We start from the raw sequence: 57,207 nt of genomic DNA, 5'->3' as shown, positions 1-57,207 counted from the left end.
AGTTCGGGCGGCCGATCGGCGGTTTCCAGGCGTTGAAACACCGGATGGCCGATCTGCACGTGCTGGTGGAAACCGCGCGCTCGGCGGCCTACGCGCCGGTCGAGGAGGATCGGTCCCGGCTCGCCGCGGTCGCCAAGACGTACTGCTCGGAGGCGTTCTCCGCGGTGGCCGCCGAGATGATCCAGTTGCACGGCGGGATCGCCATCACCTGGGAGCACGACGCCCACCGGTTCTTCAAACGCGCGCATTCCAGCGCGCAACTGTTCGGGCAGCCGCACGAGTATCTCGCGCGGGTGGTCCCGGGGCGGTAGGGCCAACCCCCGTATGGACAGGGGTGCGCACGGGATTCTTACCCGGGGTGAAGGTCGCCAGGCTGGTCCGTGTGACCACAAACTCCGCGGTACTCACCGAGACCGGCAGCGATTTCGCGCGGCTGTCCCAGCGAATAACCCGGGCCGGCCTGCTCAAGCGGCGGCCCGGCTACTACACGGCCCGGATCGGCATCATCGGCGGCCTCTACGCCGCCGGTCTCGTCACCTTCTTCCTGCTCGGCAGCTCCTGGTGGCAACTGCTCGTGGCGGCCTTCTTCGCGATCCTGTTCGGCCAGGTCGCGCTGGTTTCCCACGACCTCGCGCACCGGCAGGTGTTCCGCACCCGCCGGCCGAGCCAGCTCGCCGGGTGGATCGCCGGGAACCTCGGCGTCGGGATGAGCTACGGCTGGTGGATGGACAAGCACACCCGCCACCACGCCAATCCGAACCACGAGGAACTCGATCCGGACGTCGATCCGGACATTTTGGTCTGGTCGGAAGACCAGGCGCGCTCGAGCAAGGGCATCGCCCGGTTCTTCGGGCGCTGGCAGGCGTTCTGGTTCTACCCGCTGCTCACCCTCGAGGGCCTCAACCTGCACGTTTCCGGTTTCCGGGCGCTGTTCAACCCGAAGCTGAAGCACCGCGGCGTCGAGGCGACGCTGCTGATCGCGCACGTCGTGCTGTACGTGACCGCGCTGCTGGTGGTGCTGACCCCGCTGCAGGCGCTGGTGTTCTTCGCCGTGCACCAGGGGCTCTGGGGGATCTACATGGGTTCGGTGTTCGCGCCCGGGCACAAGGGCATGCCGATGCTGAAGCCCGGTGAGAAGCTCGACTTCCTGCGCCGCCAGGTGCTGACCACGCGCAACGTGCGCGGCGGCCGGTTCGTGGACAACGCGATGGGCGGGCTCAACTACCAGATCGAGCACCACCTGTTCCCGAGCATGCCGTCCCCGCACCTGCGCCGCGCGCAGCCGATCGTGCGGGAGTACTGCGCCGAACTCGGGCTGCCCTACCACGAGACCGGGCTGATCGCCTCGTGGGCCGAGGCGCTGCGCCACCTGCACCGCGTGGGCGCCCCGATCCGGGAGTGACGGCGTTGTTCCCCGGTGTGTCGGGAATTCGCAACATCGGCGTGACGCTGCGGCAACCTGCGGCACCAACGGTTGTGGGGCTCGCTCTCCCGAACCCTGCCAGGAGTCCGCATGCCCAGTTCCTTCGCCGTCACCCGGCGCGTTTCGCTGTTCCTTGTCGTCCTGCTGTCGGCTCTCGCGGCGCTGTTCGTCGCGCTGCCGCCGTCCGCCTCGGCCACCCCGCCGAACATCCCCAGCGCCGCCACCGCGCAGAGCGAGCTGAACGCGCTGACGGTGGCCACCGAAGGCTCGTTGACCGGGTACTCCCGCGACAAGTTCCCGCACTGGATCACGATCTCGGGCACCTGCAACACCCGGGAGACCGTGCTCAAACGGGACGGGACGAACGTCGTCGTCGGCGGCGCCTGCGCGTCGACCTCGGGCAGCTGGTTCAGCCCGTACGACGGCGCGACCTGGCATGCGGCGTCCGATGTGGACATCGACCACGTGGTGCCGCTGGCCGAGGCGTGGCGGTCCGGGGCGAACTCCTGGACCACCGGCAAGCGGCAGGATTTCGCGAACGACCTGTCCTACCCGCAGCTGATCGCGGTGACCGACGACGTGAACCAGGCCAAGGGGGACAAGGACCCGGCGAGCTGGGTGCCGTCGGTGTCGGGTTACCGGTGCACCTACGCCAAGATGTGGATCCACGTGAAGTACCACTGGGGCCTGAAGCTCCAGTCGTCCGAGAAGTCGGCGCTGCAGAGCCTGCTCGGCACCTGCTGACGCCGGCGGGCCGTGGCCGGGAGTTTCCGGCCACGGCCCGTTCCGTTCCGTGCTAGCGCGCCGACGCGAGGGCCGAGTCGTAGATGCGCTGCAGGACACCGCGGGCGAGCAGGCCGTTCGCCCACAGCTGCTGGACCCGGGCCGATTCCTCGGAGTTCGGGTTGGCGTTGTGGCAGGACGGGCCGGGGCCGCCGCCGGACATCAGCTCGGAACACGGACCCTCGTAGTGGTCCGGCAGGCCGAGCGCGTGGCCGGTCTCGTGCGCGGCGATCCGGGTCTTGTCGTACTGCTGGGCCTGGGTGTAGTCGATGAAGATCGTGCCGTTGCCGTGGCCGTCGGTTTCGGCGTAGGAACCCTGGGGATCGTTGCCCTCGGTGTAGCGCAGCGTCGCGCCGGACGAACTCTCCTTCAGCTGCACGTTCGAGACGGCCCGGTTCCAGTTGGCGGCGCCCGCGGCGATCACGTCGCGGAACGACGGCGCCCCGGAGGCGTCGTAGTAGACCGTGGTCACCGGGATCGCGGCCCGCGGGGCGGCTTGCCGCGGGGTCGCGACGGCCTGCCCGGCGGTGAGCGGAAGCGTCAGGACCGCGACACCGACGGCGCCGGACACGAAGGACCTCAAGGACATGGCGGAACTCCTTGCCATTGCAGGGAAAGTGACAAGTACCGCGCGCGCTTGACGAGTGAATCTATGCACCCATCGCTACCCGAGCATCCAACTTTCGTACCGATCTTGAAGTGGTGAATTACCAACCAATCGACAACCTTGACAATCCTGCCCCGCAGGACGAAGATGCCCGCCCACCCGCGAGTTCCTCACTCCGGTCGCGTGCCCGGGTGCCGAACTCGCGGGGCGGGTAGGTTCGGCGCATGGGTGATCAGGTGACGGTGGCGGCGCGGTTGGACCGGTTGCCGGTGACGCGGTTGCACCGGTATCTGATCGCCGTGGTCGGGGTGGCCACGTTCTTCGACCTGTACGACCTGTTCCTCGCGAGCACGGTCAGCACGGTGCTGTCCAAGGAGTTCGGCGTCTCCAGCGGCGAGCTGAAACCGCTGCTCGCGTCGGCGTTCCTGGGCGCCTTCGTCGGCGCGGTGACGCTGGGGCGGCTCGCCGACCGGATCGGGCGCCGCCGCGCGTTCCTGCTCACCCTGGGCACGTACTCGCTGTTCACCCTGCTCGGCGCGTTCAGCACGGACGTGTGGATGCTGGTGATCTGCCGGTTCATCGCCGGGATCGGCATCGGCGCCGAACTCCCGCTCGCCGACGCCTACCTCGCCGATCTGCTCCCCGCCAAATCGCGCGGCCGGGCGACGGCCTGGGCCTACACGATCGGCTTCTGCGGGGTCCCCGCCGCCGGGTTCCTCGCGCGCGCCCTGGTCGGCACGGCACCGCTCGGGGTGGACGGCTGGCGCTGGCTGTTCGTCATCGGCGCGCTGGGCGCGGCGATCGTGTGGGTGCTGCGGGCCGCGCTCCCCGAGTCACCCCGCTGGCTGGCCGCCCAGGGACGGCACGACGAGGCCGACGGGGTGGTCCGCCGCCTGGAACGGTCCGCGAAGGGGACGCTGCCCGAACCGGACACCCGGTTCCCCGAACCGCCCGAACCGCACCGGGCCTCCGCGCTGCTGCGCCCGCCATGGCGCCGCCGCACGGTGATGCTCTACGCCTTCCAGCTCCTGCAGGCGTTCGGCTACTACGGCTTCGGCTCCCTGGTGCCGATCGTGCTCGCGGCCAAGGGATTCAGCCTGGTCCACTCGCTGACCTTCAGCGCGATCACCTTCCTCGGCTACCCGATCGGCTCCGCGCTGTCCATCCCGATCATCGAACGCGTGCAACGGAAGTGGCTGATCGTCGGCAGCGCGCTGGGGATGGCCGTCTTCGGGCTCGGCTTCGGGTACGCGAGTTCCGGCGTGCTCATCGGGCTGCTCGGCTTCTGTTACACGGCCGTCAGCAACGTCTTCTCCAACGCCTTCCACACCTACCAGGGCGAACTCTTCCCCACCTCGTTGCGCGCGACGGCGGCGGGATCGGCCTATTCGCTGTCCCGCCTGGCCACCGCGGCGATGCCGTTCGTGCTCATCCCGGTGCTGGAGGACAGCGGCCCGGGCGCCCTGTTCACCGTCGTCGCGGTGGCCATGGCGGTGCTCATCGCGGACATCGCGCTGCTCGGCCCCCGCACCACCGGCGAATCCCTGGAAACCATCGCCGGCTCGGCGAAGGATCCCGCCACATCGGCGGCCCGCCCGCAGGCGTGACCGGTCCGCCGAGCACCAGCGCGACCAGACCGGTGACCCGCGTGCCGAGTTCGGTCATCGCGCCCGCACCGCGAAACCCCAGCCCGCACCGAGTACGGCGACGGCCAGGTACATGCCGGGAACGACCCAGCGCAGCGGGGAATCCGGGGCGACCCCGAGCAACGTGGTGAAGTTGGCCAGGGCGAGACCCGCGACCCCGAGGAGCAGGAGCGCGGCCAGGACCGGGGCGATCACGCGCCGCCACACCGACTCCCCGGACGGGTGCCGGACGAAGAACGCGACGACGGCCACCGAGGTCGCGGTGATGAGCAGCAGGACGCCGAACCCGCCGGAGGTGCCGCACCAGTAGAAGAGGTGCACGAGCGGATCCGCGCCGGTGATCGCGTACGTGACGATCACCGCGAGGGCGAAGACGCTCTGGCAGAGCGAACCCGCCACCGGGGAGCCCGAGCGCGTCCGGCCCAGGGCGGCGGGCAGGACGCGATCGCGGCCGAGCGCGAACATGTACCGCGCGATGGTGTTGTGGAAGGAAATCGCGGCGGCGAGGACGCTCGTGACGAACAGGACGTGCCCCGCCGTGCTGAACGCGCTGCCCAGCTGCGCCCCGGCCAGCCCGAAGATCAACTCCGTGCTCTGCTCCCGAGCGGCGTCGACGATCCGGTCCGGGCCGGTGGCCACGCTCATCGCCCACGAGGACAGCGCGTACAGCGCGCCGATCAGGGTGATCGAAAGGTAGGTGGCGATCGGCACGGTCCGGCGCCGATCGCGAGTCTCCTCGCTGAACACGACCGAGGATTCGAATCCCACGAACCCGAGCACCGCGATCGAGAGGACCGCCCCGAGGCCCGGCGCGAACAGCGTGCCCGGTGCGAGCGGGCGGAAGCTGACCGCGCCCTCGGCGGGGTGCGCGAGCGAGGCCGCGCTGTAGACCAGCGTGATCGCGATCTCGGCCACCAGCAGCACCGCCAGCACCCGGCCGTTCACCTCGATGTGCTGGATCCCGAGCACGGCCACGATCGCCCAGGTGATCAGCGCGAGCACCCACCAGGCCACGTTCAGGCCGAACCAGTCCCGCAGCAGCGGCGCGGTGGCGACGCCGATCGCGCCGTAGAGCCCGACCTGCAGGGCGTTGTAGGCGAGCAACGCCACCCAGGCGCCGCCGACCCCGGCGGGCCGCCCCAGCCCGTGCGTCAGGTAGGTGTAGAACGCACCGGCGTTGGCGACCTGCCGGGCCATGGCCACGTAGCCCACGGAGAACAGCGCGAGCACGGCGGCGACGACCACGAACGCCAGCGGGAGGCCGATCAGCCCGGTGACCGCGTACCCGGTGGTCACCACCCCGGCCGCCACGGTCAGCGGCGCGGCGGCGCTGATCACGAAGAACACGACGGCGGGCACGCCGAGCCGGTCGGTGGCCAGGGCCGTACTGGGCGGGGACATCGCGGCTCCGGAGGGAAGTCGATGTTGTCCTAGCCCATGGTGGCCCGCGGGCCGCCCTCGCGGAACCGTTGATCGGCCTAACCGGATCGCCCGAATTCCCGCGAGTGTGCCGTGACTGGCAGATTCTCCGGCAATGAGAAACGCATGATGCCGACTCACGCAGGCGCTCAACTGGACATTCCGCATCGAGAGCTGCGTGAACCGCAGGCGCCTCACCGCACCAACGGATTTCCGTACCGGCCTTTCCGGCGATCCCTATGCGGCTGGGTCGTGAGTGTTCCGGGCGGTTCTAACTGCCCGGAACGCTCACGACCCTCAGACTTGGTTCCCTTACAAGAGACGGTGACCGGTCTGGGCGTGCAGGTGCCGCCTGGGGCTGCCACCCCAATGCTCGTCGCACTTTGTCGGCTAGGAGGGACCGCAACGAGGCCGTGCTCGTCGGGGGTGCCCTGGGGGGCGCCTACCGAGATGGGGAACTCGGCCTACCGAAACGAGGGACTCGCACGTCCGAAACGGGGGACACGCGCCAGCGGGATCCCCGCCCGCCGCGAGTCCCTCGTTCTGGTCGCGTGTGTTCCCCGTTCCGGTAGGCCGAGTTCCCCGTTCCGGTAGGCGAGCCTGCGTCAATGCGGCGTTCGGTGCGCGAGATGCTCGCGGGGCACACGGTGCGGCTGTGCCGGTATCCGGAGGACACCACTGTGGCTTTCGGGGCGTTGAAGGTACCGAACGCCGCATTGGGTACCTCCGAGCACCACCACCCGCCCGGTTTCACACTTTGTCGGCCAAGTGCGGCTCGTCGAACGGAAACGCCAGGTCACAAGCAGGTGACCAAATGAGAGTCCGGTTCTAACCGGTCCGAACACTCACGACCCCACCAGGCTCCTAGAACCAGTCGTCCGGCCGGGGCCAGGTGAGCAGGGGGTCGAGGGTGCCGGTGAGCGATTCGGTGACCGTGTACCGGCCGCGGTGGAACAGCAGCGGGCGTTCGTCCGAGGTGCCGCCGAGTGCGGTCACCCGGCCCACCACGACGTAGTGGTCACCGGCTTCGTGCACGGTTTCCAGCGCGCAGTCGATCCAGGTCAGCGCCCCGTCGAGCAGGGGCGCCCCGGACGGCGCGGGCGACCAGTCGACTTCGGCGAACTTGTCCGCGCCCCGCGCGCCGAACACCGCGCTGACTTCGCGCTGGCTCCCGGCGAGCACGTTCACCGCGAACCGCCCGGCCCGCTCGAGCACCGGCCAGGTGCGCGAGGTCCGGGCCGGGCAGAACAGCACCAGCGGCGGTTCCAGGGAAAGCGCGGCGAACGACTGGCAGGCGAACCCGACCGGCCGATCGCCGTCGCATCCGGTCACCACCGCGACGCCGGTGCAGAAGTGGCCGAGGACCGAGCGGAACCGCACCGGATCCACGGCCACCATCTCGGCGGTCATGACTGCTTGGCCCCGACGGTGAAGTCGTGTCCCCACAAGGAAACCGCGGTGCTCTCCCGCGCGATCCAGCTCTCGTCGTCGACCTGGCGGCCCTCGCAGCCGAACTCGACGTCGAAGCCGCCGGGCGTCTTCATGTAGAAGGACAGCATCAGATCGTTGACGTGGCGGCCCAGCGTGGCCGACATCGGCACCTTCCGCCGCAGCGCGCGGTCCAGGCACAAGCCGACGTCGTCGGTGTTCTCCACCTCGACCATCAGGTGCACGATCCCGCTCGGCGTGGGCATCGGCAGGAACGCGAGGCTGTGGTGGCGCGGATTGCAGCCGAAGAACCGCAGCCACGCCGGCGGCCCGTCGGCGGGACGGCCGACCAGTTGCGGCGGCAGTTTCATCGAGTCGCGCAGGCGGAAGCCGAGCACGTCCCGGTAGAACCGCAGCGCGGCCTCGTCGTCGTGCGTGGACAGGACGACGTGCCCGAGCCCCTGTTCCTCGGTGACGAACCGGTGGCCGTACGGGCTGACCACCCGCCGGTGCTGCAGCGCGACGCCGTGGAAGACCTCGAGCGTGTTCCCGGACGGGTCGTCGAACACGATCAGCTCGTCCACGTGCCGGTCCGCGCGTTGCTCGGCGGTGCCTTCCTTGTACGGCACGCCGTTCGACTCCAGCCGCTGCCGGATCTCGTCGAGTTCACCGGCGTTGGCGACCTCCCAGCCCGCCTGCGCGAGCCGGTCGGCCTCCCCGGGGAAGATCACCAGCCGCGCCGGGAAATCGTCCATCCGCAGGTACAGGGCGTCCGGATTGGTGCCCTTGCCCTCGATCATGCCGAGCACCTTGAGCCCGTACTCGCGCCAGGCCGGGATGTCGGTGGCCTCGATGCGCAGATAACCCAGCGAACGAATCCCCATATGTCCTCACCCGTTCAGGAAGTCGATGGCCAGCCGGTTGAACTCGTCGAACTTCTCCAGCTGCGCCCAGTGCCCGCAGCGGCCGAACACGTGCAACTGCGCCCGCGGGATGGTCTTCAGCGCGACCAGCGCGCCGTCGAGCGGGTTGACCCGGTCCTCCCGGCCCCAGATCAGCAGCACCCGCTGCCGCAGCCGGTGCGCTTCCCGCCACAGCATGCCCTGTTCGTACGTCTCGGGATTCACGAACGAGGCGCCCATCGCGCGCATGGCCGCGAGCGACTCCGGCGTGCTCGCCGCCGCGAACCGCTCCTCGACCAGCTCGTCGGTGATCAACGACTGGTCGTACACCATCACCCGCAGGAACGCCTCGAGCTTTTCCTTGCTCGGCCCCGGCGGAGCCGCGAACCGGCCGAGGTTCTTCACGCCCTCGGTCGGATCGGGCGCGAACACGTTGACGCTCAGCCCGCCCGGCCCCATCAGCACGAGCCGCCCGGCCCGGTCCGGATGGTTCAGCGCGAGCCGGACCGCCGCACCGCCGCCCAGTGAATTGCCCACGAAGTGGGCCTTTTCGACGCCGAGCGCGTCGAGCAAACCGATCACCGCCTCCGCGCTGTGCGTGAAGTACTGCGGATGCTCGGTCGGTTTGCCCGATCGCCCGAACCCCGGCTGGTCCACGGCGATCGTGCGGAAGTGCTTGCCGAACACCGGGATGTTGCGGGAGAAGTTGCTCCACGCCGACGCACCCGGACCGCCGCCGTGCAGCAGCACCACGGTTTCCGCGTGCTCCGCACCGGATTCGTGGTAGTGCAGCCGCAATCCGGGCCGCGCCTCGACGTACTTGCCCTCGGTCATCGCGGTTTCCCTTACACCATCGCGTTTTCGACGGGGAGCCCGAACGCGCCGGTGCCGAACATCGTGTAGGCGCGTTCGGGGTCGTTGGCGGCGTGCACGCGACCGGCGTGCGCGTCCCGCCAGAACCGCTGGATCGGCGTGCCCGCCTTCAGCGCGCGGCCGCCGGAGTTCTCGAAGAGCCGGTCGATCGCCGCGATCGCGCGTTCGGTGCCGCGCACCTGGTCCCGCCGGACGCGCAGCCTGGTGGCGAACGGCAGCTTCTCGCCCTTGCGGGCGAGCTGGTACAGCTCGTCGATGTTGTGCGTCAGCTGCAGCCACGCGGCGTCGATCTCGCTGGCCGCCTCGGCGATCCGCACCTTGGCGAACGGGTCCTCTTTGGACTGCTCACCCGCGTACGCCGCGCGGACCCGCTTGCCCTGGTACTCCACGTGCGCGTCGTAGGCGCCCTGGGCCATCCCGATGATCGGCGCGGTGATCGTGCTCGGGTGCACCGAACCGTAGGGCAGCCGGTACAGCGGCCCGGGGTTCACCTCCTGCCCCGGCGTCTTGCACTTCGAGGTGGCCATGAAGCTCAGCGCGCGGTGCTTCGGGATGAACACGTCGTTCACGATCACGTCGTTGCTGCCGGTGCCGCGCAGGCCGACCGTGTCCCACACGTCCTCGATCGTGTAGTCCGAAATCGGCAGCAGGTAGGTGCAGAAGTCGACCGGTTTGCCCTCGGCGTCGAACGCGGGCCCGCCGAGCAGCACCCAGGTCGCGTGGTCGCAACCGGAGGAGAAGCTCCACCGCCCGGTCAGCCGGTAGCCGCCGTCGACGATCTGCGCCTTGCCCATCGGCGCGTACGACGAGGAGATCCGGGTGTCCAGGCCCTCGGACCACACGTCCTCCTGCGCCTGCGCGTCGAACAGCGCGAGGTGCCACGGGTGCACACCGAGAATCGAGGCGACCCAGCCGGTCGAACCGCAGGCGCTCGCGATGAGCTTGACCGCGCTGTAGAAGGTCACCGGATCGGCCTCGTAGCCGCCGTACCGCTTGGGCTGCAGCAGCCGGAAGAATCCGACCTCCTGCAACGACTTGATGGACTCGTCCGGGATCCGGCGGGCGTCCTCGGTGTCCTGCGCCCGCTCGCGCAGGGTGGGCAGCAACTCCTCGACCCCGGCGATCACCTCTTGGGTGCCCTGCTCGCTCATCCTCTGCCCGTCCCTCGCTCACGAAAGTTGTTTGGACTTGATCCCAACCGTCCGCCTGAGACTAGAACACGTTCTCGTTTTTGTCGAGATTGCCGTGCGCCAGCGCACTGTTCTGCCCAGCTCGACGCCCGGAGAAGACGCAATCGGCCAACGAGAGACCGCTCACATACGCCCTAGAACAGATTCCTACCGCGGACCGGCCCGCGGCGTAGAGTCCGCCGATCGGCACGCCGTTGCCGTCCCGTACCTGCCCGGTGTCCTCGTCCACCACCAGGCCGCCGAGCGTCAGCATCGGGCACGGGTACCCGAGGTTCGGTTTGACCGACACGTCCACCAGCGAATACGGCGGCGTGGTCAACGGCCGGACGAACTCCGCGGGTTTGCCCGCCGGATCGTCGTCGCCCGCGCGCGCCGCCGCGTGGTACGCCTCGACGGTCGCGGCGAGCCCGTCCGCGTCCACCCCCGCCCGCCGGGCGACCTCGGCCAGGGACTTCCCGGTGACGCGACCGCGCCGGAGCAGGTACAAAGCCTGCAACCACTGGAACCACTGGCTCTGCCCGCGCGCGGTCCGCCGGGCCTCGCGCACGATCGCGTCGTCCACGAGCAGCCAGCCCCGGCCCCCGTGCCGGGTGACCAGCGCCTCGCCGACCGCGGCCCCGTACCGCGATTCGTCGATGATCCGCGTCCCGTGCGCGTCGACCAGCACCCCGCCGAGGAACGCGCTCGGCGGCGTGATGAACCGCCACGCCGAGATCCGGTCCAGTTCACCGGTCGCCGCGCCGGCTTCGACCCCGAGCCGCATCCCGGAGCCGTCGTCGGCCGAGGTGCCCAGCGCGAGGCCGCCGCGGTAGGCGGGCGCGTGCTCGCGGACCAGGTCCCGGTTGGCGATGAACCCGCCCGCGGAGAGGACCACCCCGCGCCGCGCGGTGATCTCCAGGTCCCGCGCGTACCGGCGTTCCAGCCGGACCGCGCGCCGGTGCAGCGCCTTGCGCATCGCGGGCACGTACAACCCCGGTTTCGCGGCGTACTTCCCGAACAGCCGGTGCGCGGTGCGGGCCCAGGCCGGGGCGTCGCGCAGGGTCCGCACGCGCACGCCGGTCACGGCGCCCGTCTCGTCGGTGATCAGCTCTTGGGCCGCGGTCTGCGGCAGGACGCGCACGCCGCGCCGCCGGGCGGCCTCGGCGAGCCGCGCGAACAGCAGTTTCCCCGAGGTGCCCGGTCCCTTGGCCCGGTGGCCGCGCGGCGCCGGTTTCGCCACGTCGCGGAAACCCCCGGCCGCCTCGCTCCCGGAGTAGTACAGGTAGTAGTCGTCGTTCGGATAGGACGTCTTGTACGGGCACAGGCTGCCTTCGAACGGCACCCCGTTGCCCTCCAGCCAGGTGATCATGTCCGCGCTCTGCGCGCAGAACCGGCGCAGCGTCCGCTCGGCGACGACCTCGCCGACCTCGAGGCGGAGGTAGTCGTACATCGCCTCGACCGAATCGTCCACCCCGGCCGCGCGCTGCTGCGCGGTGCCGCCACCCGCGTAGACCACGCCCCCGCTGACCGCGCTCGCGCCGCCGCCGGAGAACCGGTCCACCACCAGCACGTCGGCGCCCGCGTCGGCGGCTTCGATCGCCGCGCAGGCGCCCGCCGCACCGAACCCGACCACCACCACATCGGCCGCTTCGGCCGCCCGTTGCGTCACATTCCTCACCCTAGAACTGAAACACGTTCTCGTCTATGGTGACAACTGCGGCTGCCACCTGGCTGCCGTCGCGCTATAACGTGTTGCAGGTCGAGGCCGGAGGTCGCATGTCGGAGAGCGAATTCGACGTCGTCGTGGTCGGCAGCGGAGCCGCCGGGATGACGGCCGCGCTGGCCGCCGCGCACCACGGCCTCTCGGTGGTGGTCCTCGAGAAGGCGGCCCGGTACGGCGGATCCACGGCCCGATCGGGAGGCGGGGTGTGGATCCCCGGCAACGAGGCGTTGCGGGCCGCCGGTATCGAGGAGGACCCCGAACTCGCCCGGCAATACCTGGCGGCGATCGTGGGAGACGTCGTGCCCGCCGACCGGCGCGACGCCTTCCTCGACCGCGGCCCCGAGGTGGTGTCGTTCGTGCACGAGCACACCCCGTTGCGCCTGCGCTGGGTGAAGGACTACTCCGACTACCACCCCGAGGCCCCCGGCGGGCGGCCCGGCGGGCGTTCGGTCGAGCCGAAACCGTTCGACGCCCGCGTCCTCGGCGCCGAACTCGCGAACCTGGAGAAGCCGTACAGCGCGGCGCCGCTCGGCGTGCCGATCACCCAGGCCGACTACCGCTGGCTGAGCCTGATCGGGCGGCACCCGCGCGGCATCCTGCGGGTGTTCCGGCTCGGCGGGCGCTGGCTGGCCGGGCGGCTCACCGGGAAGAAACTGCTGTCCATGGGCCAGGCCCTGTCCGCCGGCCTGCGTGCCGGGCTGCTGCGCCACGACGTGCCGGTCTGGCTGAACACCCCGCTGCTCGACCTGCGCACCGAGGGCGACCGGGTCACCGGCGTGCTGGTCCGGCGGGACGGCGAGGAGGTCGTGCTGCGCGCCCGCCGGGGCGTGGTCCTCGCGTCCGGCGGCTTCGAGCAGAACGAGGAGATGCGCACCAAGTACCAGCGCGCCCCGATCGGGGTCGAGTGGACGGTCGGCGCGAAGGCCAACACCGGCGACGGCATCAACGCCGGGCTCAAACTCGGCGCGGCCGTGGACCTGATGGACGACGCCTGGTGGGGCCCGTCCATCCCGCTGACCGGCGGCCCGTGGTTCGCGCTGGCCGAACGGTCCCGCCCCGGTTGCGTGCTGATCAACGACCGCGGCGAGCGGTTCGTCAACGAATCCGCGCCGTACGTCGAGGCGGTGCACGCGATGTACGGCGAGGGGGACGGCCCGGGCCGCAACATCCCGACCTGGCTGGTGTTCGACCAGCGCTACCGCAACCGGTACATGTTCACCGGTCTCGGCCCGCGCCAGCCCCTGCCGGGCCGCTGGTTCAAGGCGGGGATCGCGGCCAAGGCGGGCACCCTGGACGAGCTGGCCGAGCGCATCGGCGTCCCGGCCGCGGGCCTGCGGGCGACGATCGAGCGGTTCAACGGGTTCGCCCGCGGCGGCGTCGACGAGGACTTCCACCGCGGTGAGAGCGCCTACGACCACTACTACGGCGACCCGCGCAACCGCCCGAACCCGAGCCTCGGCCCGCTGGAGGTCGCGCCGTACTACGCGATCAAGGTCGTCCCGGGCGACCTGGGCACCAAGGGCGGGTTGCGCACCGACACCAGCGCGCGGGTGCTGCGCGAGGACGGTTCGGTGATCGAGGGCCTGTACGCGGCGGGCAACGCGAGCGCCGCGGTGATGGGCCACACCTACGCCGGGCCCGGCGCGACGATCGGCCCGGCCATGGTCTTCGGCTACCTTGCGGCGGAACATCTCGCCGCGAACAATCAAGATCGCTCAACGGTTGAGCAGGCATCTGGAGGTTCGCAATGACCCAGGCGGAAGCCGTACGGACCATCGACGCGGGCGCTCCCCCGGCCCGGTTCGCCCGTGGCTGGCACTGCCTCGGCCTCGCCGACTCCTTCAAGGACGGCAAGCCGCACGCCATCAACGCCTTCGGCACCAAGCTGGTGGTCTTCCAGAGCCAGAGCGACGGCAAGCTGCACGTGCTCGACGGGTACTGCCGGCACATGGGCGGTGACCTCACCCAGGGCACGATCAAGGGTGACGAGGTGGCTTGCCCGTTCCACGACTGGCGCTGGAACGGCAACGGCAAGTGCGTCTCGATCCCTTATGCCAAACGGGTTCCGCTGCGCGCCCGGACGCGGACCTGGCGCACGCTCGAGGAGAACAAGCAGCTCTTCGTGTGGAACGACCCGGAGGGCAACCCGCCGCCCGACGACGTGGTCATCCCGCGCATCGAGGGCGTGTTCAACGGCGAGTGGAGCAACTGGACCTGGGACTCGGTGCTGATCGAGGGCTCCAACTGCCGCGAGATCGTGGACAACATGGTCGATATGGCGCATTTCTTCTACATCCACTACGCCTTCCCGACCTACTTCAAGAACGTCTTCGAGGGGCACATCGCGACGCAGTACCTCAACACCAAGGGCCGCCCGGACATGGGCATGGCGTCCAACTACGGCGGCGAGGAGAACCTGCTGCGCTCGGAGGCGTCCTACTACGGCCCGTCGTACATGATCAACACGCTGCTCAACACCTACAAGGGTTTCGAGATCGAGAACGTGCTGATCAACTGCCACTACCCGGTCACCGCGAACTCGTTCGTGCTGCAGTGGGGAGTGAGCGTGAAGAAGCTGCCCGGGGTGTCCGACGAGCAGGCGGACAAGATCGCCGGGAAGTTCGCCAAGAGCATCGGCGTCGGTTTCCTGCAGGACGTGGAGATCTGGAAGAACAAGACCCGGATCGACAATCCCCTGCTGTGCGAGGAGGACGGCCCGGTCTACCAGCTCCGCCGCTGGTACGAGCAGTTCTACGTGGACGTCGCCGACGTCAGCGAGGACATGACCCGGCGCTTCGAGTTCGAGGTAGACACCACCCGGGCCAACGAGGTCTGGGCGCAGGAGGTCGCCGAGAACCTGGCCCGCCAGCAGGCCGAACAGGCCGGGGTCTGATCGTGGCGCGCACCGAGCTGCAGGAGTTCCTCTCCGGCGGGCTGCGGCCGCACACCTGCCGCGCCTGCGGAACCTGCGTGCTGGTCAAGAAGAACAGCTGGAAGCACACGAGCATACAGTGGACCACGGACGCCTCGGCCAGTTGCCCGGTCTTCGCCGAACGGGCCGCGGACGGGGCGAACACGGCCCTGCTGGACACCTGCGAGCGGTTGTCGGAGAGCATCTCCGACGCCGTGCGCGCGGGCGAACTCGAGGTAGCGGATGGTTGAGTCGCACAAGCTGACCGTGGCCGAAGTGGTCGCCGAGACCGCGGACGCCCGGTCGGTCGTCCTGCGGATCCCCGGTGACCGGGCCGAGGCGTTCCGGTACCGGCCCGGGCAGTTCCTCACCCTGCGGGTGCCCAGCGAGCAGACCGGTTCGGTCGCGCGCTGCTACTCGCTGTCCAGCGCGCCGCACGAGGACGGCGCGCTCAAGGTGACCGTGAAGCGGACCGCCGACGGCTACGGGTCGAACTGGATCTGCGACAACGTGTGCGCGGGCATGGAGATCGAGGTCCTGCCGCCCGCCGGGGTCTTCACCCCGAAGTCCTTCGACGCGGATCTGCTGCTGTTCGCCGGGGGCAGCGGCATCACCCCGGTGATGTCCATCCTGAAGACCGCGCTGCGCGAGGGCTCCGGCCGGATCGTCCTGGTCTACGCGAACCGCGACGAGCGGTCGGTCATCTTCGCGGACGAGCTGGCCGCGCTGGGCCGCGAACACGCCGACCGGCTGGTGGTGCTGCACTGGCTGGAATCCGTCCAGGGCCTGCCGAGTCAGGCGCACCTGCGCACGCTGGCCGCCCCGTTCGCCGAGTACGACGCGTTCATCTGCGGCCCCGGGCCCTTCATGGACGCCGCGCGCGGGGCGTTGAAGGAGCTGGAGTTTCCGCGCCAGCGCATCCACGTCGAACGCTTCATCTCGCTCGGCGGCAACCCGTTCGAGGCCGCGAAACCGGCCGAGGCGCCGCCCGAACCGGAGAAACCGACGGCGTTGTCGGTCGAACTCGACGGTGCCCAGCACGAGTTCTCCTGGCCCCGCCGGGAAAAACTGCTGGACGTCCTGCTCGACAAGGGCCTCGACGCGCCGTTTTCCTGCCGCGAAGGCCAGTGCAGCGCGTGCGCCTGCCGGATCACCTCGGGCGAGGTCAAGATGCTCAACAACGAGGTGCTCGACTCGGAGGACCTGGCGGACGGGATCATCCTGGCCTGCCAGTCCATCCCGCTCACCGACGACGTCTCGGTCACCTACGAATAGGAGTTCCCGGTATGCCGATTGATCCCGAGGTCGCCATCGGCGCCGAACTCGGCGAGGTCACGTTCTCCTGGACCGCCTCGGACGTCCTGCTCTACCACCTGGCGCTCGGCGCGGGCGGGAACCCCACCGACCCGCACGAGCTGCGGTACGCCTACGAACGCGACCTGCGCGTGCTGCCGACCTTCGCGACCGTGGCGGCGACCTTCCACAACTCCGAACCGCCCAAGGTTTCCTTCCCCGGCTTGGAAATCGACCTGGCCAAGGTCGTGCACGGCACCCAGTCGGTGACCGCCCACCGGCCCATTCCGCCCGAGGGCAAGGCGACCTCGCGCACCCGGATCGCCGACGTCCTGGACAAGGGCAAGGCCGCGGTCGTCATCCAGGAAACCGAAACGATCGCCGCCGATGGCAGTCCACTGTGGACGGCTCGCTCGAGCATCTTCGCCCGCGGCGAAGGCGGTTTCGGCGGCAAACGCGGCTCCTCGGAACGTGTCGAACCGCCCGCCCGCGAGCCGGACGCCGTGATCGACACGCCGACCCTCCCCCAGCAGGCGCTGCTGTACCGCCTCTGCGGCGACCGCAACCCGCTGCACGCGGATCCCGAGTTCGCCCGCGCCGCCGGATTCGACGTGCCGATCCTGCACGGCCTGTGCACCTACGGCGTGGTCGCCAAGGCGGTCACCGACGCGGTGCTGGACGCCGACGTGACCCGCGTCGGCACGTTCTCCGCGCAGTTCGCCGGGATCGTGCTGCCCGGCGAAACCCTGCGCACCACCGTCTGGCGCGAAGCCGACCGCCTCGTCCTCACCACCACCTCGGTGGAACGCGACACCCCCGTCCTCACCAACGCCACCCTGATCCCCGCTTAGCCCCCCGGGATCCCGAAAGTGCGCGCGCTTTCGGGATCCCCGGTGACCCGGAGATGATCGTTGTTCGAGACCACGAAGCCCGAGGACTACCTGCTGCGATTGGCGGCCTCGGACCTCGGCCGCGGCTACAAGGCGCTCGCGCTCGCCGAACTCGAGATCAGGCCCGGCCAGGTGGTCCTCGACCTGGGTTGCGGCCCCGGTGCGGATCTCCCGGCGTTCGCCGACGCGACCGGTGACCGCGGCACCGTGCTCGGCGTCGATCACGATCCGCAGGCGGTGGAGCAGGCGCGGGAGCGCACCGGCGCCCTCGCGCAGGTCCAGGTCCGGCGCGGTGACATCCACCACCTTGACCTCGCCGACCGCAGCGTCGACCGCGCGCACACCGACCGAGTCCTCCAGCATGTCGCCGACCCGTCCGCGGTACTCGCCGAGACGCGACGGGTGCTGTGCCCCGGCAGCCGGGCGGTGTTCGCGGAACCGGACTGGGACACGTTGATCATCGACTACCCCGACCTCGGCGTCGCCCGTGCGTACACGCGCTTCGTAACCGAACAGGCCGTGCGCAATGCCGGTATCGGCCGGCAACTGGCGCGGCTGGCCACCCGTGCGGGTTTCACCGTCGACAAGGTCATCCCGATCACGGCCACCTTCCACGACCGGGAAGCGGCCGACAAAGTGCTGGGCCTGCAACGCGTCACCGCACGCGCGGTCGCCGCGCACTACCTCACCGAACATGACGCCGAACAGTGGCTGCACCACCTCGCCGCTGAACCGTTCTTCGCCTCGGCAACCCTGTTCATCGTGGCCGTGAGTGTTTACGAACCGGCCGGAACACACACGACCCACCGGTGGCGGGGTGCGGGATAGTGGTGATCATGGAAGAGGTGCTCGCCGAGCTGCGGAGAAGGTACGACCGGCACGACTGGGTGCGGGTGACGGAGGGGTACTCCGGCGCCGGGGTGTGGCGGCTGGACGGAAATCCCGGCTGTTACGTGAAAATCGCCGGGCATTCGGCGCATCCGGACGGCGGTTTCCATCCCCTCGCCGAGGTCGAGCGGCTCGCCTGGTTGCGCGAGCAGGGGTTCCCCGCGCCGGAGGTCCGGGAAGCGGGCGAGCGGGACGGGTCCAGCTGGCTGGTGACCACGGCGGTGCCCGGGCGGTCCGCGGCCGCGGAATGGCCCGCCGAGCACCGGGGCGAGGTGGTCGACGCGCTGGCGGATCTCGCGCGCGAACTGCACTCCGTGCCGGTCGAGGAGTGCCCGTTCGACCGGCGGCTCGAGGTGACCGTGCCGCACGCCCGGCAGGCGGCGGAGGCGGGGCTGGTCGATCTGGAGGATCTGGACGAGGAGCGGGCGGGCTGGCCGGCCGCGCGGTTGGTCGAGGAGCTGGACCGCACCCGGCCGGACCGGGAAGAGCTCGTGGTGTGCCACGGGGATCTGTGCCTGCCCAACGTGTTGCTGGATCCGGACACCCGCAAGGTCACCGGGGTGATCGACGTCGGCCGGCTCGGGGTCGCCGATCGGTACGCCGATCTCGCGCTCGCCACGCGGAGCCTGGCTTCCGACGACCTGAATCCGCGGTACGGGCCGGAACTCGCCGACCGGTTCCTGGCGCGCTACGGCGAACGGGACGTCGATGTCGAACGGATCGCGTTCTACCGGTTGCTGGACGAGTTCTTCTGACGGAGCATCTGCAAACCGGAGCGGCTTGCGGACTCACGCCGAGGAACTCGCCGGCCGAAGGCCCCGCTATCGCGGCGGCAGGGCGCCCCAACAGCGGAAGTCGAGCGTCACACATCAAGGAGCGCCCTGTCGACGTGATCGCGGAGCGAGTTCTCCCAAAGAACACTGATCGTCCTCGACGCAGTCGATCACCGAGCGCAGGACGCCCGGGAAGCGGTTCTCCACCTCGTCCAGGCGGAGTTCGTGGCGGCGGAAGCTGCCCTGCGGGATCACGCGCAGCAGGCCCGCCTCGCGGAGCACCTTGAGGTGGTGGGACAGCGTCGACATGCTCACCGGCACGTCGAAGGCGCCGCACACCACGCCCCCGGCTTCGGCGAGCTGGCCGACGACCCGCAGCCGCAGCGGATCCGCGAGCGCGTTCAGCACGGTGGCCAGCTCGACCGAACCGAGCTCCGGATGGTTCAACGCACGCATGGCCCGAGGGTAGCCAAGATTTCGAGACTTTGACAGTTCTCGAATCCGTGACCGACCCGGAACCGCGGCGGGCGGTCAGGACCATGCTGACCCCGATCGCGTACACGATCGGCACCAGCTGCGAACCCGGACCGCGCACCGACCCGGCGAGCGTCGTGCACTGGGACGGCTGGCAGCGCCGCGATCCTTGCGCCCTGAGCTAAAACCGTCGCGCTCCCATCAGCGGTTTCGGCAGACTTCAGAGCATGACTGCGGGGACGATCAAGGCGGCCGGTACCGGTGGGTGGGCGCGGCTGCAGGCGGTGGCGGTGTCCGGTTCGGCCGGTGAGGGGCTGCTGCTGGCGGCGTTGCCGCTGCTCGCGGTGTCGCTCACGACCGATCCGCGCGAAGTGTCGCTGGTGAACGTGGTGGGTCAGGCGCCGTGGTTGCTGTTCTCGCTGTTCGCCGGGGTGCTGATCGACCGCGTCCGGCGCACGACCGTCCTCGCGTGGGCCTACGCGGTGCAGCTGTGCGCCGCGCTGGCGCTCGCGGCGACCGGTTCGACCGGACTGCTGAGCCTGCCGGTCCTGCTCGTGGTGGCGTTCGTGGTGACCTCGGCGCAGGTGCTGGGGCACGGCGCCAGCGGCGCGCTGGTGCCCGAACTCGTGGGCCCGGAGCGGCTGGCCGCGGCCAACGCGCGGCTGCAGGTGATCGAACTGGGCGTCGTGCAGTTCGTCATTCCGCCGGTCACCGGGCTGCTGCTGGCGCTCGGCGCGGGGGTGCCCGCGTGGCTGGCGTGCGTGCTGGCGGCGTCGGCGTTCGTCCTGGCCCGCGGCATCTCTTCGGCTCCGGTGACCGCGCCCCGGGCGCATCCGGGACGCGAACTCGTCGAAGGGCTGAAGTACCTGGTCCGCACCCCGCTGCTGCGATCGATCACGGTGACCGTCGGGCTCGGCTCGTTCGCCGCGAGCGCCGGGAGCGCCATGCTCGTGCTCTACGCGACGCAGGTGCTGCACGTCGGCGCGGTCGGGTACGGCGTGCTGCTCGCCTGCCTGGCCGTCGGCTGGGTGGTTTCGTCGTTCGTCGTCCACCGCATCGTGACGCGGCTGGGCTACTCGTGGTCGATGCGCGTCGCGCAGACCTGCGTGGCGCTGTTCGAGCTGCTGATCGCCGTGGTGCCGCCGTGGCTGCCGCTGGTCGGTGCGGTGCTGATGGCCCTGAGCGCCACCACGCTCGTGTGGAACGTGTGCTCGCAGTCCAGCAGGCAGCGGTTCACCCCGTCCGCGTTGCTCGGGCGCGTGCTGACCAGCCACCGCGCGCTGGCGTGGGGGCTGACCCCGCTGGGCGCCCTGGCCGGTGGCTTCGTCGCCGCCCACTGGCACCTGCGGGGTGTCTGGGTGATGGGCGGGATCATCCAGTTCGCCGGGGCGCTGTTCGTGTGGCGCGCGCTCTCGCCCGCCGCCTTCCGCCGCGCCGAGCTCGCCATGACCGGCCGGGAGTGACTCAGCCGGGCTGCACGGCGTGGTCGTGCAGGCGGCGGAGCAGCTCGCCGAACTCCTCCCACCACGGCAGCTGTTCGGTGCGCGGCACGTACTGGCGGTACTCGGCACGCAGCGCGTCCACCTTCGCGTGCAGCGCCTCCGCGACGTCCTCGGCGAGGCCCAGGATCTCCGCGAACTCGGCGAGCAGCTCGGCCTCGGCCTCGTCGGTGACCGAATCCGCCCCGGCCAGCCAGGCGGCGCAGGCGTACACCAGCTCCCGGTCGGACCGGTCGAGCCGGCTGAGGTCCGCGGGCAACCGGCCCACCGGCGGCAGCGGAGTCCCGGACAGGCCGAGCGCGTCGGCGACCACGGACAGCGCCTGCTCCTCCTGCCGGCAGATCACCGCATCGGCCCGGGCCACCGCGACCGTAGCCTGAAAGATGGCCAGCCGGACCTCGGACGGCAGCCTCCGCACCAGTTCGGCCGTGCTGGCGCGGTGCTCGCCGACCATGGTGTCCAGCAACGCCGAACTGCGCTCCGGATCGGCCAGCATCACCGGATCGAGCAGCCGTTCCGCGGTGTCCCGCGGTGCGATGCCCAGTTCCACCACGGCGTCCTTGATCGACATCCCGTGCTGCGCCGCGTGCTGCGCCACCCGCGCACCGGCGTCGTTGCCGTACACCCCGCTCACGATCGCGGACAGTCCCAGGGAAGCTTCGGCGGTATGCCGGGTCTGCTCCACGTCGACCTCGAGCCCGCGCAGGCAGCGGTCGGCGAACAACGGCATCGCGTTGGTGAGCAGCCCGGCCGAATCGAACAGGTTTTTGGCTATCACCGCGTTCCACGCGTTGTAGTCCAGTTCGGCGCCCTCCACGGCCATGGTGACCGCCGCGTCGTTCCCGCACACCTGGAAACCGACCTGCACCACCAGATCGGCCATCACCGGGCTCACCTCCCCCGGCGCGAACGGCGATCCGGCCTGCACCGCGGGCAGCCGGATCTCGCCGTTGCCGACGTGGTTCCCGGTGGCCATGATGCGCAGATCCTTCGCGACCTTGACCAGCCCGCTGGCCAGGGCCTTGAAGATCGCGGAGATGTACTGGAAGACGTCGCCGTTCTGGAAGGCGTCGAAGAAGTTCGGATGCCGCCGCAGCGGCAGTCCGGTCGTCTCGCGCAGCCGGGGGTAGATGCGTTCGAGATAGCCCGCGCCGACCCCGAAACCGGTGCCCGCCACCGAACCTCCCATCGGCACGTCCAGGCAGGAGTCGGCCGCGTCGGTGAGCCGGTCGATCCCGCGCCGGGCCACCGCGAGGTAGGCGCCGAACGCCTGGCCGAAGGTCACCGGCACGGCGCCCTGCAGGTAGCTGTGCGAAAGCTTGACGGACTCCCGGTGCTCCGCGCTCTTCTGCTCCAGCACCTCGGCGAGATAGCGCACCGCGTCGACGAGCCGCAGGATGTCCTGGTGCAGCGCGATGTTCACCGCGGTGGCAATGCAGTCCGCAGTGGACTGTCCCGCGTTCACGTGGTTCATCGGGTGCACGAACTCGTAACCGCGGCGGCCGGAGATCAGTTCGTTGGCCCGGTTCGCGAGCACCTCGTTGACGTTCACGTTCGGCGAGACGCCGCCGCCCGCGCTGAGCACGTCGACCGGGAACTGCTCGCGCCCGAGCAACCCGGAGATCACCTCGTCCGCGGCCTGGCAGATGGCGTCCGCCACCGGTTCGCGCAGCACCCCGACATCCAGGTTCGCGAGTGCGGCGGCCTTCTTCACCTGCGCGATCGCCGCGACGAAGGTGGGCTGATCACCGAGCGTCTGGCCGGAGACCGCGAAGTTCTGCCGGGCGCGCTCGGTCTTCACGCCGTAGTAGACGTCGCTGGGGATCAGAACCCTGCCGAGGGAGTCCTCCTCGGTCCGGAACCTGCCGGTCATCCCGATCTCCCTTCTCTCACAAGGCGACGAGCAGCATGTATCCCATGCCCAGTCCCATGATGCTGCGGGAGGCCGTCCGGGGCAGCAGTCCCGGCTCCCGCGGCCCGGGGTCGCCGGGCCTGATCGCGCGCAGCCCGGATCGGGCGGCGTCGACGAAGAAATACACCGCGCCCAGCACCGCGACGGGCGGCCACGCCGAACCGTCCATAGTGGACATGTTCAGCCAGGGGCCGTGCGTCGCGGTGTCGTGCGGCATGGCGGTGACCATGTACAGCATCACCACGGCCGAAACCGCGTGATGCGCGCTGAGTTCGTGACCGCGTCCGGCGCGGCGCGAGCGCCACCAGGACACCGCGAACCACACCGCGGCGCCGCCGAACACCACCTGCCAGCCGGCCACCGGAATCGGGCCGCCGACCGGCGAGAACATCGCGACCATACCGAGGACGAACATCAGCTCGGCGAGATCGCCGTGGCGCACCTCGGCGCCGAGGCGGCCGTAGTCGAGCGAGACCAGCCGGTGCACGCAGGGGAACGTGATCAGCAGGAAGACCGCGGTGAGCACCCACGCGACGACTACCGGGCCATGCATGGATCTGCGCCGAAGTCCCTAAGACGCGGGGATGACGAACGACTTGAGCTCCCGGCAACCGCAGGTGCCCTGTCCGCAGAAGGTGGCTCTCTGTTCCAGTCGGTCCCGGCTTGCCATGATGCGCCTCGCTCCGCGTCGCTGGACTTCCCCCACACCCTGACAGGCGTCGGCCAGATGGCCTAGCCCGCAGGCAGGTGACTCACGCGTCAGATGTGTCACTGCCAGTCACAGTACCGCGAGGCGGCCATCCGGGTCACGAAGAGCGCGCGAGGACCAGACCACTGGTCGGGACGCCGGTACCCGCCGTGACCAGAACGTGCTTGACATCCGCGACCTGGTTGACCGCGGTCCCCCGGATCTGGCGCACCCCTTCGGCGATGCCGTTCATGCCGTGGATGTAGGCCTCGCCGAGCTGCCCGCCGTGCGGGTTGAGCGGGAGCGCGCCGCCGAGTTCCAAGGTGTCGCCCGCGATGAAGTCCTTGGCCTCGCCCCGGCCGCAGAAGCCCAGTTCCTCCAGCTGCATCAGCACGTACGGGGTGAAGTGGTCGTAGAGCACGGCCACATCCACATCGGACGGTCCGATACCGGACTGCGCCCAGAGCTGCCGGCCCACCACGCCCATTTCGGGCAGCGCGGCGAGGTCGTCGCGGTAGTAGCTGGTCATCACGTACTGGTCGGTGCCGCTGCCCTGCGCGGCGGCCGCGATGACGACCGGTGGCCGCGGCAGCGTGCGGGCGCGCTCCACGCTGGTGATCACCAGGGCCACGCCGCCGTCGCTCTCCTGGCAGCAGTCGAGCAGGTGCAGGGGCTCGGCGACCCAGCGGGACGCCTGGTGGTCCTCCAGCGTGATCGGCTTCCCGTGGAACCACGCGTTCGGGTTGGTGGCCGCGTGCGCGCGGTCGACCACCGCGACCCGGCCGAAGTCCGCGCTGGTGGCGCCGTATTCGTGCATGTACCGGCGGGCGGACAGGGCGACCGTCGCGGCGGGCGTGGCCAGGCCCATCGGGTAGTGGAAGCTGTTGTCCACCCCCGAGGAGTTCACCTGCTGCGCGGCCGCGGCGGAGACCTGCCCGAACCGGTGCCCGGAACGCTCGTTGAACGCCCGGTAGGCCACCACCACGTCGGCGACCCCGGCCGCCACGGCCAGGGCCGCCTGCTGCACGGTCGCGGCGGCCGCTCCGCCGCCGTAGTGGATGCGGCTGAAGAAGGTCAGCTCGCCGATGCCGAGTTCGCGGGCCACCGCGATCTCGCTGTTGCCGTCCATGGTGAACGACACCAGTCCGTCCACATCGGACGGTCGCAGCCCGGCGTCGCCGAGCGCGGCCAGCACGGCCTCGGCAGCCAGCCGCAACTCGCTGCGCCCGGAGTCCTTGGAGAACTCGGTGGCGCCGATCCCGGCGATCGCCGCCTTTCCGCTGAGACTCATGCTCGCTCCTCCGGCAACGTGACGCCGACCGTCCCGGTGACGTGCTCGCCGAGGCTGTCCCGGCCGGAGATCGCGACCACCAGCTCGGCGCCGGTCTTCTCGGTCACCCGGCCGGACAGGGTCAGCGTGTCGTAGGCGTAGCACGGGACCCCGAGCCGGATCTTGACCGAGCGGACCAGGGCTTCCGGGCCCGCCCAGTCGGTCACGTACCGCTGGACCAGCCCGGTGTCGGTGAGGATGTTGAGGAAGATGTCCTTCGAACCCCGGGCCACCGCCGAGTCCCGGTCGTGGTGGACGTCCTGGAAGTCCCGGGTGGCCAGGGCGGTGCTCACCACGAAGGTCGGGGTCGCCTCGATGGTCAGCGGCGGGAGTTCGGTGCCGACCACGACGTCGGCCGCACGCAATGTCCTTGGCGAACGTGTCATGGCAGGGCCCTCCAGGCCGGTAGGGTCAGTTCGTCGTCGACGCGCAGGAAGACCGCCTCGACCGGCAGCCCGACACGCACGGCGTCCGGCCCCGCGTCGACCAGTTCGCCGAGCACGCGCACGCCCTCCTCCAGTTCGACCAGGGCGATCACGAACGGCAGTTGCTTGCCCGGCACCTTCGGGTGGTGGTGCACGACGTAGCTGTAGACCGTGCCGCGGCCGCTGGCCACCACGTAGTCCGGGGTGGCGCCGAGATCGCCGTCCGGGGGCATCGGGCCGGGCGGATGCCGCAGGGTGTCGCCCCAGCGCTGGATGCGCAGCTCCCCGGCGCGGGTGCCCGCCCAGAAGAACTCGGTGTCCCGGCTGATCACCGGCCGCAGCACCCCGGCGGCCCGCTCCCCGGCCTCGATGATCTTCGAGTCGCCGGTTTCCGGTGCGGGTTCCGGCTCGGCGCCCGGGGGCCGGAACTTGAGCACCCGGAACAGCATCTCGGCCACCACCTCGTCGCCGACGTACCAGGTGGTGCGGGTGGTCACGAACCAGCCCTCGCCCAGCGCGGTGCGCTTGGGTCCGACCACGCTCTCCAGCTCGATCGACCCCGACACGTGCTCGCCGTGGCGGAGGTAGCGGTGGTAGGTCTGCTCGGAGTTGGTGGCCACCACCGAGGTGAAGCCCTGTTCGTCCAAAATGGTCATCATGGCGCCGAGCGGGTCGTCGGCCGCGCGGTACCCGTGCAGCCCGTTCATCGTCCACACCTGCGCCATCGCGGGCGGGGCGACCAGACCGCCGTGCACCGACTGCGCGGCGAACTCCGGATCGGTGTACACCGGGTTCGCGTCGCCGAGGGCTTCCACCCAGTTGTTCACCATCGCCTGGTTGACCGGGTCCCGGCCCGGGCGCGGCGAGGATTTTCCTTGTGCGGCAATGCGTTCGGCCGCTTCGGTGACTGTGTTGATTGCCGCCTCCGCGGTAGTGAGTACGTCGGCGGTGTTCATCGAGGCACCCTCGGCAGTCCCAGGCCCGCGGTGGCGATCAGTTCGCGCTGGATCTCGTTGACCCCGCCGCCGAAGGTGAGCACGAGATTTCGTTTCGCCAGCACGTCCAGCCATTCGGTGAGTTCGGCCGTCTCCGGATCCGCCAGGTCGCCGTGCCGGGCCACGATCTCCTCCAGCAACCGGCCGATCCGCTGGATCCGTTCCGAGCCGAAGACCTTGGTCGCCGACGCGTCCGCGACCTCGACCGGCGAGTTCGACGCGGACGCGGCGACCTGCCAGTTGAGCAGCTCGTTGATCCGCACGGTGGCCAGGGTTTCGGCGAGCGCGGCGCGCACGTCGGGCAGGTCCAGCAGGGCGGTGCCGTCGGGGGCCTTCCGGGTGGCCGCCCATTCGCGGACCCGGTCGTACAGGCCGCCGATCCGCCCGGCCGGGCCGAGCATGACGCGTTCGTGGTTGAGCTGGGTGGTGATCAGCTTCCAGCCCCGGTTCTCCTCGCCCACCAGCAGATCCGCAGGCACCCGCACGTCCGAGTAGTAGGTGGCGTTGACGTGGTGCGCGCCGTCGCAGGTGATGATCGGCGTCCACGAGTAGCCGGGATCGCTGGTGTCCACGATCAGGATCGAGATGCCCCGGTGCTTCGGCGCCTCGGGGTCGGTGCGCACGGCGAGCCAGATGTAGTCGGCGTCGTGGCCGCCGGTGGTGAAGATCTTCTGCCCGTTCACCACGTACTCGTCGCCGTCGCGCACCGCGGAGGTGCGCAGCGACGCCAGATCGGTGCCGGCGTCCGGTTCGCTGTAGCCGATCGCGAAATGCACCTCGCCGGAAAGGATCTTCGGCAGGAACCGCGCCTTCTGCGCCTCGGTGCCGAACGCCTGCAGGGTCGGGCCGACGGTCTGCAGGGTCACCGAGGGCAACTGGACGTCGGCCCGCGCCGCCTCGTCGACGAAGATGTGCTGCTCGATCTCGCCGAAGCCGCGGCCGCCGTACTCGGCGGGCCAGCCCACGCCGAGCCAGCCGTCGGCGCCCATCCGGCGCACGATGGCCCGGTAGGTCTCGCCGTGCCGCTCGCGCAGCAGTTCCACGCGCTCCTCCGGCGAGATCAGGCCCGCGAAGTACCGGCGCAGTTCGGCGCGCAGTTCCCGTTGCCGCGCGGTCAGTTCCAGATGCATGCTCATCCCACCCGTTCGCCGAGCTTGCCCAGCCGGTGCGCCGCGCCGCCGAGGAACCGGGCGAGGTCCTTGGTCAGCGCGTAGTACCGGTGCAGCGGATACGTGATGTCCACGCCGAGCCCGCCGTGCAGGTGGTGGCAGGTGGCGAGCGCGCGCGGCGCCTCTTCGGCCAGCCAGTACGCGGCGATGTCGAGATCGGCGTCGGCGTCCAGGCCCGCCGAGAGCCGCCACGCGGCGGACAGCGCGGCGAGCCGCACCGTGCGCGCGGCGATGTAGACCTCCGCGATTTCCTGCGCCACCGCCTGGAACGTGGCCAGCGGTTTGCCGAACTGCTTGCGGCTCCCGACGTGCTCGGTGGTGAGCTTGAGCGCGCCGGCGAGCACGCCGTCGCCGAGGGCGGCCGCCCCCGCGAGCGCGTACCGGTGCAGGACGGCGATCGATTCGCCCGGCGCCCGTTCGGCGAGCAGGTCCTGCTCGGCGACCGCGACCCCCTCGAGGCCCACGGTGGCTTCCGGTGCGCCCGCCGAGCCCCGGGACGGGGTGAGCGTGACACCGTCGGCCGCCGGGTCGACCAGGAAGATCCCGGTGCCGCCGGGCAGGGAGGCCGGGACCAGGATGCGGGTCGCCGCGGCCGCGTAGGGCACGGCGGTCTTGGTGCCGGTCAGCCGCCACGCCCCGCCGGACGCGACGGCCCGGGTCCGCGGCCGCGCCGGGAACGGGGTGGACGGCTCGTGCACCGCGGCGGTGAGCAGGGACTCACCCGCGGCGACCTCCGGCAGCAGCTCGGCCCGCTGGTCCGGGCTGCCCAGGTGGTTGACCGGCAACACCCCGAGCGCGAGGGTCGCCAGCGCGGGCACCGGCGCGGCGCACCGGCCTGCCTCGGTGAGCACGACCGCGACCTCGGCGATCCCCAGCCCGTCCCCGCCCAGTTCGGCCGGCAGCGCGAGCGCGAGCAGCCCGGTCTTGGCCAGCGCTTGCCAAGCACGCTCGTCGTAACCGGGCGCGGTGTTCGCGCGCTCGTGGTCGACCTCGTTGTGCAGGACGCCGCTGGCCAGCTCGGCCAGGTCCCGCTGGTGCTCGTCGAGAGTGAAGTCCACACCCGCTCCTCGCGTTAGGACTGAAACCTGTTCTAGTCTTAACCACGCGGGTGGTTCCCGGCAACCCCGGGGTTGGTTGGCCTCAGGCGCGCGGAGATGCCGCGAGAAGCTCCTGGAGAGCCTGCGGGAAGGCGTCCGCGAGCCCCCACAGATCTGGAACGAGTTCTCGTGCGCCGAGGAGGCCGATGTCGACCTTGCCCGCGTTGGACAGCACGGTGGCGTTGAGCCCCGCGCCGTGGAAGACCGGGCCCAGCGGGTACATCCCGGTGATCCGCGCGCCGAGCAGGTACAGCGGCATCGGCGGGCCGGGCACGTTCGAGATCACCAGGTTGTGCACCACCGGATGCCGTTCGGCCAGCCGGAGCGCGGAGTAGGCGCGCACGGCGAGGCCGAAGACGGTCGGCGCGGCGAACTGCGCCCAGTCCTGCAGCATGTCGGCGTCGATGGAGTGGTGGTGGGCCTTCGCGACCCGGTTGCTCTCGGCCAGGGTGAACACCCGCGCCGCCGGATCGGCCAGATGCGTCGGCAGGGAGGCGAAGAACGCCGAGACCTTGTTGCTGCCGCCCGCCCGTTCGGTGCGTTCGTGCACCGACACCGGAACCGTCGCGACCAGCGGATCGGCGGGCAGTTCGCCGCGTTCGGCGAGGAACTCGCGCAACGCGCCCGCCACCAAGGCGAGCACCACGTCGTTCACGGTCACTCCGAACGCGTTCTTGATCCGCTTCACGTCGGCCAGGTCGACCTGGGCGTAAGCCACGCTGCGGTGGCCGGTGATGGTGCCGTTGAGCGAGGTCCGCGGCGCGGTGAACGGGACGGGCATCCCCTTGCCGCGCAGCGTGCGCCCGAGCCAGCGCGGCACCATGGCGGCCAGCCCCGGCAGCAGCTTCGCGGCCTGGACCGGGCGCCCGACCAGTGCGGTCACGCTCTCGCGCAGCTCGGCCAGCGGGTTGGGCGCGGTCGTGTTCCGCCGGTCCTCGAGTCGCGGCGGCGGCGCGTCCGGGGCGAGCCCGGCGAGGTGCGAGACCAGGTTCGCCCCGCTGACCCCGTCCACGCCGGCGTGGTGCATCTTCACCATCAGCGCGATCGAACCGTCGGCCAGGCCCTCGATGACGTACATCTCCCACAGCGGCCGCGACCGGTCGAGCGGCTGGCCCGCGATGTGGGCGCACAGCTCGGCCAGTTCGTGGCGGTCGCCCGGCGCGGGAACGCCGATCCGGTGCACGTGGTGGTCGAGGTCGAACTCCTCGTCCTCGATCCAGCCGGGGTGGGTGAAGTTCAGCAGCGGTTTGCACAGTTTGCGCCGGAATTCCGGAATCAGCGCCACCCGCTCGGCGAGCCGCTCCTGGAACCGGTCGAACGCGTAGCCGCCCGGCATCGTCGAGCCGTCCAGGGTGACCAGCGCGCAGACGTGCAGCAGCTGCGACGAGGTCTCCAGGTAGAGGAAGCTCGCGTCGAGCCCGCTGAGTCGCTGCATGCGGCCAGCGTAAGCGACGTCCTGTGCCGATCTTGTTTACACCGTTAAGATCACTCGGCATGCGGCCGAAATTCGTGACCCGCAGGGCACTCCAGCTCGGGCTCACCGCCAACGCGCTACGCCCGGTGCGCGGCGAGCGGGCGGCGATTCCGGCGTTCTTCGCGGGCTGGCTCACCGGCGAACTCGCCCCGCACCTGCTCGCGCTGAACCTGGCCGACACGGCCGCCCACCTGGCCCGGCACGGCGCCCGCACGCGCGCCGACCGGATCGGGCTGGCGCTGTCCGCGCTCACCACGGCCGGTCTGGGGGCCCTCATCGCGTCCTCGCAACGCGCCCGAGGCGAGGTGGAGAACGCCCTGGTCGAGGCGCTGGGCCCCGGTTACGAGGGCGCGCTCGAGCACCCGCCGGACCCGGCCGATCTGGCGACGCCGTGGGGGCAGCTCGCGCTGCCGTTCCGGATGCGCAACCCCCGGGTGCGCCGGACCCGCGACATCGCCTACGCCCCCGGTGGCAAACGCTTCCTCCTCGACATCTATCGCCCCCGCGAGGAGGTGACCGGCCGCCCGGTGCTGCTGCAGGTGCACGGCGGCGCCTGGATGATCGGCAACAAGGACCAGCAGGGACTGCCGCTCATGCTGCACATGGCCGAACGCGGCTGGGTGTGCGTGGCGATCAACTACCCCCTTTCCCCGGCGGCCCGCTGGCCCGAGCACATCGTCGCCGCCAAACGCGCGGTCGCCTGGATCCGGGAGAACATCGCCGAGCACGGCGGTGATCCCTCGTTCCTCGCGGTGACCGGCGGTTCGGCGGGCGGGCACCTGTCCGCGCTGCTCGCCCTCACCGCGGACGACCAGGGCCTGCAACCCGGTTTCGAGGACGCCGACACCACGATCCAGGCCTGCGCGCCGCACTACGGCGTGTACGACTTCGCCGCGACCAGCGGCTCCCGGGCGAGTTCGACCCGCCTCAAGACCCTGCTGGCCCGGTACGTCGTGGGCAAGGATCCGGTCGAGTTCCTCGACGACTACATCGCCGCCTCACCCCTGGACCGGGTGACCGAGAAGGCGCCGCCGTTCTTCGTGATCCACGGCGAACGGGACTCGCTCGTGCCGGTGCGCGAGGCCAGGGAGTTCGTCCGGCGGCTGCGCGAGGTGGCCCGCGAACCGGTGGCCTACGCGGAACTGTCCGGGGCCCAGCACGCGTTCGACATCTTCCCGTCGATCCGCAGCGCCCACGTGGTCCGCGGCGTCCAGCGCTTCCTGGAATGGGCCCACGCCCGGTCGTGAGTGGACAGACCGGTTCTAACCGGTCGAAACACTCACGACCGCGCCCGCCGGTAACTGGGGTCATCGGTCACCGCCGAGACGGACGAGGTCGGCGAGTTCGTCGTCGGTGAGTTCGGTGATCCAGTTCTCGCCCGCGCCGACCACGGATTCGGTGAGGTCGCGTTTGCGCTCGAGCAGGCCGGCGATCCGTTCTTCCAGCGTGCCCTCGGCGATCAGCCGGTGCACCTGCACCGCGCGGTCCTGGCCGATGCGGTACGCGCGATCGGTGGCCTGATCTTCCACGGCCGGGTTCCACCACCGGTCGTAATGGATCACCTGGGTGGCCCGGGTGAGGTTGAGCCCGACCCCGCCGGCCTTGAGCGACAGCAGGAACACCGGCGTCTCCCCGGCCTGGAACCGGCGGACCAGATCCTCCCGCCGCTCGGGCGGCGTCGCCCCGCTCAGCAGGGCGGCGGTCACCCCGCGCTCGGCCAGCCTGGCCTCCAGCAACCGGCACAACCGCACGTACTGGCTGAACACCAGCACGCTCTCCCCGGCCCCGAGCACGACGTCGAGCAGTTCGTCGAAGGCGTTGAGCTTCCCCGATCTGCCCTTCAGCGGGCCGTCCTGCTTGAGGAAGTGGGCGGGGTGGTTGCAGATCTGCTTGAGCTCGGTGAGCATCTTGAGCACCTGGCCCCGCCGCTGCACCCCCGCCGCCGCCCGGATCATCGCGAGGTTCTCCCGCACCACGGCCTCGTACAGGGTCGCCTGCTCGGTGGTGAGCGGTACGAACCGATCGGTCTCGGTCTTGCGCGGCAGCTCCGGCGCGATGTCGGGATCGGTTTTCTTGCGCCGCAACAGGAAGGGCCGGACCGTGGCGGCCAGCCGCTCGGCGACCGCGGGATCGCCGCCGCGCTCGACCGGCCGGGCGACCTTGCGCCGGAAATGATCCAGCGAACCGAGCAGGCCGGGTGTCGTCCAGTCCACAATGGACCACAGTTCGGTGAGATGGTTCTCCATGGGCGTGCCGGTGAGCGCCACGCGCGCGGCGGAGGGCACCCCGCGGAGCGCGGCCGCGGTGGCCGAACGCGGGTTCTTCGCGTGCTGTGCCTCGTCGGCCGCCACCAGGCCCCAGTCCACCCGCGCGAGCGCACGATCCCGGCGCAGCACCCCGTACGTCGCGAGCACCACCTCGTCGGGCGCGAGGCCGTCCAGGTGGCGCCCGTCGCCGTGGAACCGGCGCACCGGAACCGCGGGGGCGAACCGCGTGAGCTCGCGTTCCCAGTTGCCCAGCAACGAAGTCGGGCAGAGCACCAGGGTGGGCCCGGCGGCGAGCGCGCGGCGGTGCAGGTGCAGCGCGATGAGCTGGATCGTCTTGCCCAGCCCCATGTCGTCGGCCAGGCACCCGCCGAGACCGAGCTCGGTCATGGTGGCCAGCCACGCCAGCCCGGTGCGCTGGTACGGGCGCAGCGTCGCCCGCAGGTCCGGAGCGGGTTCGATCGCGCGCTCGGTGCTCGTCTTCAGCCGCGCGGCCAGCCCGGCCAGGCTGTCGTCGGGGACGAAGTCGACCCGCTCGCCGCCGACCTCCAGCGTGCCGGTGAGCGTGGCCGCGAGCGCCTCGGCCGTGGTCAGCACGTGCTCGGAACCGCGGGCCTTGAGCCGCACCGCGCGGTCGACGCGCACCCATTGCCCGCGCAGCCGCACGATCGGCCGCTTGGCCTCGGCCAGTTCGGCGACCTCGCGCTCGTCGAGGACCTCCCCGCCCACGCTGAGCTGCCAGCGGAACCGCAGCAGGTCCTTCATGCCGAACACCGGCGGGGCCCCGCTGCGCGGCGGCTGGACGCTGGCCCGTGATTTCACCTCGGAAGCGAACAGGTCCCGGGGCCAGAGCACCTCGATCCCGGCCTTCTCCAGGGCCCGGCGGCCGGACACGAACAGGTCGACCAGCTCGTCCCCGTCCAGCTCGAGCTCGGCGGGCACCGGATCCCGCGCCGCGCGCTCCAGCGGCGGCCACGCCCCCGCCGCACCCCGAACCCCCAGCAGCAGCTGGGTTTCCGGCTGCCCGCCGAACCGGCCGAGCACGGCCCGCGGGGTGCCCGCGAATTCCGCCGCGTCCAGCACGAGGCTCGGATCCGCGGCACTGCGCAACGCGAACACCACGGCGAACGTTTCGTCCGGCCGGGTCTCCACCCGCAGCAGCAGCGTCGCCGCCGAGCGGGCCGGGACCAGGAAGTCCGCGGTGGCATCCCACAGCGCGCGCACCAGGGATTCCGGCGAGTGCAGGCGGATGCGTTTGAGCCCGGACAGCGGGAGCGCCTGGGCCTCCGGTGGCAGCGCCGCCGCCAGTTCGCGCAGGCGGGTCTCGTCGGCGGAATCGAGCGGGCCGACCCGCCACCCGTCCCCGCCGCCGGGCGCCCTCGCGGGTTGCAGGCGCCCGCGATCGATCAGCCGCACCCCGGCGGCCACCGCCGCGGACCACGCCGCCAGCGCGGGACTCGCCCGCGCGTCCGGCCCGAGCAGCCGGGGAATCGCCTCGGCGAGCGGAAGCACGCGAGCGTCCACTGTGGTGCGCCGGAACGAGGAGCCCGCGGGCAGGGCCAGCTCGATCCGCGTGCCGCCTTCGGCGCCGCCCCACAGCGCGAGCACGCCTTCGCGGGGCGGATCGGAGGGCACGTAGATCGCATGGGTACAGGTGGTGATTCGCACGTCACGGACGCTAGCCGGGGTCCCCGACAGAATCGGGGACGCGGTGTCATGAGGGGACCCCTCCGGGCAGAAATCGTCAGGAGGGGACCCCTCATGACACGAGATCAGCCTCGAGGCAAGCCGAGGAGACGTTCGGCGGCCAGGTTGAGCAGGATCTGGGTGGTGCCCCCGGCGATGCTCAGGCACCGGGTCAGCAGGAACTCGTGCTGGACCGGGGAAGTGGAACCGGTGACCAGGAGGCCCTCGGTTCCGTGCAGGTCGAGCGCGAGTTCGGCGGCCGCTTGCCGGTGCCGCACGCCGATCAGCTTGCGCACACTGGATTCCGGGCCGGGGTCCTGGCCGTCGAGCCGCCGCAACGTGGTGCGCAGGTCCAGCAGGGAACCGGCCGAACCGTCCGCGATCAGCCCGCCGAGACGATCCGCCACGACCGGATCCGGCCGCGGGCCCACCGATTCCAGCAGGTCCTCGACCGCCTCGCCGATCGACGATCCCCCGCCCATCGCGACGCGTTCGTTGGCCAGCGTGGTCCGCGCGAGTTTCCAGCCCCCGTTGACCGCACCGACCACATCGGAATCGGGGACGAAGACATCGGAGAGGAAGACCTCGTTGAACATCTCGTCACCGGTGATCTCGCGCAGCGGCCGGATGTCGATGCCCGCCGCGCGCATGTCGACCAGGAAATAGGTGATGCCCTTGTGCTTGGGCGCGTCGAGATCGGTCCGGGCCAGGCAGATCGCCCAGTCCGCCTCCCGCGCGCGGGAGGTCCACACCTTCTGCCCGGTGATCCGCCAGCCACCGTCCACTTTGGACGCCTTGGTGCGCAGCGAGGCCAGGTCGGAGCCCGCGCCGGGTTCGCTGAACAGCTGGCACCAGGAGATCTCGCCGCGCAGCGTCGGCCCGACGAACCGGTCCTGCTGCTCCGCCGTCCCGTGTTCCAGGATCGTCGGCACGGCCCAGGCCCCGATGACCAGATCCGGTCGCCGCACCCCGGCCCGGTCGAGTTCCGCGTCGATCACCAGCTGCCGCGCGGGCGAGGCGTCCAATCCGTACGGCGCCGGCCAGTGCGGGGTGAGGAAACCGGTCTCGGCGAGCCGGATTCGCTGCTCCGGCTCGGGCAGGGCGGCGATCTCGGCGGCGGTGGCGCGCACCTCGTCGTCGTGGTGCGCGGTCAGGTCGACGGTCAGCCGCCGCCGCGTGCCGGACAGCGCGAGCGTCGCCGCCCGGCCCCGCCACCACGCGGAACCGCCGAGCAGCTGGCGCAGCGCGACCGCGCGGCGCAAGTAGAGGTGGGCGTCGTGTTCCCAGGTGAACCCGATCCCGCCCAGCACCTGGACGCAGTCCTTCGCGTTGTCCACCGCGGCATCCAGCGCGCGGGCCCCGCCCACCGCCGCGGCGAGCGCGTGCTGCCCGGGTTCCCCGGCGGCGCGGGCCGCGTCCCAGGCGAGCGCCCCGGCCAGTTCGGCGCGGCACAGCATCTCCGCGCACAGGTGCTTGACCGCCTGGAAGGAACCGATCGGGCGGCCGAACTGCTCGCGCACCTTCGCGTACTCGGTCGCCGTGCGCAGGCACCACCCCGCGACTCCGGCGGCCTCGGCGGCGGCCAGGGTCACCGCCAGCTCGCGCACCCGGTCGTCCCGCAGGGGCAGCACGACCGCGTGCGGCACCTGGACTCCGGCGAGTTCGACGTGGCCGACCGAACGCGAAAGGTCGAACGATTCGGCGGGTTCGACGCGCATCCCCGGGGTGTCCGGACCGAGTACGAACCACACCGGTTCGCCCTCGGTCCGCGCGGCGAGCACCAGATGCGCCGAACCGTCCGCGTCCAGCACCGGGCCGACGCGGCCGCGCACTTCGTATCCGTCCGCGGTCGCGGTGGCGGTCGCGGTGCCCGGGTCGAGGGCCACGGCGGCGTGCGCTTCGCCCTCGGCGAGGTCGGCGGCCAGTGCGTGGGCGATCGGCGAGCCCTCGGGCAGCAAGAGCCCGGCCAGCAGGCTGCCGAAGAGCGGCCCCGGCACGAGCGCGGCCGCGGCCTCCTCCAGCCCGGCGGCGAGGTCGGCCACCCCGGCCCCGGCGCCCCCCAGGTCCTCCGGCACGGCGATCGCGAACAGGCCGATCCCGGCGAGTTCGCCGCGCAGGTCCGCGTGCCGTTCCGGGCCGCGCGCGAACTCCACCGGATGCCGGTTCGCCGCCCAGGAGCGGATCGACGCCGCCAGGGCGCGCTGTTCCTCGGTGATCGCGATCGGCACGGGTCCTCCTCGGCGGCGCACGGGCGACGGCATGGTCATTATAGAACGTGTTTCAGTTTTCCACCGAAAAACCCGCGACTTGAACACAGCACGGAGTTGGGTACGCTACGCTGCGAAACTGAAACAAGTTCCGGATACAGGGGGACCTGTCGATGGCCGGCAAGCCGAAGTCGCCCACCCAGTCCAAGGGGCGGGGCGCCAACGGAATCAGCGCGATCAGCAACGAGGAGCTGGGTTCCGCGGCGCAGCGTGACCGCCGCAAGCGGATCATCGACGCGACCCTGGCCCTGGCCGCCAAGGGCGGCTACGACGCGGTGCAGATGCGCGCGGTCGCCGAACGCGCCGATGTGGCGCTGGGCACGCTGTACCGGTACTTCCCGTCCAAGATCCACCTGCTGGTGTCCGGGCTCGCGCGGGAGTTCGAGCGCGCGCACGACAAGCTGGAGCGCATCGCCATCCCCGGGGACACCCCGAGCGAGCGGCTGATCTTCGTGCTCGGCCGCAACACCCGGATGATGCAGCGCGACCCCCACCTGACCGAGGCGATGGTCCGCGCGTTCATGTTCGCCGACACCACCGCGGCGGCCGAGGTGGAGCAGGTCGGGCGGTTGATGGAGAACATGTTCGCCCAGGCGATGGGCATCGACGAGCCCACCGAGGCGGACCGGGACATCTTCCACCTCATCGCGGACGTGTGGATGGCGAACCTGGTGGCCTGGGTGACCCGCCGCGCCTCCGCGGCCGACGTGGCGAACCGCCTCGAGCTCTCGGTCCACCTGCTCCTGGACAAGTAATTCGATCGCGCCGCGGCGCGCGGTCGGTTACACAGGCGGGGTGGCAGATCCGTACCCGCTCCGCCCGATCCGCGAGCCCGAGTTCGTGCCGTGGGCGCGAATGACCTGCAACGTGTACGGCCAGGACTGGCGCGAAGGGGCCCTGCGCAACGCGCGGACCACCCTGGAGTTCGACCGCGCCCTCGCCGCGTTCGACGGTGACGCGATCGTCGGGGGCGCGGCGATCTTCCCGCGGTCGATGACCGTTCCCGGCGCCGTGCTGCCGGTCGCGGGGGTCACGCTGGTCGCGGTCGCCCCCACGCACCGGCGGCGGGGCATCCTCACCTCGTTGATGCGCAGGCAGTTCGCCGATCTGCACACCTCCGGCGAACCGGTCGCCGCGCTGAACGCCGCCGAAGCGACCATCTACGGCCGGTTCGGCTACGGCATCGCCACCCGCCTGGCCCGGTACCGCGGGGACAAGCGGTTCCTGCGCGTGCGCTCCGATGCCGACCTCGGCGGCGGGACCATCCGGCTGCTCGAGCGCGACGAGGCCCGGCCGCTGGTCGAGAAGGTCTACGACACGGCCCGCCTCGGCTCGGTCGGCTGGGTCGACCGGCCGGGCCGGTTCTGGGACGCCCGCCTGTACGACGAGGAGCACGTGCGCGACGGCGCGACCTCGCTGCGCTTCGCCGTGCACTCCGAGCCGGGCGGCGCGGTCACCGGGTACGCGCTCTACCGGCTCAAACCCGAATGGGACGAGACCGGCGACGTGAGCGAGGTGCGGGTCGTCGAGCTGGCGGCGCTGACCAGGCAGGCCTACGCCGCGGTGTGGCGGTTCCTGATCGAACTCGACGGGCACTTCCGGATCTCCTACGAGGGCGCGACCGACGAACCGCTGCCGCACCTGCTGACCGACCCCCGCGTCCTGCGCGCGAACGTGGTCGACAACCTGTGGGTGCGGCTGGTCGACGTCGGCCGGGCGCTCGCGGCCCGCCGGTACGCGACGCCGCTCGACGTGGTCTTCGAGGTCGAGGACGCCTGCTGCCCGTGGAACTCCGGGCGCTGGCGGCTGCGGGCCGAGGGTGACTCGGTCACCTGCGAACGCACCCGGAACGCCGCCGAGCTGCGGCTGTCGCCGGCCGAACTGGGCGCGGTGTACCTGGGCGGCACGACGTTCGCGTCCCTCGCGGCCGCGGGCCGGGTCGAGGAACTGCGGCCCGGTGCGGTGGCCCGGTGCTCGGTCGCCTTCCGCGGCGAGCGGGAACCGTTCCACCCCTCCGGCGCGGCGTTCCCCGCTTTCTGAGCGGTTCAGCGCGCCAGCAGGTGCCGCCGCAGGAAGTCGATCTGGTCGGTGACGGCCTGCTCGAACGCCGCGCCGACGTAGATGTCGAAATGCCCGACCGGGTAGCGGCGCACCTCGGTGGTCCGCCCCCGGCGCGCCGCCCGGAGCGTGGCGCGCGGCGGGGCGACGGTGTCCCGGTCGCACACCGCGACGAACACCGGGCACCGCAGCGAACGGAACCTGCGGCCGGGCCGGTACAGCGGGATGCGCAGACCGACGCGAGCGGCCACCTCGTTGGTGAACGGCTGTCCCTCGGGCACCAGGCGGAAGTAGCCCTCCACCACGTCGGGAGCGGTCATCAGCGCCGCCGAGCCCGGCGGACCGGCCAGCCCCACGCGCACCGGGGCGCGGCCGACCGCGCGGGCGAGTTCGTCGCGCAGCGCGCGGATCGACACCCGCGCCGCCGACCGCGGGCCCAGCGCCAGCGTCGAGGCGGGTCCGTCGGTGAACGGGCACTGCGAAACCACCGCCGCGACCCGGCCGTCCCGCGCGGCGGCCTCCAGCACGTGCCCGCCGCCGAAGGAACTGCCCCAGATCGCGACGCGATCGGTGTCCACGCCGTCGAGCGAGCGGGCGAAATCCAGCGCGCTCGCCCAATCCTCGAGCTGGGCGCCGATGTCGAGCAGTTGCCGGGGCTCGCCGCCGCTGGCCCCGAAGAACCGGTAGTCGAAGGCCAGCGCGGCGAACCCCGCCTCGGCGAACCGTTCCGCGTAGGCGGTCAGCCGCATCTCCTTGACGCAGCCGAGACCGTGGCCGAGCACCACCACCGGAGCGGCGCCGCCACCCTCGGGCCGGTAGAGCAAGCCCGCGCAGGGCGAACCGTGGGAATCGAACTCGACCGCGGCCGGGGTGATCGCCATGCACCGAACCCTACTGGCAAGTAGGGTCCGCCGCTACGCGGTGAGCTTCGGCAGCACCTCGCGGCCGAAGACCTCGATCCACTCGTCCTGGTTGCGGCCGACGTTGTGGACGTAGATGCGGTTGAACCCGGCGTCCACGAACTTCTGCAGCGCGGCGCGGTGAACGTCCGGATCGGACGAGACGACCATCCGGCCCTCGAAGTCCTCGGGGCGCACGAGCTTGGCCATCTGCTCGAAGTCGAACGGCGACCGGACGTCGGCCTTGGGGAACTTCATGCCCCCGTTCGGCCACTGGTTCAGGGCGTTCTGCCACGCCTCCTCGTCGGTGTTCGCCCAGGACAGGTGCACCTGCAGGAGCTTCGGCATGCTGTCCGGGTCCTTCCCGGCCTTCTTCGCGCCTTTGCCGAAGTTGTCCAGGATCCCGGCCAGCTTCTCCAGCGACGCGCCGGGCGTGATCAGCCCGTCGGCGAGCTCACCGGTCTTGCGCGAGGTGTACGGGCCCGCCGAGGCGATGTAGATCGGCGGCGGCGCGTCCGGCAGGGTCCACAGCCGCGTGGTGTGCAGCTTGAAGAACTCGCCGCTGTGCTTGACGTCCTTGCCGGTGAACAGCTTGTTGATGATCTCCAGCGCCTCGAACATCCGGCGCACCCGCTCCGGGGCCTCCGGCCAGTAGCCGCCGATGATGTGCTCGTTGAGCGCCTCACCGGACCCGATGCCCAGCCACGTCCGGCCCGGGTAGGTGGCCTCCAGCGTCGCGGCGGCCTGCGCCACCATCGCCGGGTGCAGCCGGAACGACGGGCAGGTCACGCCGGGACCGAGGTCACCGGTGGTGTTCTCGGCGAGCGAGGCCAGCACGCTCCACACGAACGAGGCCTCCCCCTGCGCCGGCACCCACGGCTGGAAGTGGTCCGCGGCCATCTGCCCGGAGAACCCGTGCTGCTCGGCCAGCGCGGCCAGGCGCACGGACTCCCGCGGCGAGAACTGCTCCAACGCCGCCGCAATGCCGATCTGAACTTCACTCACGAGCTGATCCAATCCTTCTCACCTGGTGTTTCCCACTCCGGAACTCAACCTACCCCGAACCGCGGGCGATCTTCATATGGCACTTTCGGCCACCTCGGCGAACTCGTCGAGCTTGGCGAGCGTCTCGTCTTCCGGCAGGGTCGGCAACAGGAACGTCACGCGGTCGGCGCCGCCCTCGGCGTAGTCGTCCAGTTTGGCCCGATCGGTACTCGCGCCGAAGACGGTGAAGTCCAGTCCGGTCCGGCCCCGCTCCTCGAGTCGCGCACGCACCCGGCGCAGCTGCGCGGCGTCGGCGTAGGCATGCGGCAGCCAGCCGTCGGCGTGTTCGGCGAGCCGGGCGAGCGCGCCCGGGCTCTCGCCGCCGACGAAGATCGGCGGATGCGGTTTCCGCACCGGCTTCGGCCACTGGAAGATCGGATCGAAGTCGACGAACTCGCCGTGGAACTCGGCCTCGTCCTTGGTCCAGATCTCCTTCAGGGCCGCCAGTTGCTCGTTGAGGAGGGCGCCGCGCTTGCGCGGATCGGTGCCGTGGTTGCGCATCTCCTCCTTGTTCCACCCGGCCCCGACGCCGAGGGCGACCCGGCCGCCGGAGATCAGGTCGAGCGAGGCGACCTCCTTCGCGGTGTGGATGACATCGCGCTGGATCTGCAGCAGGACGCCGGTCCCGAGCAGCAGGCCGGAGGTCACCGAGGCGACCGCGGCGAGGGTCACGAACGGGTCGACCGTCCGGTAGTAATACGCGGGCAGTTCCCCGCCGGCGGGATACGGCGATTCCCGCCGGACCGGAATGTGCGAATGTTCCGTGACGAACAGGGCGTCGAAACCCCTTTCCTCCACGGCTTTCCCCAGCGCGGCGGGCCGAATTCCTTCGTCTGTCACGAATGTCGCGATGCCGAACTTCATGTGTCGAGCGAACACGCGCCGACGGGCCGGTATTCCCCGCGGGTGCGTTGCCGGAGGAGGCACCTCCGGCAACGCACCCCGAGGCGCCGCCCCCAGGCGGCGCCTCGTCCCCCGTCACCGGTCGTTGTACTTGGCCAGTTCGTCGAGCTTGCGCAGCATCTGGTCCTCGGGCAGGTCTTCGATGAAGTGGACGATCCGGTTCACGCCCGCCTCGGCGTAGGCGTCCAGCGCGCCGAGATCGAACCCGGGGATCGTGAACTCCACGTCGGTGCGCCCCTTGTCGGCCAGTTCGGCGCGGACCTCGCGGATCCGCTCCGGGGTGACCTGACTGGAGGGGAACCACGCGTTGCCGTAGGCGGCCAGGCGGTTGAGCGCGGCCGGGCTGTCGCCGCCGACGTAGATCGGCGGATGCGGCGTCTGCACCGGCTTCGGCCACTGGAAGATCGGATCGAAGTCGACGTGCTCCCCGTGGAACTCGGCCTCGTCGTTGGCCCAGATCTCCTTCAACGCCGCCAGTTGCTCGTTCAGCAGGGCGCCCCGCTTGCGCGGATCCGTCCCGTGGTTGCGCATCTCCTCGCGGTTCCACCCCGCCCCGATGCCGAAGAGCACCCGGCCACCGGAGACCAGGTCCAGCGAGGCGACCTCCTTCGCCGTGTGGATGACGTCACGCTGGATCTGCAGCACGACGCCGGTGCCCAGACGCAGGTCGGTGGTCACCGCCGCGGCCGCGGTCAAGGTGACGAACGGGTCCAGGGTCCGGTAGTACATCTTGGGCATCTCGCCGCCGTCGGGGTAAGGCGTCTCCCGTTTCACCGGGATATGGGAATGCTCCGCGATGAACAGGGATTCGAAACCCCGCTCCTCCAGGGCCTTCCCCAAGGCGGCGGGCCGGATGCCTTCGTCGGTCACGAATGTCAGAACACCGAAGTCCATGTCATGGGCCAACCCGGGGCGTCCGGAGTTTGTTCCCGTCCCGGCGAACTGCCCCCGGAAGTGGCAGCACTTCCGGGGGCAGCGGGGTCACACGTTGCGGCGGTATTGGCCGCCCACCTCGAAGAACGCCTCGGTGATCTGGCCGAGCGAGCACACCCGCGCCGCGTCCATCAGCACGCCGAAGAGGTTGTCCCCGCGGGTCGCCGCCTCGCGGAGGGTCTTCAGCGCCTGCTGGGCCTCGTCGGCGTGCCGGTGCTGGAAGTCGGCCAGCCGGTCCAGTTGGGACTTCTTCTCCTCCTCGGTCGCCCGCGCCAGCTCGACCTCCACCTCGTCGGCGTCGGCGTTCGGGTTCCGGAACGTGTTGACGCCGATGATCGGCAGCGAACCGTCGTGCTTGAGCCGCTCGTAGTAGATCGACTCGTCCTGGATCTTGCCGCGCTGGTACCCGGTCTCCATCGCGCCGAGCACGCCGCCGCGTTCGGAGATCCGGTCGAACTCGGTCAGCACCGCCTCTTCCACCAGATCGGTCAGCTCGTCGATGATGAACGCGCCCTGCAACGGGTTCTCGTTCTTCGACAGGCCCCATTCCTTGTTGATGATCATCTGGATGGCCATCGCGCGGCGCACCGAGCTCTGGCTCGGCGTGGTGATCGCCTCGTCGAAAGCGTTGGTGTGCAAGGAGTTCGCATTGTCGTACAGCGCGCAGAGCGCCTGCAGCGTGGTGCGGATGTCGTTGAAGCTCATCTCCTGCGCGTGCAGCGAGCGGCCGGAGGTCTGCACGTGGTACTTGAGCTTCTGGGACCGCTCGTTCGCCCCGTACCGCTCGCGCATCGCGACCGCCCAGATCCGCCGCGCCACCCGGCCCAGCACCGAGTACTCCGCGTCCATCCCGTTGGAGAAGAAGAACGACAGGTTCGGCGCGAAGTCGTTCACGTCCATCCCGCGCGCGAGGTAGGACTCGACGTAGGTGAACCCGTTGGCCAGGGTGAACGCCAGCTGCGAGATCGGATTGGCCCCGGCCTCGGCGATGTGGTAGCCGGAGATCGACACCGAGTAGAAGTTGCGCACCCCGTGCTCGATGAACCATTCCTGGATGTCGGCCATCATCCGCAGCGAGAACTCGGTGGAGAAGATGCAGGTGTTCTGGCCCTGGTCCTCCTTGAGGATGTCCGCCTGCACGGTGCCGCGCACGTTGCGCAGCGCCCACTCCCGCAGCTCCGCGGCCTCCTCCGCGCTCGGCTCGCGGCCGTGCTCCGCGCGGAACGCGTCGAAGCGCTGGTCGATCGCGGTGTTCAGGAAGAACGCCAGGATCGTCGGCGCGGGGCCGTTGATCGTCATGGACACCGAGGTGCTCGGCGCGGTGAGGTCGAACCCGTCGTAGAGCACCTTCATGTCCTCGAGCGTCGCGATGGACACCCCGGACGTGCCGATCTTGCCGTAGATGTCCGGCCGCGTGTGCGGGTCGTGCCCGTAGAGCGTGACCGAGTCGAACGCGGTGGACAGCCGCTTCGCCTCGGAATCCGCGGACAGGTACTTGAACCGGCGGTTCGTCCGGAACGCGTCGCCCTCCCCGGCGAACATCCGCGCCGGGTCCTCCCCCTCCCGCTTGAACGGGAAAACGCCCGCGGTGTAAGGGAAGTAGCCGGGCAGGTGCTCGCGGCGCAGGAACGAGTACAGCTCGCCCGCGTCGGTGTAGCGCGGCAGCGCCACTCGCGGAATCCTGCTGCCGGACAGGGTTTCCCGCCAGAGCTGGGTGCGCAGCTCCTTGTCCCGGATCCGCACGACGAGTTCCTCGCCGCGATAGGACTCGGCCAGTTCGGCGTAGTGCTCGAGCAACTTCGTGGTGGCCGCGTCGACCTCGGCTTCGGCGTCGGTCAGCAGCCGCTCGATCGGCTCGGTGTCCGCGCCGTCGGCGGCCAGGGCGTCCCGCGCCGCGGTGAGCTGCGCCCGCCTGCGGATCGCGGCGGCCTGCTTCCGGGTGTCCTCGTGGTAACCGCGCACGGTTTCGGCGATGTCGGCCAGGTAGCGCGTCCGGTTGGCCGGGATGATCGTGCTGGCGTCGGTCGACACCTTGCCCTCGACCCGCGGCAGCACCCCGGCCGAAACCGATAACCCGCGCTCGGCCAGCGCGTCGCGCAGGTGCTGGTACAGCGCGGTGACGCCGTCGTCGTTGAACTTCGCCGCGCTCGTGCCGAACACCGGCATGTCCTCGGGCGCCGAGCCGAACGCCTCGCGGTTGCGCACCAGCTGGCGGGCCACGTCGCGCCGGGCGTCCTCCGCGCCCCGGCGCTCGAACTTGTTGATCGCCACCGCGTCGGCGAAGTCGAGCATGTCGATCTTCTCCAGCTGCGACGCGGCGCCGAATTCGGGCGTCATGACGTACAGCGACTGGTCGACGTAGTCCACGATGCCCGCGTCGCCCTGGCCGATCCCGGGCGTCTCCACGATCACCAGGTCGTAGCCCGCCGCCTTGCAGGCGAGGATCGACTCGGACAGCCCCGCCGGGATCTCGCCGCTGGTGGTCCGGGTCGCCAGCGAGCGGAAGTACACCGGGGAGCCATCGAGGCAGTTCATCCGGATACGGTCGCCGAGCAGCGCGCCGCCCCCGCGGCGGCGGGACGGGTCCACCGCCAGCACGGCGATGCGCAGCTTGTCCTCCTGGTCCAGCCGGAACCGGCGGATCAGCTCGTCGGTGAGCGAGGACTTGCCGGAACCACCGGTGCCGGTGATGCCGAGGACGGGCACCGTGCGCGCCTTGGCCGCCTCGGTGATCGCGGTCAGCCAGTCCGGCGGCAGCACTTCCCGCTGGAGCTGGGTGATGACCCGGGCGAGCGTGGGCACGTCCCCGGAGAGCAGCTGGTCAGGAGTGCGCGGCGCCTCGGCGGCGAGGTCGACGTCGCACGCCTTGATCATCGAGTTGATCATGCCGGGCAGGCCCATCTCGTACCCGTCCTCGGGCGAGAAGATCCGCGCGACACCCCGCGAATGCAGCAGGTCGATCTCCTCGCGCACGATGACGCCGCCACCACCGCCGAAGACCTTGATGTGCCCGGCCCCGCGCTCGTTCAGCAGCTCGACCAGGTAGCTGAAGTATTCGACGTGCCCGCCCTGGTAGGCGCTGATGGCCACGCCCTGCACGTCCTCCGAGATCGCGGCGGTGGCGACCTCGTCGACCGAGCGGTTGTGCCCCAGGTGCACCACCTCGGCCCCCTGCGACTGCAGGATGCGCCGCATGATGTTGATCGACGCGTCGTGGCCGTCGAAGAGGCTCGACGCGGTCACGAAGCGAACCGGGTTCACCGGCCGGTGCAGTTCACTGCTCATCCCTCCAAAATACTAGGACTTCCTACTATTTAGAAGCGCGGTCACCCGGTGACGGAGGTCTCACCTTGACCTGAACAATTGTTGAGGTCCTAGGTTCGAACCCCTAGCCGACGAAAGGACTGGGGACCATGACCTATCTCGTGACCGGCGCGACCGGGAACGCTGGACGCCAGGTGGTGGCGCACCTCCTGCGCAGGGGGCAGCGGGTGCGCGCGCTCAGCCGCAAACCGGATCGGGCCGGGCTGCCCGCGGAAGTGGAGGTCGTCTCCGGTGACCTCACCGCCCCGGACACGCTCGGCGCCGCCTTCGACGGTGTCACCGGCGTGCACCTGCTGACCGTCGGCGGGGACGACTACGCCACCCTGCGGACCGGCCCCGAGATCGCCGAACTGGCCGTGCGAGCCGCGGTCCGGCACGTCACGATCCTGTGGAACGGCGAGGTGGGGCCGGTGGAACGGGCCGTCGCGGACGCCGGGCTGGCGTGGACCCGGCTGCAGCCCGTCGACTTCATGAGCAACGCCCTGGCCTGGGCCGATTCGATCCGCGCCGAAGGCCTGGTCGAGGCGCCGTTCGGCAGCGTGCCGAATGCGGTCATCCACGAGGACGACCTCGGCGCGGTGGCGGCGGCGACGCTCGTCGAGGAGGGGCACGCCGGGCAGACCTACCACCTGACCGGCCCCGAGGCGCTGACCCCGCGGCAGCGGCTGGCCACGATCGGCACCGCGCTGGGCCGCGAGCTGGAGTTCGCCGAGCTCACCGAGGCGCAGGCGCGCGAACGCTGGCTCGCCGAAGGGATCGCCGAGGAACTGGTCGACGTGCTCGCGACCTGGGCGGGCAATCCGCCGCCGGCGGCCTACACGGTCTCGCCCGCGGTGGAAAGGATCCTCGGGCGACCGGCGCGCACCTTCGCCGGCTGGGCGGCCGAGCACGCCGACGCCTTCCGGTAACGATCCGCGCGGCGCCGGATCTCGGGGGAACAGAACGTCCGCGGGCGACCGCGCCCGGTCACCGATCGCGGCGCGGTGGGCCGCTTCCCGGACGCCTCCCGCCAGTGAAGTCGAGTGATCGGGTTCAGCGGGCTCCGGCCGAGCGCAGGGCGATCCACTGCCGCATGGCGTATTCGACCAGCGTGATCAGCGTCTGCTTGGTGGACTCGCGATCCCGGGCGTCACAGCGGACGATCGGGATGCTCGGGTCGATCGAGAGCGCCTCGCGCACGTCGTTGAGGTCGTGGTGCAGCACGCCGTCGAAGGTGTTCACGCCGACGATGTAGGGCAGGCCGCGGTCCTCGAAGAAGTCGACCGGCGCGAACGAGTCGGCGAGCCGCCGGGTGTCGGCGAGCACCACCGCGCCGATGGCGCCGCGTACCAGGTCGTCCCACATGAACCAGAACCGCTGCTGGCCCGGGGTGCCGAACAGGTACAGGATGAGGTCCGCGTCCAGGGATACCCGGCCGAAGTCCATGGCCACCGTGGTGGTGGCCTTGTTCGGCGTCGCGTCGAGGTTGTCGATGCCGGTGCTGGCGTCCGTCATCATCGCCTCGGTGGTCAGCGGCACGATCTCGGACACCGAACCGACGAACGTCGTCTTACCCGCACCGAAACCACCGGCCACCACGATCTTGGCCGAGGTCATGGTCGGCGGCGGGGTCTCCCGCGGTGTCTTATAGCCGACGGAGTCCACTCAAAACCCTTTCCATCAACATGAGATGTGCCTCGGCGCCGTCGTTCCCGGAAATGGTCCGGTGCACGGTGACCAATCCGGCGTCCGCCGCGTCACTGATCAGCACCCTGGCGACACCGAGCGGAACCCGAAGGATCGCCGCGAGTTCGGCGACCGAACGCGGTGCCCGGCATTCTTCCACGATCGAGCGGAACTCGATCTGCTCCGGCGCCACCTCGACGGCGGCACCGTCCTTGGTGGAGACCAGGGTCTCCAGCTCGAGTGCGTAGTTCGCCTTCGTGCGCCCGCCGGTGAGGGCATACGGGCGGACGACCGCGGTCTCCTCGGTCGCGCTGACCGGGGGAACCGCACGGTAATCGGGCTCCTGCGCGGGTTCGAACAGGCCGCCCGGGGCAGCGGGTGCGGCCGGTTCGGCGGCGGGCGTCACCGGCTCGGCCCATTCGCCGTGGGCGTCCGGTGGCCGGGTCTCCGCCGGCGGCTCGTTCTCATACTCTTCGTACGCCGCATGGCTGGCACGAGATTCCTTGTCCTTCTTTCGCTTCCGACGGCCGCGGCCGGAGTTCAGGGTGAAGCCGTTCAGGACGTCGGCGAACGTAGGATCGCTCCCGCTTCCGGCAGCGGAGCCGTGCCCTCCCTCCGGAGGCCGCCGGCCCGCTCCCGGCTCATCGCCGAAGAACTCGGATCCCGTGCTCATCGCGGCATCATCCCACCGGTTCGCCGATCAGCGAACCCCCAGCACCCTGAAGCTGCGCGCGCAGCTCGGGCGTCAGGATCTGCCCGACGCGGTCCACCAGCATGGTCATCTCGTACGCGACCTGCCCGATGTCGCAGTTCGGGGCGGCCAGCACCGCGAGGCAGGAGCCGTCGCTGATGGACATCAGCACCATGATGCCGAGCTCCATCTCCACGACGGTCTCGTTGACCGCGCCCGCCTCGAAGCAGCGCGCGGCGCCCTGGGTCAGGCTGACCAGCCCGGAGGCCACCGCGGCCAGCTGGTCCGCCCGGTCGAGGGGCAACCGGTTCGACGCGGTGAGCAGCAGGCCGTCCGCCGAAACGACGACGGCGTGCGCCACGCCCGGGACGCGCTCGGCAAAGTCATTGACCAGCCAGCCGAACTGATTCTGCTGGGGCTGGGCCGAATCCGACGGGGTCATTCACCCTCCATGGTTTCTTGGTTACCTTCGCTCGGCTGAGCGGTCCGATGCCGCCCTCGGCGGATCCCCTGCTGGAAACTACTCAACCGGCCGCGCACATCGTTCGGATCCCGTTCCGTTCGCGGCACCGCGGCCGCGCTCGCCGGAGCCGCGCTGCCCGGCATGAGCTGTTCGCCGCGGCGACGCCTCGGCAGCCCGGCCGCGGTGTAACCGGACGGCGCCGCCTGCGACACCGTCTTCACGGTCCGCCAGCCGTCGTCGCTGGCGAACGACCAGGCCGCGGTCGATTCGTTGGCGTTCTCGGTCTCGGCCTGCTTCGCGGCCGCCTGCCGGGCGAGGGTCTCGTCCTCCGGCTTGGGCCATTCGACCGGCGCCTGCGGCCAGTCGGCCTGCTGCGGCTCCTCGGCCTGCGGCTGCGGCGGCTGTTCGGCGTGCGCCTGAGGTTGCGGTTGCGGCTGTTCGGCCCGCGGCTGCGTTTTCGGCCGACGGGACGGCAGCGGGGACGGGCGCCGCTGCGGCAACGGCTGCTGCGCCGGTGGCGGCGCTTGGGCCGCGGGCGGTTCGGCCGCCGCCGGTGGCTGCGGCTGCGGCGCCGCCTGCTGCGACTGCGGTGGCTGCTGCTGCGGCGGCGCGGCAGGTGGTTGCGCTTGCGGTGCGGCCGGGGCCTGCTGTTGCGGCTGCTGCGGCGCCGGTGCCTGGTGGGCCGCCGGTGACTGCGGTTGCGGCTGCGCCGGTGACTGCGGTTGCGCCGCTTCCTCCGGCTGCTGCCGCGGTTTGCCGCTCGCCTGGCGACCGCGGTGCACACCCTGCTGGAAACTGCTCAACCGGCCACGCACGTCGGCCGGGTCCCGCACCGGCAGTTCGGACCGCTCGGCGGGAGTGTCCGTACTCGGCTTCTCCGCGGGCGTGGCGCTGCCGGGCAGCAGCTGCTCACCCCGGCGCCGCCGCGGCAGCCCGGCCTGCGTGAAACTCGACGGCTCGGTCTGCGAGATCGCCTGGACGGTCTTCCAGCTCTCGTCGGCCGCGAACGCCCAGCTCGTCGCGGGCTCTTCACCGGGTTGCTCCGCACCGGCCTTCTCCTCGGCGGCCGGGGCCGGTGGCTCCACCGCACGGAACCAGGCGGACAACGTCTCGTCGAAGATCGGCGTGGTCTCGGCGCGGGAAGCGCGGAGCTCCTCCTCCGCCTGCGCCGTCTCGCCCGCCGTGGTCGCCGCCTCGCTCCACCAGTCGCTCAGCGCGGTCTCGTCGTTCGCCGCGAACAACGCCTTTCCGCTCGGCAGGCCGTCGGCGGACGGTTCCTCCCGCGGCTCGGGTGCGGGCGGTGGCTCGGGCGGCGCGGCCGGTTCGGGGTCGGCCGGGGTGTCCTTGTCGATCGGGCTGAACAGCGCGGTGCCGGAGATCTCCAGATCCGACGGCGGCCGCGGCGCCTGCGCCCCGGCCCCGTTCGCCGAGCGGGCCTCCGGCGAACCGGCCTGCACGGGCACCCCGCCGGTCAGGTTCTGCAGCGCCCCGGCCCGGCTGGCGCCGTTGGCCGTCCGCTGGCGGCGGGGCAACGCGCCGGACGGCTGCGCCGGGACGTCGACCTGCGGCGACTGCGCCTGCGGCGTGGCCTGGCTGGGCCCGTCCATCACCAGGTCGGCGGGCACGGTCACGGTCGCGCGGACCCCGGTGATGTCCTTGCCGCCGTGCAGCGCGACGCCGATGTGGTGGCGGCTGGCCAGCCGCCCGACCACGAACAGGCCCATCCGGCGCGAGGTGGCCAGGTCGACCGTGGCGGCCTCGGTGAGCCGCGCGTTCGCGTCGGCGACCTCGGCCTCGTTCATGCCGATGCCCTTGTCCATGATGTCGACCACGAGCGCGCCGCCGTCGACGAACCGGGTCGCCACGGTCACCCGGGTCTCCGGCGCGGAGAACGCCGTCGCGTTGTCCAGCAACTCCGCGATCAACCGCATCAGGTCGCTCGCCGCGTAACCGACGATCCGCGCCTCGGGCGGCGGCTGCACCACGACCCGCTGGTACTGCTCGATCTCGGACACCGCGGCGCGCAGCACGTCCGTCGTGGTGACCGGGGCGCTGGACCGGCGGCCGGGTTCGGCGCCGGAGAGCACCATCAGGTTCTCGTTGTTGCGCCGCATCCGGGTGGCGAGGTGGTCGAGCTGGAACAGGGTGGCGAGCTGGTCGGCGTCCTCCTCGTCGCGCTCCAGCCGCTCGATCATCTGCAGCTGCCGCTGCACGAGGCTCTGGCTGCGGCGCGAGAGGTTGACGAACACCGCGCCGTACCCGGTCCGCATGGCCGCCTGTTCCACGGCGAGCCGCAACGCCTGGCTGTGCACGGCGTCGAACGCCCGGGCGACCTCACCGATCTCGTCGCCGTTCTCGACCGGCACCGGCTGGACGTCGGTGCTCTGCTCGCGGCCTTCCTGGATGTTCTGCACCGCGGCGGGCAGTTGCCGCTCCGCGACATCGAGCGCGCTCGCGCGCAGCACCCGCAGCGAACGCAGCAGCTGCCGGGTGATCAGGAAGACGACCGCGGCGGCCAGGACGAGCGCACCGAACAGCAGCACCGCGAGCAACCCGGCGCCACTGCTGGAATCCTCGACGAGTTTCGCCGAGGCGTTGCCGATCTGGTCGCCGAGCCGGGAACTGACGTCGTTGACCCGGCTGATGACCGCGCCGCTGCTGTCGGTCCACTGCTGGGCGTTGACGTCCCGGATCGGGTTCGTCTTGGCGCTCTTCTCCCCGAGCGCGGTCCGGACCAGCCCGTCGCGGGTCTGGAAGTTCGGACCCGCCACCGTGCTGTCGAAGTCCTGCCGCTGGGCCTGGGTCGCGGCGGCCCGGAAATCGGCCAGCCGGTCGGCGAGCCGGATTTCCGCGGTGCGCAACTGGTTGAGCTCGGTGGGCGCGAGCGTGCCGCGGGTGATGCCGTAGGAGACCAGGGCCTGCCCGAGGGACAGTTCCTCCTTGGCCACCTGGAGGTCGTGCAGCGCGCTCGGGGTGCCGCCGATCGCGTCGTCGCCGATTCCGGCCGCGAGCGCGGTGTCCAGTTTGAGCAGCGCGGTCGTCACCGCGGTGTATTCGGTGATCGACTGGACCGGTTCGAGCTGTCCCCCGCTGACCTGTTCGCGCAGGCCGCGCAGCCGGGCGAGCTGGTCGGACGCCTCCTTGCTCGGCCCGGCGATGCTGCCGTCGAACTCGACGGCCTTCTTCGCGGCGGTGTTCAGCTGGGCCACGGCCCGGTCGACCACGCCGCGCGTGGCGTCCAGTTCCGGCGAGCCGCTCGCGGTGCCCTGGCTGAGCAGCGCGGTGGTCTGCGTGCGCTCCCGCTGCAGGCCGTCGATGAGGGACCGCGCGTCGGCGCTGAGCGTGACCAGGCGGTCGATGCGCTGGTAGGTGTCCGAACGGTCCACCTGGTTGCGGATGGTGATCGCGCCGAGGATGAGGGCGATCACGATGGGCACGAGCGTAACCGCGCTGAGCTTGACCGGGATGCTCCAGGCACGCCACTGCACGAGCGCACGCCATCTCGACGGTCGCCGTGGCTGCTGGCCGAGGAGCTGTCCAACAGGCACTTGGCCTTCTCCTGCAACGGTCACGAAGGTGACTCCCTGTCCGGAATATCCGAGCTGTCCGGAATGTTGGCTGCTTTCTTTTCAATGCTCAAGCCACCACTCGAGCGCTGAGTCATGCGCAGACCCCAGTGCGCAGGCCAGCTCAAACCCGGTCTGTGCCGCATGGCTCTCCTCAGTCACTCGGTCGCGCCGCCACCAGCGCCGATCCGGGCCCGGCGGGCGTGGCACATCGCATCATGCGTTGTGCACGATCGTCGAGACAAGGTCGGAACTTTATCCATCACGGTGGGCGGCGTGGCCTGGGAATCCTACACCAATCAGACAAGGGGCAATTCCAGTCACTGAACGCCCGATGAGCTGCAATTATGGAGTTCTTGACAGTCCCCGGGGCACGACTCCGGCGGACAACGGGATCCGGCCACGCAATTCGGTTACGCTCGCGGCCGGGATTACGGGGCGTCATGTCACCCACATAGAGCAACGGACCCCTTCACTCGACCGTGCATCAGCACCGACCGTGCTGTAATCGGCCGACTACCGCCCAAACTTGCGCCCGATGTTGTGGCATTCCGCCCGTTGACCGGCCACGTTGGCGATTTCTTTCCGGATCTTGAGCCCCGCCAGGGGTTCTCCACATCTGAGGCCAGCGGACCCGGCACTCACCCGAGCGGAGCCACCCGGTCCGGCGACCGCCACCGACTGCAACTACAGTGAGTGATCGGCCGCCGGGACATGGCAGGGCACCGTCCACCCGTTGCCGGATTCGCGGGCACAGAATTAACTATGGGTTACTTTTGGCGTCACTATTACGAGTGACGCCGGTGCCGAAATGTCGATACCGGTCCGAATACGTTCACGGGCTGAGTTCACCGCCGGTCGAGGCGACTCGCCGTCGGCCGCTTTTCCCGTCGGCCGCGGACGTAGTTACGATGTGCGCCTCCAGGGTCCGCAAAGCGCGGCCGGCACCCCGAACGCCGGGCCGGGCCGCAGCGCCGCCACGGAATAAAAGCTTGCCGGAGGCATCAATGCAGAACGTCGCGCACTCGCCCGCGACCAGGAGTGCGGTCGAGGACACCGGCCAACTGCCGGTGATGTTCGGCCGCGCCACGGAGGCCGGGCCGGCCGCGGCCCCCGCCGCCGACGGTCCCGACTTCGAGCAAATCCAGCGCAGCGACCAGTTCAAGGCGCTGCGCAGCCGGTTGCGCCGCTTCGTCTTCCCGATGAGCCTGCTCTTCGTCGTCTGGTACATGACCTACGTCGTCCTCGCCGCCTACGCGCACGACTTCATGAGCACCCGGGTGTTCGGCGTCATCAACGTCGGAATGCTGCTCGGCCTGCTCCAGTTCGTCACGACAATCCTCATCATGGCCGCTTATCTTCGATACGCGAAACGCCACATCGATCCCCGGGTGGCGGAAATTCGCCGGCAGGCTGGAGTTCCCGAGAAATGACCATGGATTTGGCGGCCAAAGAAGTCGCGGCGAGTAGTCCGCTCGTCAACACGATCGTATTCTCGGTATTCGTCGCAATCACGTTGTACGTGGTGTACCGGGCGAGCAGCCGTAATCGCTCGACCGCGGACTACTACGCCGCGGGCAGCGCTTTCACCGGCCGCCAGAACGGCATCGCACTCTCCGGTGACTACCTTTCCGCGGCCTCGTTCCTCGGTATCGCCGGGGCCATCGCCATTCAGGGTTACGACGGTTTCCTCTATTCGATCGGATTCGGCGTCGCCTGGCTCATCGATCTGCTGCTGATCGCCGAACTCACCCGGAACACCGGCCGGTTCACCATGGGCGACGTGCTGAGTTTCCGAATGCGGAAACGCCGCGTCCGCGCCGCCGCGGCGACCTCGACGCTGGTCATCTCGTTCTTCTACATGCTCGCCCAGATGGCCGGCGCCGGTGGTCTGATCGCGTTGCTGCTCAACATCCACGGCGGGTTCGGCCAGGCACTGGTGATCGGCGTCGTCGGCCTGATCATGGTGCTGTACGTGCTGGTCGGCGGCATGAAGGGCACCACCTGGGTGCAGATCATCAAGGCCAGCATCCTGATCCTGTCCGTGGTGCTGATGACCGTCTTCCTGTTCGGCAAGTTCGGCTTCAGCTTCTCCAACCTGCTGTCCTCGGCCGCGGAGAACAGCCCGCTGGGCGACAAGCTGCTCGAGCCCGGCGCGCAATACGGCAAGAGCGATCTCACCAAACTCGATTTCGTCTCGCTCTCGGTCGCGCTCATTCTCGGCACCGCCGGACTGCCGCATGTGCTCATGCGGTTCTACACCGTGCCGAATTCGCAGGAGGCCCGCCGGTCGGTGGTCTGGGCGACCTGCTGCGTGCTGCTTTTCTACCTGTGCACGCTGGTCATCGGATTCGGCGCGGCGGCGCTGGTCGGGGCGGACGAGATCAAGGCCGCACCGGGCGGCGAGAACTCGGCGGCCCCGCTGCTCGCGCTGCACATCGGCGGGACGCTGCTGCTCGGCATCGTCGCCGCGGTGGCCTTCGCGACGATCCTCGCGGTCGTCGCCGGGCTGACCATGACCGCCTCGGCCTCGTTCGCGCACGACGTGTACGCGAACATCTTCAAGCGCGGCAAGGCGGATCCGGTCGACGAGGTGCGGGTCGCCCGGATCACCGCGGTCGTCGTCGGGATCGGGGCCATCGTCGGCGGCATCCTCGCGAACGGCCAGAACATCGCGTTCCTGGTGGCGCTGGCGTTCGCGGTCGCGGCCTCGGCGAACCTGTCCACCCTGCTCTACTCGCTGTTCTGGAAGCGGTTCAACACCACCGGGACGCTGTGGGGCATCTACGGCGGCCTGATCGCCTGCCTGGTGCTGGTCATCTTCTCGCCGGTGCTGTCCGGCGCCCCGGACTCGATCTTCAAGGGCGTGGACTTCCACTGGTTCCCGCTCAAGAACCCGGGCCTGGTGTCGATCCCGTTCTCGTTCCTGTGCGGTTTCATCGGCACCCTGGTGGGCCGGACGAAGGCCGATCCGCGCAAGCAGGCCGAGATGGAGGTCCGTTCGCTGACCGGGATCGGCTCGTGACAGCCTGGCGGAGTGACGTTTGATCGCATCCGGAGCTTTCTGACCGAGCACGCGCCGGCCACGCCGTGCCTGGTCGTCGACACCGACACGGTCGCGGCGCGCGTCCGGGAACTCGCCGAACGGTTCCCGGGCGCGCGCCTCTGCTACGCGGTCAAGGCCAACCCCGAACCCGCGGTGGTGCGCACCGTGCTGGCCGCGGGCGCGGGGTTCGACGTCGCCGGTCGCGCGGAGATCGAGCTGTGCCTGGCCGAGGGGGCTCGGCCGGAATCGCTGTCCTACGGCAACACGATCAAGAAACCGGCCGATATCGCGTTCGCGCACGCCCGGGGCGTGCGCGAGTTCGTCACCGACGCCGAGGACGATCTGCACCGGCTCGCGCGGTTCGCGCCCGGCGCGCAGGTCTGCGTCCGGCTGCTGGTCGACGGCCCGGCCTCGGTGACCCCGTTCGGCCGCAAGTTCGGCTGCGCGCCGCAGCTCGCGGTCGATCTGCTGCGCCGGGCCGCCGAACTGGGGCTGGATCCGGCCGGGGTGAGCTTCCACGTGGGCTCGCAACAGCTCGACCTCTCGGCGTGGGACAACGGCATCGCCGCCGCGGCCAAGGTGTTCGCCGAACTGGCGAGCCACGGCGTGCGGTTGCGCCGCCTCAACCTCGGCGGCGGCTTCGGCGTGCCCTACACCGGGCCCGCGCCGAGCCTGGCCGAGTACGCCGAGGCCGTCCACCGCTCGCTGCGGAGCCACTTCCCCGCCGGGCTGCCCGAGCTGGTGCTGGAACCGGGCCGGGCCGCGGTCGCCGAGGCGGGGCTGATCCGCACCGAGGTGGTGCTGGTGTCCCGCCGGTCGGCCGGCGACGAGCACCGCTGGGTGTACCTCGACATCGGCCGCTACAACGGGCTCGCGGAGACCGAGAACGAGGCGATCGCCTACCAGTTCGAACCGGTGACGCACCGCACCGGCGAGGACGGCCCGGTGATCATCGCGGGACCGACGTGCGATGGTGACGACGTGCTCTACCAACACACGCCCTACCGCCTGCCGCTCGAGCTGCGGACCGGCGACCGCCTGGACATCCTCAACGCGGGCGCCTACACCGCGAGCTATTCGTCGGTCTCGTTCAACGGCATCGAACCGCTGCGCACCTACTGCCTCGCCGACGGGAAACCGCTCGATGAGTGACCACATCGGGAAGTTCGCGGGGCGGCATGTGCTCGCCGAACTCGACGGCATCGAACCCGCGCTGCTGGACGACCGGGACTTCCTGCGCGAGGCGCTGGCCTCCGCGCTCCGCGCGGCGGGCGCCACGGTGACCGAGGTGGTGGCCCACCGCTTCGCGCCGCAGGGGGTCACGGTGCTCGCGCTGCTGACCGAATCGCATGCCTCGGTGCACACCTACCCGGAGATCGGCGCGATGTTCGTCGACGTGTTCACCTGCGGCGAACGGGCCGACCCCGAACACGCGGTGCGGCTGCTCGCCGAGGCCCTGCGCACCACGTCCGTGCGCACCTCGACCGTCCACCGTGGACACCAGCTGCCGCGCCGGATCAGCGAACCGCTGGGCGGCGGGTTGACCAGGGTATGGGACGTCTCGGAGGTGCTCTTCGAAGCGCACACCGGCTTCCAGTACGTGCTCATCGGCCGCACCGACCAGGGTGTGTCGCTGTTCTGCGACGACGAACGCCAGAGCACCGAGGCCAGCCAGCTCGTCTACCACGAGGCGGCGCTGGTCCCCGCGCTGGCGCTGGCCGACCGGGTGCGGCGGGTGCTGGTCATCGGCTCCAGCGAGGGCGTGCTGAGCCAGCTCGCCGTCCAGGCCGGGGCCGCACACGTCGATCATGTCGACATCGACGAAACCGCGGTCCGCGCCTGTGCCGAGCACCTTCCCTACGGTTACACCCCGGCCGAACTCGGCCGGGCGGAACGCGGCGACGGCCCGGTGCGGGTGCACTTCCGGGACGGCTGGGACTTCCTCGCCGAGGCCGTGGCCCGGGGTGACCGGTACGACGTGGTGGTGATCGACCTGCCGGACGAGAACACCGATCCGGCCGCCCAGCACAATCGCTTGTACGGCAAGGATTTCCTGCTCCGCTGCGCGGAAGTGCTGAGCCCCGGCGGCGTGGTGACCTGCCAGGCCGGATGCCCGGCGCTGTGGCGGAACGACACCCTGCGCACGGCGTACCGGCGCTTCACCGAAGCCTTCCCGACGGTCGTCTACTACGGCTCCGACGAGCAGGAATGGGCCTTCCTCTCCGCCCGCCCCGATCCCGTCGCGGATCCGGTCGACCGGATCCTCACCCACCTGCCCGGCCTCCCCCGCACCCCGGTCACCCTCGACGCCGAAGCCCTCCGCGCCGGAACCACCCCGCCCCGATCCGTCCGCACTCAGGCTGCGTCCCGGTAGACCTTGGCGACTTCGAGCAGGAACGCGATCTCGGTGGGCAGGTTCGCGCCGCCGAGGCTGGTCACGTTGAGCGGATGTGACCGGGCCGGCGCCCCGTCGAGCTTCGCCTGCCGGGCGAGGCGGAGCCAGTGCGCGGTGACCGCGGGTTCGGCGTGTTCCGGGCAGGAACCGACCGCGCGCCGGACGTCCAAGACCTGGTGCGGTTCCACGTAGTCGCGGAGGATCAGGATGGC

The 57,207-nt window shown here is 70.6% G+C and carries 49 protein-coding genes and 1 pseudogene (2 of these 50 cut by a window edge); 22 read left to right on the top strand and 28 right to left on the bottom strand.

The features are described 5' to 3' along the window. The 3 genes from FXO23_RS09165 to FXO23_RS09155 form a co-directional block, all read left to right on the top strand. On the top strand, positions 1–311 hold the final stretch of the coding sequence (locus FXO23_RS09165) for an acyl-CoA dehydrogenase family protein (RefSeq protein ID WP_158882882.1). Its footprint begins 700 nt before the window's first position; only the last 311 of its 1,011 coding nucleotides appear in the window; its start codon lies off the left edge, out of view; its stop codon occupies positions 309–311. Between the two features lie 71 nt (positions 312–382). Beyond that, a complete protein-coding gene (locus FXO23_RS09160; RefSeq protein ID WP_246257053.1) occupies positions 383–1,402 on the top strand; it encodes a fatty acid desaturase family protein in 1,020 nt (339 codons plus the stop codon). A 111-nt stretch (positions 1,403–1,513) separates the two neighbouring features. Beyond that, positions 1,514–2,167: an HNH endonuclease family protein gene (locus FXO23_RS09155; RefSeq protein WP_158882880.1), complete on the top strand. Its 654-nt coding sequence runs from the start codon at positions 1,514–1,516 to the stop codon at positions 2,165–2,167. Positions 2,168–2,219: 52 nt separating this feature from the next. Here the strand turns inward: FXO23_RS09155 and FXO23_RS09150 are convergent, their stop codons facing one another. Then, the gene (locus FXO23_RS09150; protein WP_158882878.1) at positions 2,220–2,795 is read right to left on the bottom strand and encodes a snapalysin family zinc-dependent metalloprotease; all 576 of its coding nucleotides are present in this window, start codon (positions 2,793–2,795) and stop codon (positions 2,220–2,222) included. A gap of 242 nt (positions 2,796–3,037) precedes the next feature. On the opposite strand from FXO23_RS09150, the gene FXO23_RS09145 reads away from it, so the two are divergent. After that, entirely contained in the window at positions 3,038–4,420 is a 1,383-nt protein-coding gene (locus tag FXO23_RS09145; protein WP_158882876.1) for an MFS transporter, read from the top strand. A 54-nt stretch (positions 4,421–4,474) separates the two neighbouring features. On the opposite strand, the gene FXO23_RS09140 is transcribed toward FXO23_RS09145, so the two are convergent. The 6 genes from FXO23_RS09140 to FXO23_RS09115 all read right to left on the bottom strand — a co-directional run bounded on the left by FXO23_RS09140 (position 4,475) and on the right by FXO23_RS09115 (position 11,919). Next, a complete protein-coding gene (locus FXO23_RS09140) occupies positions 4,475–5,860 on the bottom strand; it encodes an APC family permease (protein WP_158882874.1) in 1,386 nt (461 codons plus the stop codon). Between the two features lie 882 nt (positions 5,861–6,742). Next, complete coding sequence (hsaB, locus tag FXO23_RS09135) at positions 6,743–7,288, bottom strand: 3-hydroxy-9,10-secoandrosta-1,3,5(10)-triene-9,17-dione monooxygenase reductase subunit (protein ID WP_158882872.1); 546 nt, start codon at positions 7,286–7,288, stop codon at positions 6,743–6,745. Further along, positions 7,285–8,190, bottom strand: coding sequence for an iron-dependent extradiol dioxygenase HsaC (hsaC, locus tag FXO23_RS09130; protein ID WP_158882870.1), 906 nt, complete (start codon positions 8,188–8,190; stop codon positions 7,285–7,287). The genes hsaB and hsaC overlap by 4 nt, the downstream gene beginning before the upstream one ends. A gap of 6 nt (positions 8,191–8,196) precedes the next feature. Further along, entirely contained in the window at positions 8,197–9,042 is an 846-nt protein-coding gene (hsaD, locus tag FXO23_RS09125; protein WP_158882868.1) for a 4,5:9,10-diseco-3-hydroxy-5,9,17-trioxoandrosta-1(10),2-diene-4-oate hydrolase, read from the bottom strand. Between the two features lie 11 nt (positions 9,043–9,053). Next, positions 9,054–10,232, bottom strand: coding sequence for a 3-hydroxy-9,10-secoandrosta-1,3,5(10)-triene-9,17-dione monooxygenase oxygenase subunit (hsaA, locus tag FXO23_RS09120; protein WP_158882866.1), 1,179 nt, complete (start codon positions 10,230–10,232; stop codon positions 9,054–9,056). Positions 10,233–10,293: 61 nt separating this feature from the next. Beyond that, positions 10,294–11,919, bottom strand: coding sequence for an FAD-binding protein (locus FXO23_RS09115; protein WP_158882864.1), 1,626 nt, complete (start codon positions 11,917–11,919; stop codon positions 10,294–10,296). A 107-nt stretch (positions 11,920–12,026) separates the two neighbouring features. On the opposite strand from FXO23_RS09115, the gene kstD reads away from it, so the two are divergent. Genes kstD through FXO23_RS09080 form a run of 7 tightly spaced genes read left to right on the top strand, consistent with a single transcriptional unit; the run spans position 12,027 to position 18,710 of the window. Further along, positions 12,027–13,724: a 3-oxosteroid 1-dehydrogenase gene (gene kstD / locus FXO23_RS09110; protein ID WP_158882862.1), complete on the top strand. Its 1,698-nt coding sequence runs from the start codon at positions 12,027–12,029 to the stop codon at positions 13,722–13,724. Further along, positions 13,721–14,866 carry a 3-ketosteroid-9-alpha-monooxygenase, oxygenase component gene (locus FXO23_RS09105; protein ID WP_158882860.1) on the top strand — a complete coding sequence of 382 codons (1,146 nt, stop codon included), beginning with the start codon at positions 13,721–13,723 and terminating at the stop codon, positions 14,864–14,866. Before kstD ends, FXO23_RS09105 begins: the two co-directional genes overlap by 4 nt. Before the next feature lie 2 nt (positions 14,867–14,868). Further along, positions 14,869–15,135 (top strand): hypothetical protein, encoded by a 267-nt coding sequence (locus FXO23_RS09100; protein WP_158882858.1) that lies wholly within the window; start codon positions 14,869–14,871, stop codon positions 15,133–15,135. Then, positions 15,128–16,159: a ferredoxin--NADP reductase gene (locus FXO23_RS09095; RefSeq protein WP_158882856.1), complete on the top strand. Its 1,032-nt coding sequence runs from the start codon at positions 15,128–15,130 to the stop codon at positions 16,157–16,159. The genes FXO23_RS09100 and FXO23_RS09095 overlap by 8 nt, the downstream gene beginning before the upstream one ends. Before the next feature lie 11 nt (positions 16,160–16,170). After that, positions 16,171–17,028 (top strand): MaoC/PaaZ C-terminal domain-containing protein, encoded by an 858-nt coding sequence (locus tag FXO23_RS09090; RefSeq protein ID WP_158882854.1) that lies wholly within the window; start codon positions 16,171–16,173, stop codon positions 17,026–17,028. A 60-nt stretch (positions 17,029–17,088) separates the two neighbouring features. Continuing rightward, positions 17,089–17,895 (top strand): methyltransferase domain-containing protein, encoded by an 807-nt coding sequence (locus FXO23_RS09085; RefSeq protein WP_158882852.1) that lies wholly within the window; start codon positions 17,089–17,091, stop codon positions 17,893–17,895. Between the two features lie 8 nt (positions 17,896–17,903). Next, entirely contained in the window at positions 17,904–18,710 is an 807-nt protein-coding gene (locus FXO23_RS09080) for an APH(3') family aminoglycoside O-phosphotransferase (RefSeq protein ID WP_158882850.1), read from the top strand. A 114-nt stretch (positions 18,711–18,824) separates the two neighbouring features. Here FXO23_RS09080 and FXO23_RS09075 read toward each other — a convergent pair whose 3' ends face one another. Continuing rightward, a complete protein-coding gene (locus FXO23_RS09075; protein WP_158882848.1) occupies positions 18,825–19,184 on the bottom strand; it encodes an ArsR/SmtB family transcription factor in 360 nt (119 codons plus the stop codon). A 47-nt stretch (positions 19,185–19,231) separates the two neighbouring features. Here FXO23_RS09075 and FXO23_RS09070 point away from each other — a divergent pair, with 47 nt between their 5' ends. Together FXO23_RS09070 and FXO23_RS09065 are read left to right on the top strand one after the other, a co-directional pair. Continuing rightward, complete coding sequence (locus FXO23_RS09070; protein WP_158882846.1) at positions 19,232–19,387, top strand: hypothetical protein; 156 nt, start codon at positions 19,232–19,234, stop codon at positions 19,385–19,387. A gap of 42 nt (positions 19,388–19,429) precedes the next feature. Continuing rightward, positions 19,430–20,665, top strand: coding sequence for an MFS transporter (locus FXO23_RS09065; RefSeq protein ID WP_158882844.1), 1,236 nt, complete (start codon positions 19,430–19,432; stop codon positions 20,663–20,665). 1 nt (position 20,666) lies between these two features. Here FXO23_RS09065 and FXO23_RS09060 read toward each other — a convergent pair whose 3' ends face one another. The 8 genes from FXO23_RS09060 to FXO23_RS09025 form a co-directional block, all read right to left on the bottom strand. Next, positions 20,667–22,574, bottom strand: coding sequence for a lyase family protein (locus FXO23_RS09060; protein ID WP_158882842.1), 1,908 nt, complete (start codon positions 22,572–22,574; stop codon positions 20,667–20,669). A 16-nt stretch (positions 22,575–22,590) separates the two neighbouring features. Beyond that, positions 22,591–23,166: a DUF5134 domain-containing protein gene (locus tag FXO23_RS09055; RefSeq protein WP_158882840.1), complete on the bottom strand. Its 576-nt coding sequence runs from the start codon at positions 23,164–23,166 to the stop codon at positions 22,591–22,593. 253 nt (positions 23,167–23,419) lie between these two features. Further along, positions 23,420–24,592, bottom strand: a complete 1,173-nt coding sequence (locus FXO23_RS09050) for a lipid-transfer protein (protein ID WP_158882838.1) — start codon at positions 24,590–24,592, stop codon at positions 23,420–23,422. Continuing rightward, positions 24,589–25,017, bottom strand: a complete 429-nt coding sequence (locus FXO23_RS09045; RefSeq protein WP_158882836.1) for a MaoC family dehydratase — start codon at positions 25,015–25,017, stop codon at positions 24,589–24,591. Before FXO23_RS09045 ends, FXO23_RS09050 begins: the two co-directional genes overlap by 4 nt. Next, positions 25,014–26,012: a bifunctional MaoC family dehydratase N-terminal/OB-fold nucleic acid binding domain-containing protein gene (locus FXO23_RS09040; protein WP_158882834.1), complete on the bottom strand. Its 999-nt coding sequence runs from the start codon at positions 26,010–26,012 to the stop codon at positions 25,014–25,016. The genes FXO23_RS09045 and FXO23_RS09040 overlap by 4 nt, the downstream gene beginning before the upstream one ends. Beyond that, positions 26,009–27,181, bottom strand: coding sequence for an acyl-CoA dehydrogenase family protein (locus FXO23_RS09035; protein ID WP_158883070.1), 1,173 nt, complete (start codon positions 27,179–27,181; stop codon positions 26,009–26,011). Before FXO23_RS09035 ends, FXO23_RS09040 begins: the two co-directional genes overlap by 4 nt. Before the next feature lie 2 nt (positions 27,182–27,183). Then, positions 27,184–28,278 (bottom strand): acyl-CoA dehydrogenase family protein, encoded by a 1,095-nt coding sequence (locus FXO23_RS09030; RefSeq protein WP_158882832.1) that lies wholly within the window; start codon positions 28,276–28,278, stop codon positions 27,184–27,186. Positions 28,279–28,360: 82 nt separating this feature from the next. After that, positions 28,361–29,752, bottom strand: coding sequence for a WS/DGAT/MGAT family O-acyltransferase (locus FXO23_RS09025; protein ID WP_158882830.1), 1,392 nt, complete (start codon positions 29,750–29,752; stop codon positions 28,361–28,363). A gap of 59 nt (positions 29,753–29,811) precedes the next feature. On the opposite strand from FXO23_RS09025, the gene FXO23_RS09020 reads away from it, so the two are divergent. Beyond that, positions 29,812–31,038, top strand: coding sequence for an alpha/beta hydrolase (locus FXO23_RS09020; RefSeq protein ID WP_158882828.1), 1,227 nt, complete (start codon positions 29,812–29,814; stop codon positions 31,036–31,038). 60 nt (positions 31,039–31,098) lie between these two features. Here FXO23_RS09020 and FXO23_RS09015 read toward each other — a convergent pair whose 3' ends face one another. Both FXO23_RS09015 and FXO23_RS09010 read right to left on the bottom strand, forming a co-directional pair. After that, positions 31,099–33,723: a DEAD/DEAH box helicase gene (locus FXO23_RS09015; protein ID WP_158882826.1), complete on the bottom strand. Its 2,625-nt coding sequence runs from the start codon at positions 33,721–33,723 to the stop codon at positions 31,099–31,101. Positions 33,724–33,827: 104 nt separating this feature from the next. Continuing rightward, positions 33,828–35,969, bottom strand: coding sequence for an acyl-CoA dehydrogenase family protein (locus tag FXO23_RS09010; protein WP_179956724.1), 2,142 nt, complete (start codon positions 35,967–35,969; stop codon positions 33,828–33,830). A 152-nt stretch (positions 35,970–36,121) separates the two neighbouring features. Here FXO23_RS09010 and kstR point away from each other — a divergent pair, with 152 nt between their 5' ends. Both kstR and FXO23_RS09000 read left to right on the top strand, forming a co-directional pair. After that, complete coding sequence (gene kstR / locus FXO23_RS09005; protein ID WP_158882822.1) at positions 36,122–36,763, top strand: cholesterol catabolism transcriptional regulator KstR; 642 nt, start codon at positions 36,122–36,124, stop codon at positions 36,761–36,763. 40 nt (positions 36,764–36,803) lie between these two features. Further along, on the top strand, positions 36,804–38,048 hold the full coding sequence (locus FXO23_RS09000) for a GNAT family N-acetyltransferase (RefSeq protein WP_158882813.1): 1,245 nt from the start codon (positions 36,804–36,806) through the stop codon (positions 38,046–38,048). Between the two features lie 5 nt (positions 38,049–38,053). On the opposite strand, the gene FXO23_RS08995 is transcribed toward FXO23_RS09000, so the two are convergent. From FXO23_RS08995 to icmF, 5 genes are all read right to left on the bottom strand, one after another. Beyond that, positions 38,054–38,947, bottom strand: coding sequence for an alpha/beta hydrolase (locus tag FXO23_RS08995; protein WP_158882811.1), 894 nt, complete (start codon positions 38,945–38,947; stop codon positions 38,054–38,056). 33 nt (positions 38,948–38,980) lie between these two features. Then, positions 38,981–39,970, bottom strand: coding sequence for a TIGR03557 family F420-dependent LLM class oxidoreductase (locus FXO23_RS08990; protein ID WP_158882809.1), 990 nt, complete (start codon positions 39,968–39,970; stop codon positions 38,981–38,983). 72 nt (positions 39,971–40,042) lie between these two features. Continuing rightward, the gene (locus FXO23_RS08985; protein WP_158882807.1) at positions 40,043–40,873 is read right to left on the bottom strand and encodes an LLM class F420-dependent oxidoreductase; all 831 of its coding nucleotides are present in this window, start codon (positions 40,871–40,873) and stop codon (positions 40,043–40,045) included. Between the two features lie 114 nt (positions 40,874–40,987). Further along, positions 40,988–41,806, bottom strand: a complete 819-nt coding sequence (locus FXO23_RS08980; RefSeq protein WP_158882805.1) for an LLM class F420-dependent oxidoreductase — start codon at positions 41,804–41,806, stop codon at positions 40,988–40,990. An 87-nt stretch (positions 41,807–41,893) separates the two neighbouring features. Further along, a complete protein-coding gene (gene icmF / locus FXO23_RS08975) occupies positions 41,894–45,130 on the bottom strand; it encodes a fused isobutyryl-CoA mutase/GTPase IcmF (RefSeq protein WP_158882803.1) in 3,237 nt (1,078 codons plus the stop codon). Between the two features lie 128 nt (positions 45,131–45,258). Here icmF and FXO23_RS08970 point away from each other — a divergent pair, with 128 nt between their 5' ends. Beyond that, positions 45,259–46,077 carry an NmrA family NAD(P)-binding protein gene (locus FXO23_RS08970; RefSeq protein ID WP_158882801.1) on the top strand — a complete coding sequence of 273 codons (819 nt, stop codon included), beginning with the start codon at positions 45,259–45,261 and terminating at the stop codon, positions 46,075–46,077. A 124-nt stretch (positions 46,078–46,201) separates the two neighbouring features. Here FXO23_RS08970 and FXO23_RS08965 read toward each other — a convergent pair whose 3' ends face one another. The 4 genes from FXO23_RS08965 to FXO23_RS08950 are packed head-to-tail and all read right to left on the bottom strand — an operon-like array spanning position 46,202 to position 51,536. Continuing rightward, on the bottom strand, positions 46,202–46,765 hold the full coding sequence (locus FXO23_RS08965; RefSeq protein ID WP_158883066.1) for a GTP-binding protein: 564 nt from the start codon (positions 46,763–46,765) through the stop codon (positions 46,202–46,204). Positions 46,766–46,793: 28 nt separating this feature from the next. After that, entirely contained in the window at positions 46,794–47,507 is a 714-nt protein-coding gene (locus FXO23_RS51490) for a DUF742 domain-containing protein (protein WP_246257052.1), read from the bottom strand. 7 nt (positions 47,508–47,514) lie between these two features. Beyond that, on the bottom strand, positions 47,515–47,967 hold the full coding sequence (locus FXO23_RS08955; protein ID WP_158882799.1) for a roadblock/LC7 domain-containing protein: 453 nt from the start codon (positions 47,965–47,967) through the stop codon (positions 47,515–47,517). Further along, a complete protein-coding gene (locus FXO23_RS08950; protein ID WP_158882797.1) occupies positions 47,964–51,536 on the bottom strand; it encodes a nitrate- and nitrite sensing domain-containing protein in 3,573 nt (1,190 codons plus the stop codon). The genes FXO23_RS08955 and FXO23_RS08950 overlap by 4 nt, the downstream gene beginning before the upstream one ends. A 1,025-nt stretch (positions 51,537–52,561) precedes the next feature. Here FXO23_RS08950 and FXO23_RS08945 point away from each other — a divergent pair. The 5 genes and pseudogenes from FXO23_RS08945 (at position 52,562) to FXO23_RS08930 (ending at position 56,974) form a co-directional block, all read left to right on the top strand. Then, entirely contained in the window at positions 52,562–52,987 is a 426-nt protein-coding gene (locus tag FXO23_RS08945; protein ID WP_158882782.1) for a DUF485 domain-containing protein, read from the top strand. Continuing rightward, positions 52,984–54,579 carry a solute symporter family protein gene (locus FXO23_RS08940; RefSeq protein ID WP_158882780.1) on the top strand — a complete coding sequence of 532 codons (1,596 nt, stop codon included), beginning with the start codon at positions 52,984–52,986 and terminating at the stop codon, positions 54,577–54,579. The genes FXO23_RS08945 and FXO23_RS08940 overlap by 4 nt, the downstream gene beginning before the upstream one ends. 12 nt (positions 54,580–54,591) lie before the next feature. Continuing rightward, a complete protein-coding gene (locus FXO23_RS08935) occupies positions 54,592–55,752 on the top strand; it encodes a type III PLP-dependent enzyme (RefSeq protein WP_158882778.1) in 1,161 nt (386 codons plus the stop codon). Then, positions 55,745–56,098 (top strand): annotated as a pseudogene (speD, locus tag FXO23_RS51485) (adenosylmethionine decarboxylase); the annotation flags it as partial. The gene FXO23_RS08935 and the pseudogene speD, both read left to right, overlap by 8 nt. A gap of 6 nt (positions 56,099–56,104) precedes the next feature. Further along, on the top strand, positions 56,105–56,974 hold the full coding sequence (locus tag FXO23_RS08930; protein ID WP_246257063.1) for a spermidine synthase: 870 nt from the start codon (positions 56,105–56,107) through the stop codon (positions 56,972–56,974). Here FXO23_RS08930 and FXO23_RS08925 read toward each other — a convergent pair. Then, positions 56,956–57,207 carry the end of an MAB_1171c family putative transporter gene (locus FXO23_RS08925; RefSeq protein WP_158882774.1) on the bottom strand. The gene runs 873 nt beyond the window's last position, so the window shows 252 of its 1,125 coding nt (coding positions 874–1,125); its start codon lies off the right edge, out of view; the stop codon is at positions 56,956–56,958. The two genes, FXO23_RS08930 and FXO23_RS08925, sit on opposite strands and share 19 nt — an antisense overlap.

The sequence above is a fragment of the Amycolatopsis anabasis genome (assembly GCF_009765355.1).
GTDB classification, from domain to species: Bacteria; Actinomycetota; Actinomycetes; order Mycobacteriales; family Pseudonocardiaceae; genus Amycolatopsis; species Amycolatopsis anabasis.
Note: the sequence above shows the minus strand (reverse complement) of the source record. Positions and strands in the feature narration are given on the sequence as shown.

Excerpts from the sequence above, each read along its gene's own strand:
- FXO23_RS09155 (WP_158882880.1), top strand. The coding sequence starts at position 1,514 with ATGCCCAGTTCCTTCGCCGTCACCCGGCGCGTTTCGCTGTTCCTTGTC.
- FXO23_RS09150 (WP_158882878.1), bottom strand. The coding sequence starts at position 2,795 with ATGTCCTTGAGGTCCTTCGTGTCCGGCGCCGTCGGTGTCGCGGTCCTG.
- FXO23_RS09145 (WP_158882876.1), top strand. The coding sequence starts at position 3,038 with ATGGGTGATCAGGTGACGGTGGCGGCGCGGTTGGACCGGTTGCCGGTG.
- FXO23_RS09140 (WP_158882874.1), bottom strand. The coding sequence starts at position 5,860 with ATGTCCCCGCCCAGTACGGCCCTGGCCACCGACCGGCTCGGCGTGCCC.
- hsaB (WP_158882872.1), bottom strand. The coding sequence starts at position 7,288 with ATGACCGCCGAGATGGTGGCCGTGGATCCGGTGCGGTTCCGCTCGGTC.
- hsaC (WP_158882870.1), bottom strand. The coding sequence starts at position 8,190 with ATGGGGATTCGTTCGCTGGGTTATCTGCGCATCGAGGCCACCGACATC.
- hsaD (WP_158882868.1), bottom strand. The coding sequence starts at position 9,042 with ATGACCGAGGGCAAGTACGTCGAGGCGCGGCCCGGATTGCGGCTGCAC.
- hsaA (WP_158882866.1), bottom strand. The coding sequence starts at position 10,232 with ATGAGCGAGCAGGGCACCCAAGAGGTGATCGCCGGGGTCGAGGAGTTG.
- kstD (WP_158882862.1), top strand. The coding sequence starts at position 12,027 with ATGTCGGAGAGCGAATTCGACGTCGTCGTGGTCGGCAGCGGAGCCGCC.
- FXO23_RS09105 (WP_158882860.1), top strand. The coding sequence starts at position 13,721 with ATGACCCAGGCGGAAGCCGTACGGACCATCGACGCGGGCGCTCCCCCG.
- FXO23_RS09095 (WP_158882856.1), top strand. The coding sequence starts at position 15,128 with ATGGTTGAGTCGCACAAGCTGACCGTGGCCGAAGTGGTCGCCGAGACC.
- FXO23_RS09090 (WP_158882854.1), top strand. The coding sequence starts at position 16,171 with ATGCCGATTGATCCCGAGGTCGCCATCGGCGCCGAACTCGGCGAGGTC.
- FXO23_RS09080 (WP_158882850.1), top strand. The coding sequence starts at position 17,904 with ATGGAAGAGGTGCTCGCCGAGCTGCGGAGAAGGTACGACCGGCACGAC.
- FXO23_RS09075 (WP_158882848.1), bottom strand. The coding sequence starts at position 19,184 with ATGCGTGCGTTGAACCATCCGGAGCTCGGTTCGGTCGAGCTGGCCACC.
- FXO23_RS09065 (WP_158882844.1), top strand. The coding sequence starts at position 19,430 with ATGACTGCGGGGACGATCAAGGCGGCCGGTACCGGTGGGTGGGCGCGG.
- FXO23_RS09060 (WP_158882842.1), bottom strand. The coding sequence starts at position 22,574 with ATGACCGGCAGGTTCCGGACCGAGGAGGACTCCCTCGGCAGGGTTCTG.
- FXO23_RS09055 (WP_158882840.1), bottom strand. The coding sequence starts at position 23,166 with ATGCATGGCCCGGTAGTCGTCGCGTGGGTGCTCACCGCGGTCTTCCTG.
- FXO23_RS09050 (WP_158882838.1), bottom strand. The coding sequence starts at position 24,592 with ATGAGTCTCAGCGGAAAGGCGGCGATCGCCGGGATCGGCGCCACCGAG.
- FXO23_RS09045 (WP_158882836.1), bottom strand. The coding sequence starts at position 25,017 with ATGACACGTTCGCCAAGGACATTGCGTGCGGCCGACGTCGTGGTCGGC.
- FXO23_RS09040 (WP_158882834.1), bottom strand. The coding sequence starts at position 26,012 with ATGAACACCGCCGACGTACTCACTACCGCGGAGGCGGCAATCAACACA.
- FXO23_RS09035 (WP_158883070.1), bottom strand. The coding sequence starts at position 27,181 with ATGCATCTGGAACTGACCGCGCGGCAACGGGAACTGCGCGCCGAACTG.
- FXO23_RS09025 (WP_158882830.1), bottom strand. The coding sequence starts at position 29,752 with ATGCAGCGACTCAGCGGGCTCGACGCGAGCTTCCTCTACCTGGAGACC.
- FXO23_RS09020 (WP_158882828.1), top strand. The coding sequence starts at position 29,812 with ATGCGGCCGAAATTCGTGACCCGCAGGGCACTCCAGCTCGGGCTCACC.
- kstR (WP_158882822.1), top strand. The coding sequence starts at position 36,122 with ATGGCCGGCAAGCCGAAGTCGCCCACCCAGTCCAAGGGGCGGGGCGCC.
- FXO23_RS08995 (WP_158882811.1), bottom strand. The coding sequence starts at position 38,947 with ATGGCGATCACCCCGGCCGCGGTCGAGTTCGATTCCCACGGTTCGCCC.
- FXO23_RS08985 (WP_158882807.1), bottom strand. The coding sequence starts at position 40,873 with ATGAAGTTCGGCATCGCGACATTCGTGACAGACGAAGGAATTCGGCCC.
- FXO23_RS08980 (WP_158882805.1), bottom strand. The coding sequence starts at position 41,806 with ATGGACTTCGGTGTTCTGACATTCGTGACCGACGAAGGCATCCGGCCC.
- icmF (WP_158882803.1), bottom strand. The coding sequence starts at position 45,130 with ATGAGCAGTGAACTGCACCGGCCGGTGAACCCGGTTCGCTTCGTGACC.
- FXO23_RS08970 (WP_158882801.1), top strand. The coding sequence starts at position 45,259 with ATGACCTATCTCGTGACCGGCGCGACCGGGAACGCTGGACGCCAGGTG.
- FXO23_RS08965 (WP_158883066.1), bottom strand. The coding sequence starts at position 46,765 with ATGACCTCGGCCAAGATCGTGGTGGCCGGTGGTTTCGGTGCGGGTAAG.
- FXO23_RS51490 (WP_246257052.1), bottom strand. The coding sequence starts at position 47,507 with ATGAGCACGGGATCCGAGTTCTTCGGCGATGAGCCGGGAGCGGGCCGG.
- FXO23_RS08955 (WP_158882799.1), bottom strand. The coding sequence starts at position 47,967 with ATGACCCCGTCGGATTCGGCCCAGCCCCAGCAGAATCAGTTCGGCTGG.
- FXO23_RS08945 (WP_158882782.1), top strand. The coding sequence starts at position 52,562 with ATGCAGAACGTCGCGCACTCGCCCGCGACCAGGAGTGCGGTCGAGGAC.
- FXO23_RS08940 (WP_158882780.1), top strand. The coding sequence starts at position 52,984 with ATGACCATGGATTTGGCGGCCAAAGAAGTCGCGGCGAGTAGTCCGCTC.